The 57,417-nt window shown below is 63.6% G+C and carries 52 protein-coding genes (1 of these 52 only partly in view); 16 read left to right on the forward strand and 36 right to left on the reverse strand.

Annotated elements, in window-relative coordinates; all coding sequences use genetic code 11:
- The first annotated feature begins 537 nt into the window (after window positions 1–537).
- Entirely contained in the window at window positions 538–1,617 is a 1,080-nt protein-coding gene (locus tag HWN72_RS19250; protein ID WP_211151010.1) for a MucR family transcriptional regulator, read from the forward strand.
- Window positions 1,618–1,696: 79 nt separating this feature from the next.
- Window positions 1,697–2,026, forward strand: coding sequence for an HU family DNA-binding protein (locus HWN72_RS19255; RefSeq protein ID WP_211151011.1), 330 nt, complete (start codon window positions 1,697–1,699; stop codon window positions 2,024–2,026).
- 164 nt (window positions 2,027–2,190) lie between these two features.
- Here the strand turns inward: HWN72_RS19255 and HWN72_RS19260 are convergent, their stop codons facing one another.
- Window positions 2,191–2,904, reverse strand: a complete 714-nt coding sequence (locus tag HWN72_RS19260; RefSeq protein ID WP_375154529.1) for an SOS response-associated peptidase — start codon at window positions 2,902–2,904, stop codon at window positions 2,191–2,193.
- Window positions 2,905–3,013: 109 nt separating this feature from the next.
- Here HWN72_RS19260 and HWN72_RS19265 point away from each other — a divergent pair, with 109 nt between their 5' ends.
- The gene (locus HWN72_RS19265; RefSeq protein ID WP_211151012.1) at window positions 3,014–3,844 is read left to right on the forward strand and encodes an aldo/keto reductase; all 831 of its coding nucleotides are present in this window, start codon (window positions 3,014–3,016) and stop codon (window positions 3,842–3,844) included.
- Between the two features lie 16 nt (window positions 3,845–3,860).
- On the opposite strand, the gene HWN72_RS19270 is transcribed toward HWN72_RS19265, so the two are convergent.
- The 6 genes from HWN72_RS19270 to xth all read right to left on the reverse strand — a co-directional run bounded on the left by HWN72_RS19270 (window position 3,861) and on the right by xth (window position 12,511).
- Window positions 3,861–4,667: a S1/P1 nuclease gene (locus tag HWN72_RS19270; RefSeq protein WP_211151013.1), complete on the reverse strand. Its 807-nt coding sequence runs from the start codon at window positions 4,665–4,667 to the stop codon at window positions 3,861–3,863.
- A gap of 66 nt (window positions 4,668–4,733) precedes the next feature.
- Complete coding sequence (locus HWN72_RS19275; protein WP_211151014.1) at window positions 4,734–5,612, reverse strand: 3'-5' exonuclease; 879 nt, start codon at window positions 5,610–5,612, stop codon at window positions 4,734–4,736.
- A gap of 101 nt (window positions 5,613–5,713) precedes the next feature.
- The gene (locus HWN72_RS19280) at window positions 5,714–8,974 is read right to left on the reverse strand and encodes an error-prone DNA polymerase (protein WP_211151015.1); all 3,261 of its coding nucleotides are present in this window, start codon (window positions 8,972–8,974) and stop codon (window positions 5,714–5,716) included.
- A complete protein-coding gene (locus HWN72_RS19285; RefSeq protein WP_309141577.1) occupies window positions 8,974–10,776 on the reverse strand; it encodes a DUF6504 family protein in 1,803 nt (600 codons plus the stop codon). Before HWN72_RS19285 ends, HWN72_RS19280 begins: the two co-directional genes overlap by 1 nt.
- Window positions 10,727–11,503, reverse strand: a complete 777-nt coding sequence (locus HWN72_RS19290; protein ID WP_211151016.1) for an ImuA family protein — start codon at window positions 11,501–11,503, stop codon at window positions 10,727–10,729. Before HWN72_RS19290 ends, HWN72_RS19285 begins: the two co-directional genes overlap by 50 nt.
- Before the next feature lie 189 nt (window positions 11,504–11,692).
- Window positions 11,693–12,511, reverse strand: a complete 819-nt coding sequence (gene xth / locus HWN72_RS19295) for an exodeoxyribonuclease III (RefSeq protein ID WP_211151017.1) — start codon at window positions 12,509–12,511, stop codon at window positions 11,693–11,695.
- A 52-nt stretch (window positions 12,512–12,563) separates the two neighbouring features.
- On the opposite strand from xth, the gene HWN72_RS19300 reads away from it, so the two are divergent.
- Both HWN72_RS19300 and HWN72_RS19305 read left to right on the forward strand, forming a co-directional pair.
- On the forward strand, window positions 12,564–13,106 hold the full coding sequence (locus HWN72_RS19300) for a hypothetical protein (protein ID WP_211151018.1): 543 nt from the start codon (window positions 12,564–12,566) through the stop codon (window positions 13,104–13,106).
- A gap of 620 nt (window positions 13,107–13,726) precedes the next feature.
- Window positions 13,727–14,113, forward strand: coding sequence for a hypothetical protein (locus tag HWN72_RS19305; protein ID WP_211151019.1), 387 nt, complete (start codon window positions 13,727–13,729; stop codon window positions 14,111–14,113).
- 2 nt (window positions 14,114–14,115) lie between these two features.
- Here the strand turns inward: HWN72_RS19305 and HWN72_RS19310 are convergent, their stop codons facing one another.
- The 3 genes from HWN72_RS19310 to HWN72_RS19320 are packed head-to-tail and all read right to left on the reverse strand — an operon-like array spanning window position 14,116 to window position 20,031.
- Window positions 14,116–17,868, reverse strand: a complete 3,753-nt coding sequence (locus tag HWN72_RS19310; RefSeq protein ID WP_211151062.1) for a conjugal transfer protein TraG N-terminal domain-containing protein — start codon at window positions 17,866–17,868, stop codon at window positions 14,116–14,118.
- A gap of 8 nt (window positions 17,869–17,876) precedes the next feature.
- Entirely contained in the window at window positions 17,877–19,301 is a 1,425-nt protein-coding gene (locus tag HWN72_RS19315) for a conjugal transfer protein TraH (protein ID WP_211151020.1), read from the reverse strand.
- A gap of 46 nt (window positions 19,302–19,347) precedes the next feature.
- A complete protein-coding gene (locus HWN72_RS19320; protein ID WP_248006140.1) occupies window positions 19,348–20,031 on the reverse strand; it encodes a hypothetical protein in 684 nt (227 codons plus the stop codon).
- 31 nt (window positions 20,032–20,062) lie between these two features.
- Here HWN72_RS19320 and HWN72_RS19325 point away from each other — a divergent pair, with 31 nt between their 5' ends.
- On the forward strand, window positions 20,063–20,341 hold the full coding sequence (locus HWN72_RS19325; RefSeq protein ID WP_211151021.1) for an AbrB/MazE/SpoVT family DNA-binding domain-containing protein: 279 nt from the start codon (window positions 20,063–20,065) through the stop codon (window positions 20,339–20,341).
- Entirely contained in the window at window positions 20,338–20,736 is a 399-nt protein-coding gene (locus HWN72_RS19330) for a type II toxin-antitoxin system VapC family toxin (protein ID WP_211151022.1), read from the forward strand. Before HWN72_RS19325 ends, HWN72_RS19330 begins: the two co-directional genes overlap by 4 nt.
- 32 nt (window positions 20,737–20,768) lie before the next feature.
- Here the strand turns inward: HWN72_RS19330 and HWN72_RS19335 are convergent, their stop codons facing one another.
- From HWN72_RS19335 to HWN72_RS19420, 18 genes are all read right to left on the reverse strand, one after another.
- Window positions 20,769–21,659 (reverse strand): conjugal transfer protein TraF, encoded by an 891-nt coding sequence (locus HWN72_RS19335; protein ID WP_375154530.1) that lies wholly within the window; start codon window positions 21,657–21,659, stop codon window positions 20,769–20,771.
- Window positions 21,656–22,270 carry a S26 family signal peptidase gene (locus tag HWN72_RS19340; protein ID WP_211151023.1) on the reverse strand — a complete coding sequence of 205 codons (615 nt, stop codon included), beginning with the start codon at window positions 22,268–22,270 and terminating at the stop codon, window positions 21,656–21,658. Before HWN72_RS19340 ends, HWN72_RS19335 begins: the two co-directional genes overlap by 4 nt.
- Window positions 22,242–23,126 (reverse strand): type-F conjugative transfer system pilin assembly protein TrbC, encoded by an 885-nt coding sequence (locus HWN72_RS19345; protein ID WP_248006141.1) that lies wholly within the window; start codon window positions 23,124–23,126, stop codon window positions 22,242–22,244. Before HWN72_RS19345 ends, HWN72_RS19340 begins: the two co-directional genes overlap by 29 nt.
- Window positions 23,098–24,138, reverse strand: a complete 1,041-nt coding sequence (gene traN / locus HWN72_RS19350) for a conjugal transfer protein TraN (RefSeq protein ID WP_375154531.1) — start codon at window positions 24,136–24,138, stop codon at window positions 23,098–23,100. Before traN ends, HWN72_RS19345 begins: the two co-directional genes overlap by 29 nt.
- Before the next feature lie 50 nt (window positions 24,139–24,188).
- Window positions 24,189–26,123 (reverse strand): hypothetical protein, encoded by a 1,935-nt coding sequence (locus HWN72_RS19355; protein WP_211151025.1) that lies wholly within the window; start codon window positions 26,121–26,123, stop codon window positions 24,189–24,191.
- On the reverse strand, window positions 26,120–26,449 hold the full coding sequence (locus HWN72_RS19360; RefSeq protein ID WP_289357233.1) for a hypothetical protein: 330 nt from the start codon (window positions 26,447–26,449) through the stop codon (window positions 26,120–26,122). The genes HWN72_RS19355 and HWN72_RS19360 overlap by 4 nt, the downstream gene beginning before the upstream one ends.
- Entirely contained in the window at window positions 26,446–27,435 is a 990-nt protein-coding gene (locus HWN72_RS19365; RefSeq protein WP_375154532.1) for a TraU family protein, read from the reverse strand. Before HWN72_RS19365 ends, HWN72_RS19360 begins: the two co-directional genes overlap by 4 nt.
- A gap of 20 nt (window positions 27,436–27,455) precedes the next feature.
- Window positions 27,456–28,091, reverse strand: a complete 636-nt coding sequence (locus tag HWN72_RS19370) for a conjugal transfer protein TraW (RefSeq protein WP_211151027.1) — start codon at window positions 28,089–28,091, stop codon at window positions 27,456–27,458.
- A 4-nt stretch (window positions 28,092–28,095) separates the two neighbouring features.
- The gene (locus tag HWN72_RS19375; protein ID WP_211151028.1) at window positions 28,096–28,332 is read right to left on the reverse strand and encodes a hypothetical protein; all 237 of its coding nucleotides are present in this window, start codon (window positions 28,330–28,332) and stop codon (window positions 28,096–28,098) included.
- On the reverse strand, window positions 28,329–28,670 hold the full coding sequence (locus HWN72_RS19380) for a hypothetical protein (RefSeq protein WP_211151029.1): 342 nt from the start codon (window positions 28,668–28,670) through the stop codon (window positions 28,329–28,331). Before HWN72_RS19380 ends, HWN72_RS19375 begins: the two co-directional genes overlap by 4 nt.
- A complete protein-coding gene (locus tag HWN72_RS19385; RefSeq protein ID WP_211151030.1) occupies window positions 28,667–31,189 on the reverse strand; it encodes a TraC family protein in 2,523 nt (840 codons plus the stop codon). Before HWN72_RS19385 ends, HWN72_RS19380 begins: the two co-directional genes overlap by 4 nt.
- Complete coding sequence (locus tag HWN72_RS19390) at window positions 31,186–31,788, reverse strand: TraV family lipoprotein (protein WP_211151031.1); 603 nt, start codon at window positions 31,786–31,788, stop codon at window positions 31,186–31,188. The genes HWN72_RS19385 and HWN72_RS19390 overlap by 4 nt, the downstream gene beginning before the upstream one ends.
- 31 nt (window positions 31,789–31,819) lie before the next feature.
- The gene (locus tag HWN72_RS19395; RefSeq protein WP_211151032.1) at window positions 31,820–33,148 is read right to left on the reverse strand and encodes a TraB/VirB10 family protein; all 1,329 of its coding nucleotides are present in this window, start codon (window positions 33,146–33,148) and stop codon (window positions 31,820–31,822) included.
- The gene (locus HWN72_RS19400) at window positions 33,145–33,921 is read right to left on the reverse strand and encodes a type-F conjugative transfer system secretin TraK (RefSeq protein WP_211151033.1); all 777 of its coding nucleotides are present in this window, start codon (window positions 33,919–33,921) and stop codon (window positions 33,145–33,147) included. Before HWN72_RS19400 ends, HWN72_RS19395 begins: the two co-directional genes overlap by 4 nt.
- On the reverse strand, window positions 33,905–34,540 hold the full coding sequence (locus HWN72_RS19405; protein WP_211151034.1) for a TraE/TraK family type IV conjugative transfer system protein: 636 nt from the start codon (window positions 34,538–34,540) through the stop codon (window positions 33,905–33,907). The genes HWN72_RS19400 and HWN72_RS19405 overlap by 17 nt, the downstream gene beginning before the upstream one ends.
- A gap of 5 nt (window positions 34,541–34,545) precedes the next feature.
- The gene (locus HWN72_RS19410; RefSeq protein WP_069064025.1) at window positions 34,546–34,812 is read right to left on the reverse strand and encodes a type IV conjugative transfer system protein TraL; all 267 of its coding nucleotides are present in this window, start codon (window positions 34,810–34,812) and stop codon (window positions 34,546–34,548) included.
- Window positions 34,813–34,944: 132 nt separating this feature from the next.
- Complete coding sequence (locus HWN72_RS19415; protein ID WP_211151035.1) at window positions 34,945–35,259, reverse strand: hypothetical protein; 315 nt, start codon at window positions 35,257–35,259, stop codon at window positions 34,945–34,947.
- Window positions 35,260–35,455: 196 nt separating this feature from the next.
- The gene (locus tag HWN72_RS19420; protein WP_211151067.1) at window positions 35,456–36,208 is read right to left on the reverse strand and encodes a DsbC family protein; all 753 of its coding nucleotides are present in this window, start codon (window positions 36,206–36,208) and stop codon (window positions 35,456–35,458) included.
- A gap of 490 nt (window positions 36,209–36,698) precedes the next feature.
- Here HWN72_RS19420 and HWN72_RS19425 point away from each other — a divergent pair, with 490 nt between their 5' ends.
- The 6 genes from HWN72_RS19425 to HWN72_RS19450 all read left to right on the forward strand — a co-directional run bounded on the left by HWN72_RS19425 (window position 36,699) and on the right by HWN72_RS19450 (window position 41,101).
- Entirely contained in the window at window positions 36,699–37,121 is a 423-nt protein-coding gene (locus HWN72_RS19425) for a hypothetical protein (protein ID WP_211151036.1), read from the forward strand.
- A 136-nt stretch (window positions 37,122–37,257) separates the two neighbouring features.
- Window positions 37,258–37,695: a transcriptional regulator gene (locus HWN72_RS19430; RefSeq protein WP_211151037.1), complete on the forward strand. Its 438-nt coding sequence runs from the start codon at window positions 37,258–37,260 to the stop codon at window positions 37,693–37,695.
- 3 nt (window positions 37,696–37,698) lie between these two features.
- Window positions 37,699–38,349, forward strand: coding sequence for a GntR family transcriptional regulator (locus HWN72_RS19435; RefSeq protein WP_248006142.1), 651 nt, complete (start codon window positions 37,699–37,701; stop codon window positions 38,347–38,349).
- A gap of 160 nt (window positions 38,350–38,509) precedes the next feature.
- On the forward strand, window positions 38,510–38,644 hold the full coding sequence (locus HWN72_RS19440) for a benenodin family lasso peptide (RefSeq protein ID WP_211151038.1): 135 nt from the start codon (window positions 38,510–38,512) through the stop codon (window positions 38,642–38,644).
- 59 nt (window positions 38,645–38,703) lie between these two features.
- Window positions 38,704–39,393, forward strand: coding sequence for a lasso peptide biosynthesis B2 protein (locus tag HWN72_RS19445; protein ID WP_211151039.1), 690 nt, complete (start codon window positions 38,704–38,706; stop codon window positions 39,391–39,393).
- Between the two features lie 10 nt (window positions 39,394–39,403).
- Window positions 39,404–41,101 (forward strand): asparagine synthetase B family protein, encoded by a 1,698-nt coding sequence (locus tag HWN72_RS19450; protein WP_211151040.1) that lies wholly within the window; start codon window positions 39,404–39,406, stop codon window positions 41,099–41,101.
- Here the strand turns inward: HWN72_RS19450 and HWN72_RS19455 are convergent.
- From HWN72_RS19455 to HWN72_RS19490, 8 genes are all read right to left on the reverse strand, one after another.
- A complete protein-coding gene (locus HWN72_RS19455) occupies window positions 41,089–42,987 on the reverse strand; it encodes an Atxe2 family lasso peptide isopeptidase (protein ID WP_289357235.1) in 1,899 nt (632 codons plus the stop codon). The genes HWN72_RS19450 and HWN72_RS19455 overlap by 13 nt on opposite strands.
- A 187-nt stretch (window positions 42,988–43,174) precedes the next feature.
- A complete protein-coding gene (locus HWN72_RS19460; protein WP_309141578.1) occupies window positions 43,175–45,634 on the reverse strand; it encodes a TonB-dependent receptor domain-containing protein in 2,460 nt (819 codons plus the stop codon).
- A gap of 176 nt (window positions 45,635–45,810) precedes the next feature.
- On the reverse strand, window positions 45,811–46,830 hold the full coding sequence (locus HWN72_RS19465) for a FecR domain-containing protein (protein WP_211151043.1): 1,020 nt from the start codon (window positions 46,828–46,830) through the stop codon (window positions 45,811–45,813).
- A complete protein-coding gene (locus tag HWN72_RS19470; protein WP_211151069.1) occupies window positions 46,827–47,393 on the reverse strand; it encodes an RNA polymerase sigma factor in 567 nt (188 codons plus the stop codon). The genes HWN72_RS19465 and HWN72_RS19470 overlap by 4 nt, the downstream gene beginning before the upstream one ends.
- 914 nt (window positions 47,394–48,307) lie before the next feature.
- Window positions 48,308–49,888: a hypothetical protein gene (locus HWN72_RS19475; protein ID WP_211151044.1), complete on the reverse strand. Its 1,581-nt coding sequence runs from the start codon at window positions 49,886–49,888 to the stop codon at window positions 48,308–48,310.
- 331 nt (window positions 49,889–50,219) lie between these two features.
- Window positions 50,220–52,202 (reverse strand): DUF3732 domain-containing protein, encoded by a 1,983-nt coding sequence (locus tag HWN72_RS19480; protein WP_211151045.1) that lies wholly within the window; start codon window positions 52,200–52,202, stop codon window positions 50,220–50,222.
- A gap of 2 nt (window positions 52,203–52,204) precedes the next feature.
- Window positions 52,205–52,690, reverse strand: coding sequence for a three component ABC system middle component (locus HWN72_RS19485; protein ID WP_211151046.1), 486 nt, complete (start codon window positions 52,688–52,690; stop codon window positions 52,205–52,207).
- Window positions 52,691–52,692: 2 nt separating this feature from the next.
- Window positions 52,693–53,871: an ABC-three component system protein gene (locus HWN72_RS19490; RefSeq protein WP_211151047.1), complete on the reverse strand. Its 1,179-nt coding sequence runs from the start codon at window positions 53,869–53,871 to the stop codon at window positions 52,693–52,695.
- 442 nt (window positions 53,872–54,313) lie between these two features.
- Here HWN72_RS19490 and HWN72_RS19495 point away from each other — a divergent pair, with 442 nt between their 5' ends.
- The 3 genes in view from HWN72_RS19495 to HWN72_RS19505 are tightly spaced (each overlapping or abutting the next) and all read left to right on the forward strand, a layout consistent with a single transcriptional unit that may run on beyond the window.
- Window positions 54,314–55,561 carry an AAA family ATPase gene (locus HWN72_RS19495; protein ID WP_211151048.1) on the forward strand — a complete coding sequence of 416 codons (1,248 nt, stop codon included), beginning with the start codon at window positions 54,314–54,316 and terminating at the stop codon, window positions 55,559–55,561.
- A complete protein-coding gene (locus tag HWN72_RS19500; protein WP_211151049.1) occupies window positions 55,555–56,061 on the forward strand; it encodes a TOPRIM nucleotidyl transferase/hydrolase domain-containing protein in 507 nt (168 codons plus the stop codon). The genes HWN72_RS19495 and HWN72_RS19500 overlap by 7 nt, the downstream gene beginning before the upstream one ends.
- On the forward strand, window positions 56,055–57,417 hold the 5' portion of the coding sequence (locus HWN72_RS19505) for a UvrD-helicase domain-containing protein (RefSeq protein WP_211151050.1). It continues 404 nt past the right edge of the window; 1,363 of the gene's 1,767 nt are visible here — the first part of the coding sequence; the start codon lies at window positions 56,055–56,057; its stop codon lies beyond the right edge, outside the window. Before HWN72_RS19500 ends, HWN72_RS19505 begins: the two co-directional genes overlap by 7 nt.

A 57,417-nucleotide genomic window follows, 5' to 3' on the forward strand; every position in this document is an offset into this window, starting at 1 on the left:
ACAAGTCCCAGGACCGGTCATAAGCGGACTGCCCGCTCATGGGCGCGCCAGTTTTCTCATTAGACGGCTTGGATAGGCGCGCAGCAGACACCCCACACCCTGTCGCCTCAATAATCAACGGGGCGTCACCGAGTCCCCAGTGCAACGTTGAATCAGTTTCATTCGCTCTGCGAAGTCAGTTTCGATGCCGCCGCTATCAGTCGGCGATAGGAGGACACCTTCGGCCTGAATTTGAGTACGTGATTGGCTGTCAGGGGGCGAACAAAAAGAAAAGCCGACCCAAGGGCCGGCTCGTAGAGTTTTGGGAGAGGATGCCTGAAAGGCAGGGCGGCATATGATGCTCTCTGTCCGGAACGCCAAGTGCAACGACTGCAATGCCGCATCAGCTTCGCGCATCAAGCGTGACGGTCAGAGCAAGGCGGCGATAATGGCATGACGTCGCAGCTTTTATCCTTGCATTGGGTTGTATGGTGGCCGCAGTAAGGTCGTCTCGCCATTTGTAGATGGTCACAGAACTGCCTGGGAGCTCGATCGCACATGCCTGATACCGAAAAGACTACGGACATTGCCGCTCTCACGGTGCAATTGTTGAGCGCTTATCTCGCGAACAACACGGTCGCATCCGAGGACCTGTCGGGGCTTATTCGTTCGACGAAAGCGGCGTTGACCGATGACGCTGCCGTCGAGCCGGTAACCGAGGAGGCGCCGACCTACACGCCTGCTGTTTCTGTCCGCAAGAGCCAGGCATCGTCCGAACATCTGCTCAGCCTGATCGATGGCAAGCCTTACAAGACGCTGAAGCGTCACCTGGCATCACATGGTCTGACGCCGGAAGCATATCGGGAGCGCTACAACCTGCCCGCAAGCTATCCGATGGTGGCTCCGGATTTCACGGCAAAGCGGCGTGCCATCGCGGAGAAGATTGGTCTGGGGAGCCGGAAGCAGGCGGCGGTTGATGAGCCGGTAGCAGTTACAGATGTACCGGTCAGTGAAACGAAGGCACCTGCATCTGCTGTAGCAAGCGACACTATGCCGGTATCGGCAACCGCCGATACGTCTCAGACTATAGGACGTACCGCCAAGAAACAGCGTTCGCCCATCATCAAACCGTCAGGGACCGTAGGGGAAGAGCATCCCGCAGCCACGGCGCCCGCCGACGGTGCTGCGTCGGCAGATACGCCCAAGGCACTGAAAGTGCGGCAGCGCAAATCCAAGCCGTTGTCGTCGCCTGAACTCAAGACGAAAACAGCAACGGACCCTGCAGCCGAGCCGACAACGACGGCTTCAGCCCGCAAGCGTGCGCCGGGCAGAAAGACAAAGGCCGCTGAACCTGCAGCGGTAGCCAAGTCTGGGAAGCAGAACGCGGAAACGCCGGCTGTTGCGTCCGCGCCCGTTGAGCCTCCGGCGAACGTAGCCGCAGATATTCCGGCACCGGCATCCCCGAAGCGGCGCGGCAAGATTGGTCTGTTTGGCAAGGGCGGCGCCGCGAACAAGGAAAGCACCCCTGGGGCTCCCGAGACGGAGCTTACGGCGGACAAGATGGGTGAAGCAGCCAAAGTCAAAACGCCTGCTCGGGCAGGCAAACCCAAGCGCATGGCTCGCCCGAAGGCTACCTGAACCCGATGCCGGCTGACGCCCGCTTGGGAGTTGACCGTCACGACAGTCTCGTCTGTCGATGCGGACGTGACGCGATCGAATGCTATCGCTATGGGGCCGCTCCCTCGTAGCTTCTTCGACAGGAAAAATGCTTATGAACAACAGTGATCTCGCAGACGCCATTGCCACCGACGCCGGCATCACCAAGGCTGATGCGCGCAAGATCGTCGATGCCGTTTTCCTCGCAGTCGCCGATGCGGCGGCAAAGGGCGAAGAAATCTCCCTCAACGGCTTCGGCAAATTCAAGGTCAAGGACACCTCCGAGCGTGAGGGGCGCAATCCGGCAACCGGCGAGCCGATGACGATCAAGGCAGCCCGCAAGTTGGCATTTACGCCCGCCAAGGCTGTGAAAGACAAGTTGAACGCCTGAATGTCGCATGGCGGCGCGCGACGTGAGGGCGCGCCGCCTCACTTCAAAGCCCAGGAAATGATACCTGAGAACTTCGAAAGAAGCCTTTTCCGCCCGGAGTAAAGATCGTCGAGAGCGTCGCAGTTTAAGATCGATTCAGAAAATACAGTTGCGGCGGCGGGACGTCATAATAGAGTTGGTGTGGAGGGCTTGCTTTGACGGGGCTTTGCCCATGGTTCGAGCGTCATATCCACTGTCAGTTGGCCGCTCCAGATCCGACATAGGGCGAAAGCGTCATCGGGATCGGAGTGGAGCCAGACGTTCCAGTCCTCGGGCCGCAGGATAGTGGGCATTCGATCGTGAACGTCGGCCATGAGCATGCAGCTATTGACCATAACCATCGAGTACGCGTTGCCACACTCTTCAGTTGGTCGCCAGATACCCGCGACCGCGAAAGGTATATCGCCCGGCACTCCATACCAGGTTCGCGTCATGTGCCCTGCCTCACCTTGGGCCTCGGCCCAGGCACTGACTGGAATCAGGCAGCGCCGGTTTATGAAGCTCTCGCGCCAGAAGGGCGTTGCCAGCCTGTCGTCGCGGGCGTTGTTCACCGTTCTTGGCTTGATAGGCAGGCCGGTCCGCTTGCTCTTCATCTTGCGGGGAAAGCCCCAGGTCATTGCCTGGACAATTCCATCGGCGACGACCAGCCCGGCATATCCGGGATAGATTTCGTCCGCCACGTTAGGCGCGGATCCCGTGGTCGCGCCGAACAGGCTCGCTATGGCACTGGTGGGCGTCGTCAGGCGATACAGGTTGCAGATGATCGCTATCCTCCCACCTTTAAAATAGCCGGCGTTTCCGGTCTGGCAACCGACCCGGGTTTTCGGGATGGCAGGCACCAGGGCGCTCGTCGTATAAGGTCAGAGCTTTCCACTGCCTTTGCACACCCGCCAAGGTAACGCGCGGTTAGCGATAGAACCTGATCAGATGTCAGACGTTCGACTGTGCATGAAGATGATAACATTTCCGGACGGAACGACTGTGCCCTCGCTTGGTCAGGGTACGTGGATGATGGGCGAGCATGCGGATAAGCGGCAGCAGGAGATCGCAGCGTTGCAGGCAGGCCTTGATCTTGGCCTGACGCTGATCGACACGGCCGAGATGTATGCGGATGGTGAAGCCGAGCGTCTGGTCGGCGAAGCCATCGCCGGCCGCCGCGACGAAGTGTTCCTGGTAAGCAAGGCTTATCCGCAGAATGCATCGCGGACGCGTCTTCGCCAGGCCTGTGAAGCGAGCTGCCAGCGGCTGCGTACTGACCATCTGGACCTCTACCTGCTCCATTGGCGCGGTAGCGTGCCGTTGGCGGAGACGGTCGAGGCCATGGAGGCACTTGTCGCATCGGGGCTGATTGCGCGCTGGGGCGTGAGTAATCTCGACACCGACGACATGGTCGAGCTTGAGAAGGTCGAAGGCTTTGCCTGCATGACCAACCAGATTCTCTATAATCTGACCCGCCGAGGGCCGGAGTACGATCTGATCCCGTGGCTTGACCAGCGTTCAATCCCGGTCATGGCCTACAGCCCGGTCGAGCAGGGTCGGCTACTGGGACATAAGGTGTTGGGCTGGATCGCGTCGGAGCACGGCGTTTCGGCGGCACAAGTTGCACTGGCGTGGCTGCTGCGCCGTCCCGGAGTCCTCGCGATACCAAAGGCCGCGTCACTCGCGCACATGCGCGACAACCGCGCTGCCATGGACCTTGAACTCACCGAAGACGCGATTGCCCTGCTCGAGCGCCACTTCCCGGCACCAACCAGGCGCCGACCTCTCGAGATGCTATAACCGGTCGGGCGGCTCCTTAGCCTCGACGCCTCGCAGCGCTCGACGCCGGCGGTGCTGCTTCGAACACCCAGTTCAGGTAAGCCGCTATGCGCACGCCGCCGCGCTTGAGACGTTCGTCGACCTCAGTCCGGTGTTGGTACGCATAGTCCCAGGACAGTGCCGGGTCGGTCGGATAGATTGTCTTGCGCAGGGCGATGCTCTCACGGATCCATACGGCGGGATCGCGCTCGTTCCAGGCAATCACGTCCTCCGGCCTGATCGAGCGTGACAGCCAGCTGGCGTATTCGGAGTAGGAAAGCGAACGCTGTTCGATCAGACCCGAATCCCAGACCGAGTGCAGGTTGCTCGGCTTGCCGAACCAGGTGACCGACACCGCATTGCCACCGCGATCATCGCCTGCTCCATCGTGAAGTGGCTGGTGCAGATCGCCGATGATGTGGACGATGAAACGCAGCGCAAGGCGCTTGTCTTCCAGCGACGCCCTGGGATCACGCAGCGTGGCGGTGAAGCGTGAAAGCGCCGTCATCGCGTCGCCCTCTGCCGGGGCATCGGTTGCCTTGTACTCGTCACCCTTCACGGTGACGTAGTGCCAGGGGCTGGCCTGCTTCTGCCAGAAGGTGTCGGGATTGGACTTCATGTCGTCTGGCCAGGTCGCTGCCTCGGCAAGGTCTTCAGTGCCGAGCAGTAGCCGGACATTCGCGCGGGCGAGGCCGCTCAGGTTCTCGTCGGCGATGGCACCTGTGATGCGGTGCCCGATCGGCCCCCAGGCATGGGCAGGCGTGGCGAGGGCGAGCGAAAGGGCGAGCAGGATCAGTTTGCGCATGAGCGTTCCATAGAGCAGGAGGCGACGCTTGAAACCCCATTCAACGATGGTTCGGGCCCGCCGTCCTTATCGATATCGTTCGCAAGCGGATAGGGGATGGAATGCCGGCTCGCCGTGACCGGTATAGATGTCCGCCAGCAGCCACAACCGTTCGGCATCCATGTCTTCCTCGGGAATGGTCTTCCACCAGAAGCGCATCGCCGGGTCCCAGCGATAGCCCCGTGCCTTGAGCGCATCCTTGCCTTCGAATGGGGCATCCACCGCGTTCACGCGAAAGCTTGGCCGCTGTGAATGGGCGAGAAGCTTGGCCATGATGGTATCACCATCAGGTGCAGCATGGCCAAGGAGGTAGATCAGCGCGAGGATGTCATTCTCGGCGCGGTGCCCCTCGAAGAACCATCCGCACTGCGAAACCAGGTATCCCAGGGCCTTCCCGTCGAAGCCGAGGTCCAGCCAGTCGATCTCCGCCATCGAACAGGCCCAGGCGCGCCCCGCGATTGTCGGTAGCCGCCGATCGACGAAAGGTCGGTCGAAGGCAGCGTTGTGTGCGACGATGAGGTCGGCAGATGCCAGAATGTCGTTAGCTTCCGCCTCGTCGATCGCCTGACCCGCGAGGGCCTCGTCGGACAGGCCGGTGAGACGGGTGATCCTGCGATCAAGTGGCTGCTGCGGATCCTCGCGCCAGAGCCGGGGTGTGCCGACCTGTACAATCCGGCCGAGCTCATCGAAGCGAAAGCGCTGGACGGCGAGTTCGATGATCTTGTCGGTTTCCCGGTCGAGACCTGTCGTTTCGACGTCGAGGGCGAGACCAATGCGCGTCTTCCCGTGCGGCGGCCCTGCATATAGCCGGTCTACTGGAAGCAGGCGCCGAAGCACCCGATAGTCCGGATGGCCTTCGAGAGTGCGGGCAGCTTCGGACAAGGCGTAGGAAGCGAAAGACGTCATCGCCAGCCTGATAGTCGCGGCGTGCTGCCGGGGAAAGCGTGCGCAGGAAGGGCCGGGAAAATGACGCGCCCGATCTGCCCGGGCGAAACGCGAAAGGTCGATCAGTGAAAATCGTGACTGCGGATCGGCACGAGATCATCCGGATACTTGCCCGGCCCGTAGCCTGGCGAGCCCAGCGTCCTGCCGCGAGGCCAAGATGGATCGCGTGGATCGGGACCACCGCCGTTACTGGCGCCGTCACCGCGTCCTGGCGTCACGGAGAAGTCGCTGTGGGCAATCGAGCGGAGCATGTCGTCGTGGTTGATGATGCGGTCGCAAATCACGTGGATGATCTCGCCCTCCTTTTGCAGGCGGCCGCGCATTGCGATCATCGAGGCGGACATGATCTGCCGGCGGTAGATCTCGAACTTGTTCGGCCACAGGATGCCGTTGGCGATGCCGGTCTCGTCCTCGATCGTCACGAACAGCACGCCCTTGGCCGATCCGGGCCGCTGGCGCACGAGGATTACCCCGGCAACCTCGATGTTGCGGCCATCGCGGATCGCGCCGAGATCGGCGCAGCGCACGATGCGCATGGCATCGAGCTGCGAGCGCAGGAACTGGAGCGGGTGCCCGCGAAGCGACATCTGTAGCGAGCGATAATCCTCGACTACTTCACGGCCCTCGCTCATCGCCCGCAAGATCACGTCCTGTTCTACATTCTCCGGCCTGAAACGCGCTTCGCGCTCGTCGGCCGCCGCGAAGAGCGGGAGCGGCGCGTCCCCTAGACCTTTCACCTTCCAAACGCCCTGCCGGCGATCTTGCGCGATGCCGGAAAAGGCATCGGCCTCGGCAAGCCGCTCGATCGCCGCGCGCGGCACCCCGGCGCGGCGCCACACCTCCTCGATGGTTCCGAACGGGGCGGGGCCGCGTGCGGCGACGATCGCGGCGCCATGGACGTTGGCGAGGCCGCGCACCTGGCGAAAACCCAGTCGGACTGCGAGGTATTTGCCGCGGCCGGGTTCGAGCGAACAGTCCCAGTGGCTGTGGTTGATCGCGACGGGACGCACCTCGACGCCGTGCGCCCTCGCATCGCGCACGATCTGCGCGGGCGCATAGAAGCCCATCGGCTGGGCGTTGAGCAGGGCGGCACAGAACACGTCGGGATGATGATGCTTCATCCAGCAGCTGGCATAGGCGATCTTGGCGAAAGAGGCCGCATGGCTTTCTGGAAAACCGTAGGATCCGAAGCCCTCGATCTGCTTGAAGGTACGCTCGGCGAAGTCCTTGGGGTAGCCGCGCGCGACCATGCCGCCCACCAGCTTGTCGTAGAAGTGGCTGACCCCGCCGGTCAGCTTGAAAGTTGCCATGGCGCGGCGCAGCTGGTCGGCTTCGACCGGCGTGAAGCCGGCGCCGACGATCGCGACCTTCATTGCCTGCTCCTGGAACAGCGGCACGCCGAGTGTCTTTTCCAGCACCGCGCGCAGCTCGGCCTTCGGATACTCGGGGGTCTCCTTGCCTTCGCGCCGCCGCAGGTATGGATGGACCATGTCGCCCTGAATTGGGCCCGGCCGCACGATCGCGACCTCGATGACGAGGTCGTAGAATTTGTCGGGCTTGATGCGCGGCAGCATTGACATCTGCGCGCGGCTCTCGATCTGGAACACGCCCAGCGTGTCGGCTTTCTGGATCATTGCGTAGACGTCCGGGTCGTCATCCTGCAGGTCGGCCATTCCTACCCGGATGCCCTTGTGGGTCTCGAGCAAATGGAAGGCGCGGTTCATGCAGCCGAGCATTCCGAGGCCCAGCACATCGACTTTCATGAATTTCAGCGCATCGATGTCGTCCTTGTCCCACTCGATGATCTGGCGATCCTCCATGCGCGCCGGCTCGATCGGAACGAGGTCGTCGAGCCGTTCCTGCGTCAGCACGAAGCCGCCGGGGTGCTGCGAAAGATGCCGAGGTGTCCCGATCAGCTGGCGTGACAATTCCAGGGTCAGGCGCAGGCGATGGTCGTCGGCGTTGAGATTGAGACTTTCGATCTGTTCGTTGCTGATCCCGTCTATCGACCAGCCCCACACGAGGCCGGTGAGCATCTTGGTGAGATCGCGCGGCAGCCCCAGCGCCTTGCCAACCTCGGCGACCGCGCCTCGCGTGCGGTAGCGGGTGACGACGGCGGTCAGCGCCGAGCGATGGCGGCCGTAGGTGTCATAAATCCACTGGATGATCTCCTCGCGCCGCTCGTGCTCGAAATCGACGTCGATGTCGGGCGGCTCCTTGCGCTCGCCCGAGACGAAACGCTCGAACAGGAGTTCGTGTTTGATCGGATCGATCGAGGTGATGCCCAGCACGAAGCACACGCAGCTGTTGGCGGCCGAGCCGCGTCCCTGGCACAGGATGCCGCGCCGCCGGCTTTCGGCGACGATCGCGTGGACCGTCAGAAAATACGGCGCATAGCCGAGCCGTTCGATCAGCCGCAGTTCGTGGTCGATCTGCTTGCGGTAGGCCTCGCCCAGCCCTTGCGGAAACATGCGCGCCGCCGCTTCCTCGGTCAGGGCGGCCAGTGCCTGCTGCGCGGTGCGGCCGGCCATCACCTCCTCGTAGGGATACTGGTACTGGATTTCGCCCAGATCGAACCGGCACTGCGCGGCGATGTCGGCGCTGGCCTGGATGGCATCGGGGAAGGCGGCGAAGCGGCGCTCCATTTCTTGCGGCGACTTGAGATTGCGGTCCATGAACCTCTCGCGCCTGAAGCCGAGGGCATCGATCGTCGTCTTCTCGCGGATGGCGGTCATCACGTCCTGCAGCGGGCGCAGTTCGGGTTGATGGTAAAGCACGTCGCCAGTCGCGACGCAGCGGATGCCGGCCTTGCGGGCAAGGGCATCGAGGCCGTGGAGTCGCCCTTGGTCGCCTGGTCGGCGGCGCAGCGACAGTGCGCAGTACCCGCGATCGCCGAACACGGCGCGCAGGTCCTGGAAGTAGGCCGCGGTCCGTGCGTCCGGCATGTCCGGAAGCAGGATAGCGACCAGCCCTTCGCAACTCTCGGCTATGTCATTCCATGTAAGGATGCACTTGCCCTTGCCGCCGCGGCCCTTGCCCAGCGAAAGCAGGCGCGTAAGGCGCGACCAGGCGGGAAGATCGGTGGGGTAGAGCAGCATCGCGCGGCCATCGGCCAGATCGATGCGCGAGCCCGCGATCATGCGTACGCCCGTCTCCTTCTGCCCGGCCCATCCGCGCACGATCCCGGCCACCGTGTTATGATCGGCAAGGCCAAGCGCGGTGTGGCCAAACGTGGCGGCCGCTGTGAACAGTTCCTCGGGAGCCGAAGCACCGCGCAGGAACGAGAAGTGGCTGGTGACCTGCAGTTCGACGTAGGTCGCCATCAACCGAACACACCATGGAGATACCAGGTGAGATCGCCGGTCGGTGCATCGACGCCATCTCCGCGCCGGAATAGCCAGAAGCGCTCTCCGCCTTCAGTCTCGACCATGAAATAGTCGCGCACAGCCCACATTTCGCGGGAGCAGCGCCACCATTCGCCATGGATGCGCTCGGGCCCTTCCCCAGCCGACACCCGGTATGGCGTGCCGCGCCATGAGAAGCGACGCGGAGGATGATCGGGTAGCAGGGCGACCACGTTGGTGAGCATTTCAGGCCGATGCAGCAGGCGAACCGGCCGGCGCCAGGCAGGCCAGCCAGTCGTCGCCGCAAGCGGCGGGGTGCGGCGAACCGCGCGCTCGGGCACATCGCTTTCGATCGCGCTCACCCGGAACAGGGCCTCTTCGCCGGCCCGGCCCGACAATTGATCGACGAGCGGCGCGATATCTGGCGCGCGCTGGGTGTCCAGGAGGCCGCACCCGAGCGCGACCGGCTGCAGGTCCTCGACGCGCGGCGCGGCAAGCGTCATCACCTCGATGCCGAGCCCCGGGTCGATCCGCTCGACGCGCATCGCGAACATGCGCGCCAGATGCCTGGCGTCGCGGGTGACGCGCGCGGTGCCGATGGCGATTCGCTGATCCACGCCATCCACCCGCTCGCAGGTGAGCACCGCCGTGCGCAGGCCGAGCCGCCGCGCCTGAAGGTCAGAGGCCAGGTCGCCGAGAAGGTCGCCAATGACCTGGTTGATGGCGTCCGCCGTGATAATCGGCTCAAGCAGCCGTCGCTCGGCGCGAGGTGCCTCGAATGGAACCATCGGAACGATCGGCTCGGCAACGAGGCCTCGCGCCTGGTCGAGCCGCTCTACCGTCTTCAGTCCAAGCCGCTTGGCGAGCGGACCGCGCGGCATGGCGTAGAGGTCGGCAATCCGCTCGAGACCGAACCGGCTCGCGGTCGTCAGCGCGTCGGGCGAAAGGCGCAGGGCGGCCAGCGGAAGGTCGGCGATCGCCTGCGCCTCGCTGCGCGCCGGCAGGATAGTCACGGCGCGGCCTCCGAAACGGGCCAGTGCATGTGCGGCGCCCGGCGTTCCGGCTATGGCGATGCGCGCGGTAAAGCCGAGGCGTCGCAGGAAGTGCAGCACCCGCCGACAGAAGCGATCCTCGCCTCCGAAAAGATGCGTGGTTCCGGTCAGGTCGAGCCACAGGCCGTCGGTATCGCAAACGCTGGCCGTCGGGGTCCAATGGCGGACGGCGTGAAGCGACAGTCGTTCAAGCCACGCCGTGTCGGCGTCCCGGTCGGCATCGCGCACATCGAGGTCCGTCACCAGGGCCCGTGCATGGGCGGCGGCCATGCCGGGCAGCAAGCCGAGATCAAGCGCGACAGGGCAGGCGGCGGTCACGACGTCGCGCTGCCCGCTGCGCGCGATCAGGACCAGGGGTTTGGCGAAAGGATCGGCATGCGGGTGCGTTATCCGTGACAGCGAGCGCGGGACCGATGCGGCCCCGTCGCCGGGCGCCATCGCGCGAAAGGGATGATCGGCAGCTTCGCTGCGCCGACCCATTTCACGCATCGTCGGGCGCTGATGCGCTGGCAATGCGTCGATATCCGACTGGGCTTCGATATCCGGCTGGCCCGGCGTCGCCGCGAGCGCGCTTTGCGCCCAGCGCGCACCGGGTCGCCATCCGCCGCCGCGCGGTACCGAGCACGCGCCGGGATCGTCATCGATGGGTGGGGAAAAGCGCGGCGCCGGCGCAGCCGCGTTACGCGGCGCGGATGGCTGCTCCAGCCCGCGCAGGCGCTCGATCGGCAACTGCGGCAGGTAGAGCGAGGCGACCCTGTTCATCGCAGGCCTCAAGGAGAAGAGAGAAGGGATTGCCGCCGCGCTGGCGGACAAGCTCGATCGTCCACTGCCCGCGTCCGACACCGGCATGGTGCAGAGGGGACGAAGGTGCGGTGCCGACGCTCCAGCGCGTCATCGCGGCCGATGGCTGGGCGAGCGGATTTCGTTCGCGCGTACGATGCCGCCGGTAGAGCAGCATGGGCGTCCGCCCGTCGGTCGCCGCGAGCTGCAGTCGGCGGGTAGAGGTCTGGTCGGCCGCCTTTACCTCGGCGATCACGCAGGCCAGCGACCCGTCGCGCAATGCATCCTCGGCGAGCGCGAGGACTTCGGCATCCTTTCTCCCTTGCGCGTAGAGAACCTTGTTCGGGGCCAGTCCCACCTGTTCGAGGCCGGGCGCATAAAGGTCGAACCGGCTGAGCGCCCACAGCACCGTCATGCCCGGACCCTCGGCAAAGCGCGCGGCAAGACCTGCGGCAAATAGTGTGGCGGCGGCATCGTCACTCCAGCTGGCGCTGGCGCCGGCTATTTCATGAAGCGCGCATCCATCGAGGCCTCCCCCGGCAAGCCGGGTATCGATCTCAGGCAGGCCGAATGGCAGCACCGGGCCGCGCACCGCGTGGACATGCGCGATCCGTTCGCGGAGCGCGGCAAGCTGCTCGGCCGGCGGAGGGGAGGAGAGCACGGATTGAGGGATCATGGTTCAGGGAAGGCGACTCATATGTTCGCTATATGTTCCCTTTTGCCGTGATTTTCGTCAAGGCGTCGTTCGTGGCGAAGCGGGGAAGGGCGACCTAAGTAATGGACTGAAAACGATAAAGATTTTTCTCGAAGCTGGTATGCTCAGTAATGCCCATAAGGGCTGCCAGAAGGTTCAAACCGCAGCTGTTCAGGAATGATTGCGGGATGTTCCGGTCCGTTTTCCTGGTGCGCGGCGATCCGACAGCTCGATCCAGAGCGGCGCATGGTCGCTGGTCTTTTCCCAGGCCCGCGGACGCGTATCGACCTCTGCGGCAAGCAGACGTTTCGCTGCGAGCGGATTGAGCAGGGCATGATCGATCCTGAGCCCCGCATTGCGCTCGAAGGCGCCGCGCCAGTATTTCCAGAACGTGTAAACGGTCTCGCGCGGGTGAAGGGCGCGCACGGCGTCGATCCAGCCTTGGTCGAGGAGACGCGCATAGGCGGCCCGGACTTCAGGCGCGAAGAGCGCGTCCTCGCGCCAGCGCTCCGGCGCATGGACATCCAGATCGGTGGGCATGACGTTGAAGTCGCCCAGGCACACGACGGGTGCCTCGAGCCCGGTCAGGGCGGCGAGATGAGCCTGGAGACGCCCGAACCAGCGCAGCTTGAAATCGAATGTGGGTCCGGGTCGCGGGTTGCCGTTCGGCAGGTAAAGCCCGCAGATCAGGACGCCGCCCACCGCAGCTTCGATGTAGCGGCTCTGCTCGTCGGTAGGATCGCCGGGAAGGCCGCGGCGTGTCTCATGGATTTCGCCGATGCGGCTCAGGATGGCGACGCCGTTCCACCGGCTCTGCCCGTGCCAGATCGCCTCGTAGCCTGCATCCCTGATCGCACCTTCCGGAAAATTGTCGTCAGGCGCCTTCAATTCCTGAAGGCAGACGATGTCCGGCTCCGCGAGCTCCAGCCATCGCAGCAGGACGGGCAAGCGGGCGTTGACGCCGTTCACGTTGTAAGTGGCGATCTTCATGGCCTTCGCAAAGCGCATGGGCGCCGATGGGTTCCTCGTGCGTTGAGGCGGGATGGCGAAGCGTCCCTTCAAGGTCTTTCGGACATCGATCGGCTTCGACGATGCCTACGTGGCGGCTACGAGCCGAAAGGCCGCCCTGCAGGCGTGGGGCGCCGGCACGGACCTTTTCGCAAGCGGCGCTGCGGAGGCGGTTACGGACCCCGGGCTTTCGAAGGCGCCGCTTGCGCGGCCGGGTGTGGTCATCCGTGTTGCGAGAGGCAGCCGCGCCGAGCATCTCGCTGCGTTGGCGCAGACGCGCAAGCGTGCGGCAAAAACCGCTGCCGACCCCGCCGAAGATCGTGAGGCGCCGGCCCGGACAAAGCGAAAGACGCCCAGGCCGAGCCGCGCCAATCTCACCAGGGCGGAGGCTGCGGTGAAGCGGGCGTCGGATCGGGCTGCCGCCGCGATCGCCCGGATCGAGGCCGCGATCGAACAGCTGCGCCAAGAGCGCGATGCGTTGCGCGCGAAGCGGGATGAGCAGCTTCGTAAACTCGAAGCTCGGCGCGAGCGCGCCGAGGAAGACTACCGCCGGGCGATGGATGACTGGGAAGGGTGAAGCTGGTGGGTAAGGTCTGGGTGAGAACCGCACTTGAAATCCGCTATCGACCAGGATCCCCGTTTGCCTCTCCCTCTGCCAGAACAGCCAGCGGAATTGCCCGGCGCGGTTTCTCCGGCGTCGATCGGCTGGGATTTTTCGGTTTGAGAGAGGCGACATCGGTATCAGCCCGGCAGGGCGTGTGCTTGCGCAGGCTTCATGCGAGGCTTGACGACCCGTCGTAGTCTCGACTGAATGTGAACCCGGGTGCCGGGGCATTGATCAGGAGGAGGGCAAGTCCTTGGCGTTCTTCCGCTCGCGACGCGCCTGATGCTGTTCACGCGCAATCTGCCTTCCCAGCAGGCGGGCGAGGCGAAGAATGGCGGCATGCGCTTGCGGCGAAAGCTCTGGCTGCCCGGCAGGCGGAGGGCGGCGGCGTTTCATACCGCGATTTCTTCAGTAGCGATGCGCACCGCTATCCGGGATCTTAGGGAAAAGCGTCGTGGAAGCGAAGTGGGAGAGGAGGGGCGCGGTTTTCGGTTGGCCGGATTCGTATCCGGCTTGCCCCGGACCGGAGCGCGCTTGGCCGTTTCCACGCCGAATGAAGCTGTGCTATCTTCCCGCTTGGAAAGGCGCTGCACATGCAGGATGTCGATCATAGTGAACCCGCGGCGAATGCGCCGTCGCCTCGTGCCGCGGACTGGTTCTGGCGACCACGGTATGCGAAAATCACGTGGGCCCTGACGCTGCTCTACTGGATCAGCCTCGAATTGATGATCACGATGCCGTTCGATCGGCTGAACATCTATTTCGTCAACACGATGGTGCTGCTGATCTTCGTATTCAATCCCGTCACCGTGACCGCAGTACTTGGCTATGGCTTCCTCAAGGCCAAAGTCGCATGCGGAGAATGGGTGATAACTCCGGGGCCACCTTCGCAGCGGCCGGCCAATGATCCCTACACCGATCCATGCGATCCGCGTTCTGGACTTCGGCACCTTCGGCACATTGGGGTGATCAAAGACTAGGATCATGGGTCTCGCCGCTCTTTGAACGTCGGATCTCCGTCGGCAATTCCCTCATCACGATCAAACAGCAGTCTGCCTGAGTTGAGAATCGACGATTGTTCCATCGAAATGACTGGTCCGGTTGCATCTGCGGTCCCACGACCAGCATCGGCCTGTCGGAGGTATCTGTTCCGGAGGCCGTCATGGCCAAGTACGCGCTCGCTGAGTTCCCTGGAAAATGTCTCAGCAGGACGACCAGATAGTGCGGCTTCTTTTTCGGCTGCAGCGATGGCTTCGCGAACGTCATAGTTTACGATGTCAATCGATGATTGAGCGGCTACCGCCGCAATTCCGCGATCTGAAAAGTCGGCGCTGAGTTTGCCCGTCAACGCGCCTGTCGTGCCGCCTCTATCGTCTTGTTTCGTATTGCCGTCTTTACTGTCTTTGCCCCCGCTGCGGCCTTCGCGTGTAGCTGATGCTGTCAAATCACCGGAAATTGCTTGGCTATCTGCTGTCGAATGCTCCGCCGACCGCGACAGCGACCTCTGCCATCCGGTCTGGACCATGATAGCCGTGACATCGCGCTCCAGTGTATCGGCGACCTGCGGCTTCAGCCGCCAGTTACCCTGCCGGTCCATCTCGAACCCGCCGCGCAGCCAGTTGGCCATGGCGGCCTGTCCCTCCTTGCCGCTGCCCAGGAAATGCTCGATCGTGTCGGGGCCTGCCTGCTTGCCCGCTTCGAACCGCGTGCTGGTGTCGTTGCGCGCCGACCGGCTGAACCCGGTGCTGCTGGACACGAGCAGATCGTTGTGCGCGAAGCTGAACCTGGCATGCCCGCCATTGGCGATGGCGCCGAGCTGGCTCTGGTTGATCAGGCCTCCGCGCCACATCTGCGCGGCAAGCTCGGGCGTCAGGTTCAGGCTGACATCGCCGTTCTGATCCATCGCGATCTGGCGCCTGGACATCTCGACACCGTGGGCGCGCAGCAGGGACTGGGTGCGCGTGAGCCGTTCCCGATCGACGATCTGCGTCAGGCGCTGGTTGCGCGCGCGTTCGGCGATGCCTTCCGCGCCGCCTTCCGCCATGTCGAGCTGGTTTCCCGCTGTACCGGCCAGCGCGCGGATGAAGGAATCGAGGCGCGCGGCTTCGCGCACGGATACGCCGGCTGCACCGGCGCCTTCCGCGAACCCGGCATTGTCCGCCTGCCGCCGCTGCTCGCCGATCTGCGCGGAGCTGCGCACGCCATCGGGGCCGACCTCGCGCTGGGCGTCGAGCTTGCCGGACCGCTCGGCAAAATCGTAGCCGGCCGCCTCGCGCGTGCGGCCATAGACGCTCGTGCCCTCGCGCGCGGCCTCGGCCGTCGCACCATCGGCCGTGCCCACCTGCACCGCCGCATTGTAGGTCTCCAGCGCGCGCAGAACCTGCGCTTCGTTACGCCCGGTCGAGCGCGAAAGCTGGGTGATCGCGCTCGACCGGGCTTCGCCCGAGAGCGCGTTGATGAAGCCGATGCGGCGGCTGGTCTGTGTGACGGAAAGGCCGAGCATGGCGGCAGCCTGCCGCTGCCCCTGGTTGGTGCCGGTGCGATGTCCCTGTTCCGTCGCGACATTGCTTCGCTCGACGGCGGCAATCCGGTCACCGGCATAATCGCGCCGTCCTTCCATGGCGCCGACCTGCGTCTCGGCCGCGGTCAGGTCGTTGCGCAGCATCTGCTCCTGGTCGAAGGCATTGGCCGTGAGCTTGGCGAACGTCGGGTCGGCACCGGCCTGCGCGATGACGGTCGAGGCCTTGAGCGCCGCGTCCCTGGCGTCATAGCCGCCGCGCTCGAAATGCCGCTGCGCCCCCGACTGCATCATCTCGTAGGCTTGGCTGTCCCCGAAGGCCTTCCACTGCACCATGTTCTGCGCGAAGGATGCAAAGGCACGCTCACCGGACTGCCCCTCGCCGAAGTAGCTCGTCCCCAGCTTGCGCAGGGCATCGCCTTGCGCGAAATTATGGATCGCCGACGTGGCGGCATTGGCGCGCACCGCGCGCGCCGTGGCCGGATCGCCGAGATCGCGGCCGGTGAGGGCCGGCGAAAGCTCGCCGAGTTCGCGCGCCGCATCGGTCCTGCCAAGCCCGAACGCGGCGGTTCCGGCAGCGCCGCCACCGTGCTCGCCCAGTACCGAACCTGCGGAAGCGAAGGCTCGGTCGAGACCGAAGCTGCTGCGTTCCCCGAAATCGCCAAAGCCCGACGACGCGCCGCGCCGGGCGAGCGTGCCGCCGGCCGAGGCCTGGGCTTCGAGCGCGGAGGCGTACCCCTCGTTCGTGCCCACCGTCGCGGCCGCCATGCTGCCCTGGCCCTGCACGCCGAGCATGCCCGAGGTGAACGCGGTGAACATGTTGCCGGAGAAACGGAACACCGTGAAGACGAAGGCGCCCGCAAGTCCTGCCGCCGCAGTCCGGAACGAGCCGAAGATCGCCAGCGCCTTCATCGCCGCCGAGGGCGCCAGGATCCAGCTGTCGGCGGCAACGCTGGTCGCGCGCAGCTCGGCCAGCACGTCCATCGCCCGGCCGAGGGTAAGCTGGTAGATGCCGGCATCGATCACACCCCACAGCGCCACGAACACGAACAGGCCGAGCGCGAAGCTCGCTACCCTGAGGTTGATGGGCGTCAGGATGAACAGCAGCGCGATCGGCATCATCATGAGCATGATCGCGAAGACCGAGGCCCGGATCGTCGGCATCCACTCGTTGGCGGTGGAGAGCGTCGCGAGGCCGTTGGACTCGATCGCCCGGTTCGCCATCACCCTCGCGGTGGCTGCGGGCGAATCCTCGAACAGGACGTCGCCGACGGTCTGGCCGAGCAGGACGTTGGCGAGGAACTTCTGCCGGCTCATCGACTGGCCGAGCATCATGGCTCCGAGCGCATCGATCTGCTGGCGGCAGCGGTCGCGCTGGCTCGTCTGGGTCACGTCGAACCCGGTTCTTGCGCAGACCTGGTCGCTGTAGGCATCGAACAGCGCCGTGTCCGACAGGCGCTCGGCGATATGCGCCCAGGCCGCCTCGCAGCTCATCGTCGTTCCGGCCTTGTCGCTCGCCGTATAGACCGTCGAGAAGGTCGCCGGGCCGGCCATTGCCGCGAAGGAGGCGGGAAGGTCGGTCGATGTGCGGAACAGCTGGTCGTCGTCGATGCCGTAGGCCGGGGAGACACGGGCGACCGGATAGCACTGGCGCACGTAATCCTTCACCGTCGCGTCGAGGAACGTGTCGACCATCGGGCTGCGGGGACTGACCGCGTTCAGGAACAGGTCGAAGGCATGCCCGCCGGCCCCGAATTCGAGCTTGGCACCCGGATCGGTGGTGTTGTCGTCGATGGTTTCGGCAAGAGCCCGCTCCATGAGGTTGGTGACGCCCGCGACCAGCACGATGAGATTGGGGACGTCGCCCACCGGCTGGTAGGCATTGCGGACCCGGTCGTAGACATGGACGGTGCCGGTCGTCGCGATCATCCCGGCGAAGAGACCGATGCCGACGAGCATCTGGAAGCCGAAGGCGACGAGGCCCATGCCCGAGCCCCTGACGCTGGCGAGCACCGCGCCGGTAGCGATGCCGGCCACCGCGATGATGACGACGAGCGTCTCGTAGCGCGGATCGCCGAATATCATCGCGATCAGATGGAAGGCATCGACGGTTTCGGAAAAGCCGTCCCAGGTGTGATAGCTGGCATCGATCGCCAGGGCCGGCGTCGCGGCAAGCGAGGTGAGTGCGACGAGCATGGTGCGGATGGCGAGGCGCATGATACGGTTCACCGGTTGCGGCCGGCACTGGCGCCGGCGGCGTCGCGCGCGTCGCGGTCGCGCTGGCGCACGACGCCGGCATAGCTTGCCGACAGGTTCGCCTGGTTCATTGCTGCCATATACGACTGGCGCATCTGCGCACGCTGGCGCAGCACCTCGTCGCGCAGGTCGCGCAGCTGCTCGATACCCTTGGTCAGGATGCGGGTCTGGCACATGTTCGTGTTCTCGGTATCGGCGGCGCCCGCCGTGGTGGCACCGCGCTCGGCGTTCTGGAGAGCGAAGTCGATCGAGCGGGTAAGATCGTTGAGCATCTGGTAGGCGAGGGTGAGCGCGACGAGTTCGTCGGTATCGGCGATCACGCTGTCGGTGAGACCTTGCCTGACGCCCCATTCGAGCAGGCGGTAGACCGGCAGGGTCCGCACGTTAGCCACGAACTGCTTCTCCTCCGTGGTGAGAGCGGAGCGGGTCCGGATCTTGGCCGCGACCGCTTCCATCCTCTCGCGCGCCAGTACCAGCGCGCCGCGCCCGGCGCCGTTGACCGAGCAGTCGGAGGCCGTTGCGGGAATGTTGAGGGCGCGGGTGGGAACGCGGCCGGTCAGGAAATCGTCGGCGCTTTCGGTGTCCTGGTGCGGGCAGGCGGGAATGGCCGAGAAGATCGGCACCTTGTCGTTCGCATCCCAGCGCATGTAGACGTCGCCGATCCTGGCCCGCATGACCCCGGCCCAGTCGGACGCACCGACGCGCGCGGCGGCGTGCGCGAGCAGCGATCCGGTGCGGAAGATCTCGGTCACCTCGGCGGGGCAGTTCTCGAGCGCGTCCTTCAGGTCCTCGGTCGGGTTGCCCTTGTTCGCCTGGAGCTTCTCGCGGCTCTGCTGCCAGCTGTTGGCATACCCTGAGCGTATCGACTTGTAGCCTGTCATCTCCTCGACGATCCCCGACATGTTGTCGTCGCCCCTCGCGATCTGCACCATGCGGTTGGCGAGCCGGCAGTCGTTCACCTGGATCGAATTGAGGTAGTTGGTCGCCGCTTCCATCTTCGAGATGATGTTCCCCATCTTCTCGTCGAGCGTCTCGAGAAGATACTGGAAGGCGACGGCAGGCGCGGCCTGCAGGATCGTCTCCAGCTTCTCGACGAGGTATTCCGGATCGAGGAAGGACATGCCGCCCAGGAACATGTCGATACCGCCGCAGCCCGCCTTCACCTTGGGCAGCGTCAGCGACATGAAGTAGTCGTCGTGGACATCGACCCGGCCCGACATTCCGCCCGCGGTCACGTAGCCGCGGGTCTGGTCCTCGAAGCTGCCGGGCGAGGTATACGTGACGTTGTCGAACCATGTCTCGGCCCAGCCTTGCGCCCGGGCCGGTGCGGATGCTCCGCAGGCCGCGACGAGGATCGTGAACGCAAGGCTCAAACGACGAAGGTCATATCCCATGGCAGGCTTCCCGGTTGGCAATGAAGGTGACGCAGCCCCGCCATGTTCAGCGTCCCCTGGGGTTTGAGGATGCCGGCGCCCTCGTGCCGACGATCCCGGTGAATTTGGACATGGCGCGCACGCCGACGGCGGCGCGGGCCCCGGACAGCATTCCGGCGGCAAGCCAGGCGTTGCGCGCGATGTTCGCTTCGTGATCGGTGCCCACCGCGACCGGCACCATGCGGTCCGGATCGCCAAGCGGGCGGACCCAGGCAACGGGATCGCCTACCCAGGGAAGCCCGAGCCGGCCCGAACGCAGCATCGCTTCCTGCCGCCCGATGGTCCGCACCTGCCAGCCATAGCGGCGGCTGAAGTCCAGAAGTCTGGCCCAAAGATCGCCGCAGGGCACGCAGCCGGGCGCGGTGCTGATCTCGATCATGTAAAGCGGGGCCTGGCCGCGCAGCATGCTGGTGAAATCCGGCGGGAAGTCATGCGTGACCGGCACGCGCGAAAGCCATGCCCGGGTCTCTTCAGCCGTCGATACCGGATGGATGGCGGCACGCAGGGCCTGCATCCTGTCCGCCTGTACCCGGCCCGCGTCGGCTCGGCCTGTGTGGGCCTGGCCTGCGTGGGTTTGGCCTGTCTGACCACGTGCTGCTTGCTCCCGCGCGGTCTGCGATTCTGCGGTAAGCGGCGTCATCGTCATGGCCGCTCCGCCAAGAACCAGCTTGAACGTAATGGATATTGCCATTACTTTATCGCGTATCGAAAGGAAGCCTGCGATGACCGCTCTCAACGTACCTGCCAGGGATACGACCCTTACCGTAACCGCCAAGGGGCAGATCACCTTGCGCAAGGACCTGTTGCAGCACCTGGGTATCCACGCCGGGGCCAAGCTTACCGTGCACAAGCTGCCCAACGGACGGCTCGAGGTCGAGGCCTCCCGTCCGAAGGGCAAGATCACCGAGGCGTTCGGCATGCTGAAACGCGAGGGCCGCAAGCCCGTTTCGATCGACGAGATGAACGACGTGATCGCGCAGGGCTGGGCCGGCGAACTGTGAAGATCACCGCCGATACGAACATCCTCGTCCGGGCCGTCACCGAGGACGATCCGGTGCAGGCGCCGATCGCCCAGCGTCTTCTGGCCGAGGCAACGCTGGTTGCCATGCCGATCGCGTCGCTCTGCGAGTTCGTGTGGGTGCTGGGCCGGGCCTATGGTTTCTTGAAGGCGGACATTGCCCGGACCATTCGTGCTCTCGTAAACGGCGACAACGTCGAGGCCGATCTCGGCGCGGTCGAGGCGGGCCTCGCGATGCTGGAAGCCGGCGGCGACTTCGGCGACGGCGCGATCGCGCACGAGGGCAAATGGCTTGGCGGCGAGACATTCGTCTCGTTCGACCGCAAGGCGATCGCGTTGCTCGAAGGCCAGGGCGAAACGGTACTGCTGCCGTCCTGAGGGGCGTTCCGGTATCGGCGCAGGAATGGCGGTCATGGCCGCTCTCCGGCCAGCGCGGCTCTTTCCGGAGACGCTACGCGCGGATCGCTTGCCGCGACCGGGCCATTGGCGAGCGCATCGAAGAAGCCGTTCTCCTCGCCCGCAGCGGTCAGCCATTGCTCGAGGCGGATGTCGCCGCTGAGCAGGCGAACCGCCTGATAGGCCATCTGCGCAAGATTGGGATAAGTCTCGACTCCCGCCGCGATGACCATGCGCTGGGGACTGCTTCGGCGGATGACCATCGTCGTCGGCGTGATCTTGACCCCGAAGCGTTGCCCGAGTTCGGGCCTGCGGTCGAGGTCCATCAGGCTGACCTGCCAGCCCATCTCGTCCTGGAAGCGCTGGACGATCGGCCACTGCACCCTGCAGTAGCCGCAGGACGTGCGGGCGAACATGACGAGCGCGAATTCCCCGGCCTTCGCGCGTAGGTACTGGCGGCGCACCTGATCCTGTTGCGCCCTCAGTGCATCGCGGGCTTCACCGACCATCGGGTTGGCGGCTTTGGCATTGAGTTCGGGGTAAGTGAGCAGCGCAAGCTGGGTGACGCCGGCGAAGGCGCGCGCCTTGCGCCTCGCGAAATCCTCCAGGCGCCAGAAGTCGGCGACTGCGTCGATGGTGAGGACGGTCGCGGCGTAGTCGCGCTGCTGTTCGATCAGTCTGGCGATCCGGGGCGGTGTCCAGCTTGCCAGTTCGGTCATCGGCGGGATCACCGGCCTTTCCAGGACCGGTGCATCATCCTGCGGCGGTTCGGCCGGCTTGGGCAGCTCGTACCACCAGTACCCGCGCGCCTCGCGGCCCTCTGCTGCCAGGGCGAGCGGCTGCGCATCGGCGGAACCTGCCAGCGCGGTCATCGCGCCTGCCATGGCGAACGCCAGACGCTTCACAGCAGCTTCTCCATGCGCGTCAGCCGCTCGATCGCGACAGGGCCGTAGTAGCGACTGTCATAGCCGTCGGGATGGTTCGACCCGACGAAGACCATGCCTTCCGGGATTCGCGGGTCGTCGGGAAGCCAGTGCCTGAGGCGCCTGCCGCTTCGGGCGACGGGCTTGCTGATGCCCATCAGGCGGCCGTCGCAATAGTACCAGGCGTTCGTGCCCCGGTTCGCTCGCTTCGCCTTCACCGTGCCGGGGGCTATTTCCACCACCGCAATCGGTTCGCCCGGCATGCACAGCGCGTACTTCGTGACATTGACCGGCTTCGGACCGGCGAGTGGATCGGAAAGCACGAAGGATACCAGGTCGCCGCGCCGGATGGTTCCGCCCGTGCGGTGCACGATCCAGGCATCGATCGACGGGGTCATAACCAGCGTGACCTGGGGCATGATCCACCAGGCCAGGAAGCCGACAGGGAGCACGATGCCGTAGGCCTTGAAGAGCTGCGCTGGCCTCGCGGGCTGGCCAAGACCGCTGGCGCCGAGCGCCACCGCGGCGCGCAGCGGCAGGTCCATGCATTCGCAGGTGAGACGCTTAGCGCTGCGCCAGACGAGCGAGAACATCGCGCACCTCCTTCTTGCCGCCAAGGCGGCCATATTCCTCGAGCAATCCGGTGAGCGCCGCGTCGCCCAGGACGAGATGCGCGGCGCGGGGACTGGCGTCATCGCGCTCGCAATAGGGCAGGGTCGGATCGCCCGGGATCATCGCCAGAGCCGGAACCTGCACTACTGCGTGCTGGCGAAACACCAGCGGATCGACGATGACCTGCACCCCGCGCATCGCGCAGGCAGGGCCTTCGCAGCCGGGATCGCGCCGCAGGATCGCCGCCGTCAGCTTCGCCATCGACGCGACCTGGCGCATTCCGCCGGGCATTCCCCGGAACGCCATGACCCCACCCGCGCGCTCGAGCTGGCCCGCGTAAGTGCGCAGCACCGGGACCGGCATCGAGGAGGACACGAACAGCACCGGGACCCAGCGCTTTGCACTGGTCGATGGGACCACGCCGGCAAGTGCGACGGCTTCGGGCTGTTCCAGTCCCAGCGCCTGCGCGATTCGGCGGCTGGCACGCTCCCGCTCGGCAGCGAGCGCTTCGCGTGCGGCCGCGACATCGGCGCCGGCGCGCTTCGCCATCGCCGGATCGTTCCTGCGCCTGTTCACCTTGTCGAACGCGCGGCGCTGCGGTGCCGTGTCGGGCATTGCCGGCAGTACGGGCGAGGGGACGGGAGCGGTCCTCGCCCTGGCCGCAGCGCGCTTCACACGCTCCATCGCGGCATCGCCCTGGGCCTGGATGCGGGCCCGGGCATCGGCCTCTTCGGTCTTCCCCGGGGCGGGCGATCGTGCGTCCGCCCCTGATGCAACCAGGGCAAGTCCCGCCAGCAGCAGGGCGCGCCTACTGGCCGATCGTCTGCATATAGGCATCGATCTTGTCCTTCATGTCGATCTGGATTTCCGCCTCAGCCCGCGCCTCGATCTCCTCGTAGTATTCCGAGAGATCCATCCGGCTGAAATCGAGCGCCTGGAACTCTTCGGGCGTGAAGCCGCGGCAATAGGGCTTCTTTGCAGTGCCCCAGCCTTTCTCGCTGAAGCTTCTGAGCTGCGGGCGGCCCTGTTCCTGGATGATGCGGCCGAGCTTGGTGTTGAAGCAGCAATGCCCCCTCGCTTTCTGCACGCAGACGCCGAGGATCTTCGAGGAGCAGTAGCTGCCGACTTCGTGGCACATCCCCGAGCCGCGCAGCATGCCCACTTCCATGTCCTCCTGGTCGCAGCCCTGGAGCAGCACCTCGATCATGAAATTGACGGCGAGGCTGATCGCGATCGATGTCGGATCGATGCCGACGATGATCGCGTTCGCTCCCGCGCTGGCTGCCTGGCTCGCCGTCGCCCCTGCCTTGAACGCCGTATAGGCCGCTTTCATGCCGGTGAAGACGCCCTTGGCGACCGCGATCTTGGTCGAGATCGAGGCGACCGAACCACCCATCCCGTCCTTGACGATCCTGCCCTTGTCCTTGCAGCAGTTCTGGAATGTCGTGCTGAGCCCGGCAGGGCGGCAGCGCGCTGCGCGGCCCGAGAAGATCTCGATCGTCCCCAGGCAATTTCCATCGCCATCGACGGCGCCGTCGGCCTCGGCGCCCGGATCGTCGATGGCGGGCTCCTCGACCACGGGGTTGGTGCTCACGTCGATACATGCAGTGGCGGAGCACGCAGCCGCCCCGCCGCTCGCAGGGACTTCGCAAGGATACTGGTCCCCGAGCGGGCAATGCAGCGAGCCGACCTTGTCGGGGCTGCACGCCGCCTGGCCGATGGGGCACATCCAGCTTCCGGACGCGGTCAGATGGCAGCTTGCCGTCTCGCCTTCGTCGGCGGCATCGCCGTTGCCGTCGAGATCGACCGCGCAGAGCTGCTGCGCCGCCGCGCCTGCCGGGGCAAGCATCGGCCCGGCCAACAGGATTGCCGCGGCGGCGAGGACGGTGGGGACCGGCCTCATCGCACGCTGCTCGTGCAGACCATGTCGGCGCCGCCGAGCCGGACCGACTGCATCATTACCGCCGCTTCGGCGAAATCGCCCAGACAGCCGCATCCCTGGACCAGCTCCTCGCCTTCGCCGGCCGGACAGACATCGGCGTCCTGGCAGGTGCGATAGAAATAGTCCCAACCGATCGGGTCGGTCTGTTTCGCGCCGGTTACGCCGTCCGGCGCGGCGGAGGTATTCGCCTGCGCCCTGCGGGTCTTGCAGAGCGGCTCGCAGGTATTGACCGTCCCGCGTTCCGGCATCGAGAAGGCGCGGGTCGTCAGCGTCTGGCTGCCGTCGGCGTTCGCGATCCGGTCGGCGAGCAGCGTCTCGGTGGAGTGGTCGATGATGTAGGCAGCGCGCGAGAGATCGGGCTCGGAAGCCGACCCGAGATCGACGGTGCAACGGTAGCTGCGTTCGCGCAGGAAAAAGTCGCGGGATACCTGCGCGGTGCAGGCACCGGTGCCGACAAGCCTGGTCTGGGGCAGCGGGGCAAGGCCGGTGTTCACGCCGCTGCGCCAGGTGCTGACCCCGTCCACCGTCTCGTCCTGCAACCGGCATTTCGCGTTCGAGGCATAGGCCGAGCACGTATCGACGAGCTGTTCGCTCGGCTCACATCCGGTATCGAGGCTGGCCTCGATCGCGGCGTAGGCTTCGCCGCCTTCGGCAACCGCCACGCGCAGCCAGACATCGTGATCGCCCTTAGTCATCCTCGACGTGAGATCGAGACCCGGCGTAAGGTAGAACGCCCCCTTCTTCTCGCACTTGCCCGGCGGCAATCCGGTCCCCGTCCAGGTCTGCGGCCCCGAGCCCAGCAGCTCGCCGTCCACGCGGATCTGCGCCCAGTCGTCGGCGCCGAAGCGGGTCAGCAGCACCTGGCGTACACGATCGGCCTCTTTGACGCGCAGGGTCATGTGAAAATCGAAGATCGAGCAGGACCCGCCCGAAAGGCTGTTGTCGCTCGGCGAGCCCATGACGAACGTCAGGCCTCCGGTGGCCGTCGTGTAGGTCGAGTATCCCCCAGAGATCCGATCGATGATGGCCTCGGGCGTGATCTCGTCCTGCGAGACCTGCCGGGTGATGGTGCAGCTGCGGGTAACCTCGGACGTCCCCGAGCCGGTCGAGGAGGCGGCCAGGGTCTGGAACACGCTGCTCGCCTGCGACGCGGCATAGGCATCGCCGGCAATCGAATTCGGGTTCGCCCGGTATGCCGTCGCCGCGACTTCGGCCTGAGACGTGCAGGATGTCGTCTGCGCGCCGGTGTAGCGAATGACCGGACCGTCGATCGTGGCCTGCGCTATTCCGACGCGCGGATCTGCGCTGGTGAGCGCGCCGATGACACCGCCGCCGAGATCCTTCAGGACCGAGGCCATGTTGCCCCAGACGAGATTGCTGCCGCAGCTGGCGTTGACGCAGTAGCAGCCGGCGAGCTCGCTCAGTTCGGCCTCGCTGAGTTTGAGCGCCCCCGAGGCCGACGTATCCCAGCGCAGGAAGCGGCATGCATCCCAGGTGCCTGGGGTGCAGGCGATCACGCCGTTGGCACAGATACCCGAGATCGGCACGGGGACGGTCAGAGCCTCGTCGAAGCTGCCGTTAAGATCGCGGTCGCGCGAAATGCTGAGCGTGCCGATGTCGCCGGTCGCGCCGGGCTGCGCGATGAGTTCGAGCATTGTCGCGGTCTTCTGGCAGGCCAGATCCGGGCTGAATGCCTTTGAGGAATCCACCGTGGTGACGCTCGTACCGGCAAGGCCGGGTGTCACGTAGTTGCGCAGCAGCGCATCGCTGTCGCCGCTCTTGGCGCGGGCTGCGGCTGCAGCGGCGCGGGCATGATCCTCGCTCGTCTGCGCGTGGAGCGGTATAGTCACGACCGCCGGCAGGGCGAGGAGGAGCAGTGCGTGCCTCTTCATGGCCGGATCCCGCCCGGGACGACCTGGCGCGATCCGCGCCGCAGCCGGAACAGCAGCACGCCGTGCGGGGGCCCAGGTATTTCGGCGCGAAACACGGCCTGTCCCTCGAAGACGGTCAGCGTGGCCACGATGACAGGCGGCGAGGAGGGACACGCCGCCTCGTCATCGTCTGCATTCAGGGCCACGCCGACCGTCCGACCGCCGCCGCTGGGGGAGCACGGCGCCGGTCTGACCGCAAGGGCAGCGAGGAGGGCAATGGGCTGACGGGCAAGCCATCGGCTGATCCCCGCCGGTCCCATGCGGATTTCGGGAGGGAAGCTGCTCACGGCGTCGATACTCCCGCGCAGCAGATCGTCTTTTCGAAAAGCATGAACTGGGCATTGTCCTTGCCCGGGGCATGCTTGGCGCTGGTCCAGAGCGCGCCTGGCCGGCCGATGTTGACGCATTGGCCGCCCTTGACCGGCTCCATCAGCTGGAACTTGTAGCGGCTCTTGGTCCACACGGGCTGGGGAATGAACGAACAGCCGTCGGCCGAACTGACGGTGAGCGCGCCGAGCCGGCCCATCATGAACAGGCCGCGCGCGGCAAGGCCGGCCCAGGCCTCGACGCTGTCCCCGAAATGGATGTCGCCTGCCACCGGATACGTCGCGCCCCACGAACCCATGCACCAGAACAGCGGATCGACGACCTTGCCCGCTGCGGCCGCGGCGCTGTCGGCCATGCAGGCGAGGCCCGCCGCCGGGTTGCCGAACAGGATCCCCTCGGGCTGGATGATCGCGCCCAGCGTCGCCGATTGCCAGGTCGGCAGCACCTCGGTGATGAGCGCGACGTCGAAACCGTCGTCCTCGATGCACGGCAGGTCGGTGAACATGTCGAGCATCTTCCACACTGGCGAGATGTAGTAGTGCATCTGGGCGAACATCTTGCGCGTGTTGGTGCCGTCCGCGAGGCTGCTCTGGCTTCCCTGGAGCTTGCCGCCGGTCGGCATGATGTCGGCGCCGAGCGCCATCATGCAGCCGGGCTCGGTCACCACGTCGACCATGCGGTTCGGCGTCCAGAAGCTGACCTTGACCCCGAACCAGAAGGTCACGCCCTTGCGGCACGCGCACAGCGGCTTGGAAGCCGACTGGGCGTCGAGGGTCTTGCCGAGTGGATCGCTTGGACCGATCTTTACCCCGCCGATGGTAATCGGGAAGATGCAGTTCCAGCGCACCTTGGTAATCGGATTGAAGACGGTCCCGGCCTCGCAGCTGGATGCCTGGACGGGCATTGCAATCACAAGGGCCGCCAGCGCGCCGCCGAGCGTCACCATCTTGCGTAGCGAGAGATTGGTCATGGCGCCGCCTTTCGCGCGGCCTTGCCTGCGTCCACTTCGGTCAGGACCAGTTTCTGGCCGGCCTGGGCGACGATCACCGGGGCGACTGTCAGCCCGAGCCGCGCCTTCACCCGGTCCTCGAGCAGGAACAGCGCTCTTCCGTGCCGTTCGCCCAGTGTGACGGCATCGGCATCGCCGGGACTTCCTGCCGCCAGCAGGATGAGATCGGCAGGCTTCGCCGTGCGCAGCGCCCAGTCGAGTTCGGTCGGATGGACGACGACGAGACGCTGTGGAAGCGAGACGTAGGCGAGGGGATTGAAGCTGAAGCCTTTCGCGTAGAGCAGCTTCCCGTCCGGCAGCCGGATGTCCCGGTCGAGGGTATAGAAGGGCACGACCGTGCGGATCCGGTCTTCGCGCGCGGCACCTAGCGGCGCCGCTTTCAACGCGGACCAGTTCTCGCGCGGTCCCAGGGCCGTCGCCATGGCAGGAGCGCGCGCCGCGCGGGCTTCGATTTCGCTCAGCGCATCGGGTTCCGCGATCGGCCATGTACGGCCGATGGTGCTGCTTGCGGCGAGGGCTGCCGTCGAGGTCGAGGCTGCAGCGGCAAGGGCGATTGCCACCCATGCCGGCTGGAAAATACCAGGACGGGACATAGGGCTACCGACCATGGCGGGGTCGTCCGGGCGAGGGGCGGTGATGGCCTCTCTCGCCGATCGCGGCGCCGATCAGGGCTGCCAGCGTGACGAGCGCGGTGACGCCCACCAGCACGCGGAACTGGTCCGGCACCGCGGGCAACTGCCAGGCGATACAGGACTGCACCAGCAGCAATCCTTGGCTGCCGATGACGAGGCGGATCGAGGCCGGGGCCGGCGTCGCGGAGAATATCCCGTTCATGTCCTTCTCCGGCGGCGCAGGTGCGATACGAGCTTTCCGAATGCGCCCGACAGGCCGATCAGGAGCATGCCGCTGGCGAAACATCCCGCAGCGACGATGAGCCCGGCGCGAAGCGCGGGGAGGACCGGCTGGTGAAGCGCGATCCCCGCCACCGTCACCAGGCTGCCCATCATGACGGTTTCGATCGAGACGAGCCGCACCCGCCAGCGGAACGCCGCGGCTTCCGCCCGCGCCGCGGCGCGCTCCTCGATGGCCGCCTCGATTACGGCGAGCATCGCCGGATCGCGTTGCCAGTCGAGCGGGAGCCGGTCGGGATGAAGGATGGGCGCCCGTGTCATGCTGGCGTCCCGGCCTGACGGTGGGCGGCGCCCAGGACCTGCGCCGCATCAACGCCGGCGAGTGTGCAGACTGCTTCGAGCGGGCTCTGGCCCTGGCGGAGCAGCGCTTCGAACGCGGCGACCTCGCCCGGCGCAGAGGTGTTGATCCAGTAGCTGAAAGGATCGACGACGAGCCGCGCGATGCCGAGGCCGAGCGGGGAATCTATGAACACCTCCGAATAGTTGGGCTTGGCGTTGCGGACCGATTTCAGGAGGTCGAGGACGAAACCCGAATAGTCGAGGATCTTGTTGTCGACCGCCTTGTCGTATGTCGAACCCTGCAGCAGGAACTTCGTCGCCGCGTTCTCGAGGATCACCTGCCCGGTGCCGCCGAACAGCATGAGGTCGTTCATGCTCTGCAGCACGATGCCGAAGCTGCCCTGGTACTTGCGCGCCCGGCGATAGCCTTGTCCGAATGCCTCCGCGAGCCGCGAGAGATCCTGGCCGTCGCTGCGGCTCATGAACTGCGCAGCCTCGTCGCACAGGACGAAACGCGGACGCCCGCGGTCCGAAAGATAGAGTTCCTGCGTGACGGCGTTGACCACGACCATGACGATCACGTTGAAGAGATCGGGCAGGGCTTTGAGCCGTTCGAGTTCGAGCACGACGAACTCGTCGCTTCGGATGTCGAGGGTCGAGGGACCGTTGAAGAAGTGGCCGTAGGCACCGGCCGATCCGAAATCGCGCAGGTTGAAGGCCAGTTCGCGCGCTACGGGCACCAGATGGTCGACGCGGTCGAGATCGGAGGTCACGTTGTCGGGATAGCGGCCGAGCCAGTCGCGCACGGCATCGATGCCGTCCTCGCCCCTCCCGCCGTCGATGGTCCACTGAACGGCGGACTTGAGGAGGTTCCACTCGGAGGTGGTGACGGGCTTGCGCGTCGAGGCATTGGCCATCTCCGCGACGATCGCGACCGCCATCGCGATCGCCGATTGCTTGTCCTCGCCATCGAGCGCGAGACCCATGTCGAAGGGGTTGAGGACAAGGCGCTCCTCGCCGATGTCGATGTAGCGGCCCGAGCACAAGGTGCAGAGCTTGCGATAGCTCCCGCCGATGTCGATGATCCGGATCAGTGCGCCTTGGGCGTAATACTGCTGGCACAGGTTGTTGAGGAGGAAGCTCTTGCCCGCACCGGATTCGGCCGAGACGATGAAGTTGTAGTTGTTGATCCTGGGATCGAAGAGATCGAGCGTGATGAGCTGGCCCTTGCGTCCGACGTAGAGCAGAGCGGGACGCCCGCCGCCGCGAAAATCGGTCTGGACCGGCGCCATCAGCGTCGCGGCCTTGACCGGCATGCGAAAGTCACGCTCCAGCAGCTTCAGGGTACGCTTCTCGGGATAGAGGCCAAACGGCAGGCTGGCGGCGAGCAGCACCGGCAGGAGATAGCTTTCCTCCTGCACCATGAACGGCAGCGGCTCCGATTCCCACAAGCGCTTGGCGCGCGCGGCCATGTCGCGCGCGTGCGCGCTGTCACGCCCGATCACCCACATCGCCGGGATCACCGAGACGAAGCGGCTGTTCGAGGCTTCGTCGAGGATCCATCCGATTTCCTCGATCTGCTTGCCGACCTCGACCGCGAAACTGCCGGCGGCCTTCTGCGCGGAGAGGATCTGGGCGCGCTTGTGGATCTCGAACTGCGAATGATCGAACAACACCGAAAGACAGTAGAGGAACGGTCCCCCGATCTGGTCGCTGTCCTCGGCGCTGCCCCGCATTCCGCCCAGAAGCCGGTTCGCGCGTTCGGCAGTGATCCGGCGTGCCGGCGCCTTGGGCGTCAGGCACCGTGCGACCTGGTCGCCGAGGAAAACCTCGGGCCCCTCGAAACACAGGTCCGGCCCGGCCTCGATGATCTGGCGGGCGACCGCGGGTGCCGGCATGCCGCCGACGCCATGCTCGAGGAAGACGCCCGGCGCCGAGGCGAAGACGCCGTTGAAGACGCGGCGGTAGAAGCTCACGAGTTCGGCCGGCGGCAAACGGCGAATGCCCATCTTGGCCAGCTGCTCCTCGACCTGGCGGCGCAGGTCCGCACCGAGCGTCACCCGCGTCTTGATCGCGAGGAAAAGCCGGAAATCGCGCACCGGGATGCCGTTGAGGGCATCGAGGCCGCCGGTGCCCGCGCGCAGGTAGTCGGCGGTGCGCCGCGCCGAGGCCTGGACCAGCGGATCGGGGCGCACCTTGAGGTTGAGAAAGGCATCGAGCGCGGGGTCGATCAGCGGGTCGGCGAAGGTGATAAGCTGGAGCACCGTTCCTTCGGGAAAATGGATGTTGAGGAGGCCGAGCAGCGCCTGCTGGACATGGGCGAACATGTAGGCTGCGGGAACGAGTTCCCAGGCCTGGCCCCAGCCATCGTCGATGCACAGGAATGCCTCCTCTTCCTCGACCCAGGCGAGCATGGGGAGGAAGTCCGAGTAGGCATCGCGGGAGACTGCGGCGCGCAAACGCTGGTAGCTGAGACCACCCCGGGCGGAGCGCGCGCTCATGGCCTGTGCTCCAGTTCGTGCGAGCCGGGTCGGCTGACATCTGTGTCTGCGACTGCATCTGCGTCCGGCCCGTCGTTGTCGCGCGTCGTGTGCAGAACCGGAGCCGCGGGAACGCGGCCGCCGGGTTCGACGAGGTAATCGCCCACCACCCACGCAGGCCTGTCTACGATCGAATAGACATACCGGGCCATGTAGAGGCGATCGGGCCGCTGCTTGTCCGCATAAGGCAGGATAAGCGTGCGTACCGTTTGCGAGGGTTTCAGCATCGGCGAGGATGAGGTTTCCACCAGCGTACCGATCTTGGCGTCGCCAAATTGCGGTGCGGCGGAAGGCTTTGGTTGCCGGCCTTTGCGATCCTCATTGGCTGAGCCGGTTGCCTGGCCAAGCAGTTTGCGGTCGTTGGTCACCGCCGCGTCCGACTTCGATCCCCGGCCCGCCAGAGCATCTGCATAGGCCTGGTCGGGATGGATGCACTGACCGTGATCGCTGTTCTTGCAGGAGAACTTCTCGCTGTAAGGCGACATCACCGAGCCGACAGCGGCGCAGGCTGACAGGCCGAGAAGGGGAAGGGCGGGCAATGCAGAACGTAACCTGACCATGTTCCGGGCTCCTTTCAGCATGATGCATCGATCAGAATTTGGCGCTCGCGCCGGGTTTGATCTCGAGGGCGATGCCCTCCTGGATCACCACGACGACATCCTTGGCCGCTCCGACCTCGACGATGGGGCCGGCCTGGCGGGCGAGGTCGAGATAGAAGTCGGTGAGCTTGTCCGAGGACTTCGAAAGCCCTCCGGCGATGCCGGTCCTGGCGGCATCGGCGGCATCAAGGGTCCGCACCGAGCCCAGCGCCGATGTCGAGGTGCTGCCGAAGGTGCCTTCCACCGATTGCGAGATGCCGCTGATGGTCCCGGCGATGAAGGCCCGCGCCAGCGTCGCGCCTGCGCGCGTCACCACTTTACCCGACAGGCCCTTCTTGCCGTCGGTATCGACGAAGAAGCCCTTTACCGGCTGGTCGACCACCGAATGCTCGTCGAAATCCACGCAGGACAGCGAGACGAGCTGAACCTCCACGCGCTCCTTCGCAAGACTGCCGGTGGCATTGCCGATGACGAAGCATCCGGCGAGGTTCGCCTTCACTTCGTTGGGGAGCACTGCGGGCGCCTGGACGCGTGCGATGATCGGTTCGGGATTACTCGTGGCGTCCCGGCTCGCCAGCGCGTCGATCCCGGTCAGCAGGCGGGCCTTCATGAAACCAGGTGGTAAATAGATCGTCCGGGTCTTTTTTTTGGACGAAGTGGACGCATCGGTGGAGGTCTGCGGCAGGGCAACGCTCGTCGCCGAACCGATGCCGCCAAGGGTCTTTTCGACCGGCGGCGCGGGCGGCGCCGGAGATGCACCCGGTCCGGTCGGCGGCGCGGGCAACCTGTCGGCATCCGCCGAAACGTCGCCGATCTCGGGTGGATAGGGCAGGGCCGGCACGGTATCGGTGAGCGCAGGCGGCAGATCGTCGCCGCCTCCCTGACCGCCGGCGGCCGCCTTGCTGCCGGGAAGGACCTTGCCTTCTTCGATGGCCGTGACCCTGTCGCCGAGCAGTTGCTGACCATCGAGCACTTTTTTCAGGTCGCCGCGCAGCTTCACCTCGAGGCTGTCGCCGCGCAGCCCTGCGCCCATGTTGAGCGAAGCGGCCGGATCGGCGGGTTTCACATCCTCCTCCCCGCTCGAAGCGAAGTAGAGAGCAAGGCCAAGCACACCGACCACGCCGGCGACCGCAGCCTGGCGTGCCCGCAGCCGCTGCTTCGCGGACAGCCGTGACCACCGCGCCTTCCAGTCGAGCGAAAGCCCGGGGCGGACGCGATCCGCGTCGTCCCGGTACACCGCTTCCTGTTCCTGCAGATGTGCCTTGTAGGACGAGCGCTCGCCGGGGACGCCCACGCCGTCCATGTCGTCAGGGCCGTTCATCTTCCGGCTCCGCGGCGGACGACCACGAGGCTGGCGGCCTCGCCGGCTCCGAGACGGATGCGGTCCAGAGTAACCGCGAAGATGCGCTCGCCCAGCGCGGGATCGACCATCTGACGTTCGTCGAGCACGGCAGGCGCGTCCGTCTGCAGCCGATATTGCGAAGCGGATAGGCCGGTGCCCTCGATGGCGATCCGGCGTTGCTCCGTGATCTGCACGCCGGCCAGGGCCGCGAGGCGTATGCCGCCCATGGCAGGCGCGACTTCGCTGAAGCTGGCGGGAATGCGATCGGCAAGCAGGGCCATGGTGATCGAGACGGCGCGGTCCTCGTCGGCGAGCGCGGCGAGCAGGTCGGCGTTCGCCTGCGCCCTTTGCCGCGCGCCGGGTACGAGCAGCACGCTCTGGGCCGGAATCTCGGCGGGCTCGGCGTAGAGCGGGTACGTCGCCCCGTTGCAGGTCACGAAGAACTCGGCGGGCTGGGTCACATAAGTTCGCGTGACCTGGCCGGCATCATCGACCTCGCGCGTCAGGAACTTGATCCAGGCGTCGGCGCCGCCTTTTTCGACCGCGAGGCCCTTTTCGGCCGAGAACTTGACGTCCTCGATCTCGCCGCCCTCGCACACCACGTGGTTGATGTCGCGGCTGGAGAGGCGGATGTGGCTCGTCTGGTCTGGCAGAGCCTGGATCGTCTGGGCCGCTGCCGGCATCGCCAGAAGCACCAGGATGAGCATCGATGGGACGCAAGGGATGGCGCGGCGTTCAATGGGTTTCGGCATCGAACTGCTCCTCGGAAAGACGGGTGAGCCAGAAGCGGCCGTTCTCGATGCGGTATCCGATCCGCAAGGTGCCCCTGAACTTGCGGATGACGCCGCCGATGACGCGGACCTTCTCGACCGGCACCAGGATCTCATAAGTCGTCCAGCGCACGGGCTGGTCACCCCGGATGTAGGTGGCGATCGACAGCGTGGGATTGTCCGTGAGCTCGTCGAGCACGGCGTTGAGGCTGTCGCGCATGGCTGCGTAGGCCGATGGATGAACCAGTCCCAGCAGCTCCTGGAACTGCCGGTCGGCGGAATAGGCCGACCAGGTCCCCGACAGCGCGACGATGTTGCGCGTTACCGCGACGAGGTAGGCTTCGGACGGTTTGCTGCCCGAAACATAGAGGTCGCCTGCGGAACCGAAGGGTACGACGATGGTACGGGCATTCTGGTTGGTCGTGTAGATGACCGTGCCGAGGACGAGCGTCACCCCGAACATGCCGACGACCGCGACCTTGAGCAGGCGGTTCTCCTCGAAGAGATTCGCCGATCCCTGCAGGTAGCGATGGATGCCGAAACTCGCAGGTTTCCCCAGCAAGGGGTCCGGCCGCTTCGTCTTGTGTCCGATGAGCCCCATGGTGCCTACTCGAAGAAGCGGGTCTGTGTCGGACCCGGATAATGCGGAAAGGAGACCAGCCCCCAGCGCCAGGCGAGGTGGGGCAGATAGCCCCGGGGCTTTGTCCGCTTCCACGGGATGAAAAGGAGAAGGGCGGCGATGAGCGCCCAACCGACAAGTCCGCCCACGATCGCGGCCACGAAAATGCTCGAGGTCGCGAGCAGGAACTCGTCCGATCCGAACCACAGGATCTGGACCGGACGATGCAGATATTGCGGAAGACGCTCGTCCATCTGCCCTTCTCCTCCTGCTTCATGACACCTTGCGAAGGTGCCGGTTTCCGGGGACCGACCATCGGTCCCCAGTTCGTTGCCCGCGCGGGCGGCCCTGGCAGGTAGGCCAGGAGCGCGGCTGCGCAGGATATTTCAGACGACCATCCCGAAGGTCTGGAGGATGGAATCTGCCTTGATGAGGCAGACGGCCGCGACGATGGTCGGGATGCCGATCATGATGTTCGAGAAGAGGCGCGAGACGCCGAACAGGAAGGCGGCGACACCGCCCACGAAGCCAAGCGGCCCCTTCACGCCCTTGTTCACGACGATGTCGTAGATGTCGTAGCCGAGATCGCCCTGGGCCGGCGCCGAGAAGGCGTGGGCCGGCCCCGCGATCAGGGCCATCACGCCCAAAGGGAGGCCGAGATTCACCGCCGCGAGGGCACGACTGCCGATTTTGCGCATCATGGTATCACTCCTTTGCACTGCGGAGCCGTCCGCACATTCGCCTGCCGGCATCGACGATGATCGGTGTCGGCCGGGGCGTCGGTGGACGGCTCCATGAGCCCGTCGCCGCCGGCATCTCGGTTCATTGTCCCGGCCGCGACCGGCCATGGGCCAATGCCCTCGCAATCGGTGGGCGCGCCTTCGCGCACGGGAGAGGTCAGCGCGGCGCCTCGCCGCCTGAGGCCTTCGCGAATTTCGGCTTGGCGTGCCGGTCGAGGAAAGCCTCCAGCTCGGCCTGCTGAAACCCGGAGATGAGCTTGCCGTCGGCGATAAGCGTCGGGGTTCCCGAAACGCCGATCTGCGCGACCAGTTCTGCATCTTCGGCGACTTTGGTGTGTCCGGCAGTGCATTGGCGCAGCGGGGCAGGTACCTGCCCTGAATAGGTGGCCTTGAAAGCCGCTTCGCGATCGGGCGAACACAGGATGTGTTCTGCCTTGGCGGCGGCGGCCGGATGAATGCCGCTGACGAAGAAGATAAGCCGCCTGACGGGCTTTCCTTCCATCGCTTTCGCGTTCCAGAACCGATCGAGCGCCTGGCAGAAGCCGCAATCGGGATCGGTGAATTCGATCACCGTCGGAGCGTCCATGGGACCGATCGCCAGCGCCTTGGCGGGATCGATCGCTTTCAGGCGGCGGGCTGTGCCTTGCTCCTGCGCCAGTGCGGTCAGGTTGACGCCGTTGCGATCGTAGACCGCGGCGAACAGCAGATGTTCGCTTTGCGGCGCGAAATAGATGATCTTCCCCCCGGCGCTGGCCTGATAGATCGGGCCTTCGACCGGTGCCGGGCCGAAGTCCTCGAAGCGCAAGTTGGTGAACGTCTGGTGGAGCTGCCGCTCGGCGCTGGCCTGGGCATCGGCCAACGTATCGCCGGGCTCATTGCCATGCGCGGGACTGGTCGAAACGAGTGCCATCAGCGCTACACCGATGAGCCCACCGGCCGCAATGCGGGGTCGATGCCGTCCGGGTAAGCCGGACGTCGACAATTTGGAACGCGGCATGGACGGAAGGCTTCGGGCGTCGGCCTGGTTAGCGAGCCCGGATACACACGGTCGTACGCTTCTGGTCATCACCAATTCACGATGATCGTGGAACATCGGGCCCATGCCTCCTCCTTTCGCCGCGTCAGGGTGACGCGACGGCGTTTGTCATGCGGTTCAGGCCGGAGCGTGGTTATGGGCTGCGCTCGCCGTCACCGTGATGATCGGATGGATGAAGGATGACGCGAGGAAATCACCGCCGCAACGGGCAGGGCACTGAGATACCGTATCGGAAATACAGCGCCTCAATCGGCATCCCAGTGCCGGAAATGGTGCTTTCTCCGGCTGTTTTTCCCGTCTTGCCTGTGGGAGCGCCGGGAAATGCACGGCGCCTGGCATGCGACTCGGGCGAGGGAGCGACGGTATGAGGACGTCCAGAACCTACAAACTGCAACTTTCGGTGAAGGGCGTGGACGCTTTCCTCGCCTGTCACTGCCGGCTCGCACGCATGACCGGCGAATTCATTCCCTATGGCATGACGCTCTATGTCGCCATGAACATACTCGATGCCAGCGATCCCGCCGACGTCGCCGCCGAGCTGGAATCGGCCGGTTGCGAAGAACTGGGCGGCACCTCGCGCCGTTTCGTTGGTACGACTTCGCTTCTTGCCGAAATGGTCGAACGGACAGGACAGCGCCTTGCCGACAGTGGGCAGTACGGACGGCCTGTCGCGACGTGGCGGCTGTACAACGCGGGCCTTAGCCTCCTGCTGGGCCTCGAGAGAAGCGAATTGCAGACGATCTACAGCAAGGCGTCGGAGAATGTTCAGGTCAGAAGGTCGCGATAGAAGGTATTCGGCCGTATAGCTGTCGGGCGATACTTTCACCATGAAAGCGTTACCGTTTGACCCAAGGTGTTATCAACAACACTCTTAAGGTCCGGGCTGCGCGGGAGCTTGAGCCATTGGCAAGGGAGACCTGGTCATGCCGCTTTGGGCGATACCCAACGCACGCGATCCTTCCGTGCTTGCGACGATCAAGCTGATGTCGGGGAGGCGCATCGAAATGCAACGACGGATCGAGAAGATCACGCAGGAACGCTTTGCTGCTCAGGTTGGCATCGGTTCGCGCTGGCTGCGCGAAATCGAGGCCGGCAATCCCAAGTCGCGGCTCGACGACCATTTTCGCTGCGCTCATGCGCTCGGGCTTTCGACAGGGCATCTCCTGATACCCCTGCTGTTCATGGAACATCAGCGGGTGTTTCCGCGCGCATTGCTCGAAGGCGATTTGTCGAGGCTCGAAACCGTCTGCATCGATGCCATCGCCCGGCACAACCTTGACATCCTTTCGCGCCAGCTTCTTGCAAATGACCCCGGTCATGCAGCGGGAGGTCGGGCAGATACGACTGAACGGCGCGAGTGAACGATGATGTCGCCGGGCGCCCGCCAGCACGAGAAAGTCTACGCGGAGCTCAAGCAGGCTTTGCTGGCGCAGCGCTACACGGCGGGCCGGGATTTGTCGGTCCTGCAGCTCGCCAGTGACATCGGAACCAGCGTTTCGCCGGTCCGCGATGCATTGCACCGCCTGTATGGTGAGGGCCTGTTGGAGATGGGCGAGCATCGCGGGTTTCGTCTCAGAACCTGGAGCGTCGAGGCCTTGCGCGACTGTTATACCTGGCACGGCCATCTGATCCGCATGGCGCTAAAAGCTGGCGGCGCCGCGAAGTTTGATGGCCCCGCAGTCGATGGCTGGGCTATCGATTGCGGGACTATCGACTGCGCGTCGCCGGATCGTATCGTTGCGGCGGCCGAACGCCTGTTTCTTCGCTTTGCGCGCATGTCGGGATCCGGTGAGCTTGTCGCTGCCGTCCGCAATGCCGGCGAGCGTTTGCGGGCGGTACGACTCGTCGAGACCGAGCGCTGGTCCGACTGCGGCGATGAACTCACCGCCGCCAATACATTGGCGGCATCAGGCTCCGCGCAAGAACTTCTCGCGGCCATGTGGAATTATCATCGTCGCCGCATTCGCGCAGCTGGAGTATTATGCGAAGCAGTATCGCGATCCGCACCTGACTGATTTATGACAGTTATGGAAGGGCCCGCCGCACTCTGAGCCGTTGCCATCCTGGCGGCGCATGAATGCTTTCAGCATGAAAGCGTATGGGGCTGAATATATCGCTTCCCGGCCATAGCCTTTCTGTCGCCACGAACCGCGTGGCACACAGAAGGAGGCAAATATGGAACGCGAACATGAAGCCGCCGATGACGGTGTGGTCGAACTGGGCATCGCCAGCGAGGTCACGCATGGTACCGGCCAGCTGCGGATCGACAACCCGCAGGGCCAGCCGGTATTCGGCATCCTCGACGACTGAGCGCTGATCGGCCTGGCCCGGGCATTGCGTCCGGGCCAGGCTTTTTCGAGGATCTGCCCATGGCCTTCGTCATCCCTCGAAATGGAGTAGGCCTTTGCGATTGCGGGGACCGCATCATCGTCCTCGACATCGATCGTGACCGCTATCTCGAACTGAAGCCCGAACTCGCTACGCTGGTACGCAGTGGCGCGAAAGGCTCGGACCTGGGGCCATCGCAGACCGACGCCTTGATGCAATCCGGATTGTTTGGTGCTGCGGCTGGGCCTTGTCCCTGGGATTGCGCCGCTATCACTGCCGCGGAACGGTCCATTGTCGGCACCGAACATCCCTACGTTTTTGGAGTTCGCTTCGCTTTCCGGTACGTCGTTTCGGCGGCCTGGCTGGCCTTCTTCCATTTAACCGTTGGACGCTGCACTTTGCGGGCTCTGGTGGACATTGCCAACGCGCCCGCGCGGGCCGCAGATGTCAGCAACGAGGCTCATGCCGCGAAGCTGGGGATGTGGTTGTCGGCATTTTGCCGTGCGGCCCTTCTGTTTCCGCGCGCATCCCGGTGCCTGCCCGATGCGCTGGCGTTGCAGCGTCTGGTGACCCGGTATGCGGTTCGATCGAAAATTGTGTTCGGCGTGCAGACGGACCCGTTCCAGGCGCACTGCTGGGTCCAGCTGGACGGAACCGTCCTGGGCCAAAGTCTCGAGACGGTTGCGGGATTTCGCGCGATCCTCCTGCTTCCCATGAACACAATGCCATGAGCACGACGCCATGAATGCGACATTTTCGATCTCGGTGGAAATCGCGCCACGGGTGCATCGCGAGGCGGCGCCGGGCGGGCGCTTCTGCGAGGAATTCTCGCACAGCGCGGACCTGCGCGCCGAATATCTCTGTCAGGGTAACCTGGTCGTCTTCGGCGACGCGTTTCATCTCGATCGACTGCGGCCCGGGCTTGCATCGGAAGATACCGCAGCGCGGCCGTTGGACGCCTTGAGTGCAATCGCGCGCGCATGCTGGGGACGTTTCGTTGCTGTCGCGCAGGATCCGGAGACGGGAGAGATTGCCGTCTATCGCGATCCGTCCGGGATGGTGCCATGCTACTTCGGCCCTTCGCGCTCGCGGGTCGCCATCGCGGCGGACGCCGTATCGATGTGCAGGCATCTGGGTATGCAGCCTTCGATCGACTGGGGCGGCATTGCCAATCATCTGCTCGCCCCGGATCGACGGCGGCGCGAGACATGCCTGGCCGGGATCAGGGAAATTCTTCCAGGCGAACTGGTTCACATCACCCGGGATGACGCCCGCCATGAACTGCTCTGGAAGCCCGAGCATCATGTGGGAACGAGGCTGAACATCCCTTTCGTCGAAGCCGCTGAGCTTCTGGAGGGCCATTTTTCGGAAGCGGTCGCCATGTGGTGCGAGCGATATCCGCGCCCGCTGGTCGCTCTATCGGGCGGTTTCGATTCTTCCGCGATAACCGCGCTGGCGGCGCGGTGCGGGCCGGTCGGGCTGGTCCAGTACTTCGGGAAATCCCCGCAGGCAGATGAGCGCAGCTATGCGCGGGCGGTTGCAAGGCATTTGGGGCTCGAACTCGATGCGGTCTTTTGCGACCCCGGACAAGTTCAGGTTGACTGCAATCTCTCGGCGCCGCGGCCCCGACCATCGGCCCGGGCGTTTACGCAAGTCTTCGATAGGCACGCGGCCGACAAAGCCGCAGCACTTGGCGCAACCGCGCATTTCAATGGCGGGGGCGGCGACAATGTTTTCGGGAAATTGCACTCGGCTTACCCTCTGGCCGATCGCTATCTTCATTCCGGCCTGTCCCGAGATCTGCCCGGCACTGCCACGGACATATGCCGTGCGACAGGGGCATCGTTGCCCGCAGTGCTTCGGCAGGCAATGGCTGCCATACACCGCCGGGATCGTGCCAAATCATGGCCGGATACGACGGATCTCCTGTCGGCCAGGGCCATCGCGATGCGCGACGACGAGCCACATCCGTGGATCGCGACGCACGCGCCGCTCTGGCCGGGACAAAGGCAGCTCATCAGAAATATTGCGCGCGCGACGGCGGCCACCGATCACCTCCACATCGAGGGCGCATTGCCGACGATCTTCCCGATCCTTTCGCAGCCGCTTGTGGAACTGTGCCTTTCCTTGCCCACCTGGTTCTGGTTCACCGGCGGCCAGGATCGGGCCCTGGCCCGAGCCGCTATGAAGCCGTACCTTCCTGCGGACATTCTGGGCCGCAGACTGAAGGGCGCGTTCGACGGTCTGGTATACCAGATCGTCGATCTCCATCGTGCTCGGATATTGGCAGACCTCAGGGACGGAGCCCTGGCCGGCGAGGCGCTTATCGACGTGGATGCGGTCGAGCACGTCCTCAAGGTCCATGGTGGCAAGGAAGCCAGAATCATTCGCGTCCTTCACCTGCACGAGGTCGAGATGTGGTGTCGTCACTGGTGTTGAAGATGGTCCTTTAGCCAGGCGAGGTTACGTCCATAGACGGCCGACCGATGGGCCGGGTGAAGCTTCATGTGACCTTCATCGGGATAGACATACATCTCGATCGGCCAGCCCTTGCGATGAAGATCGCGATAGGTCGCAAGCCCCATACGAAACTCGCTCGATGCTGCCTGAACGAGGATCGGAACCTTCTTTGCCTCCGGGGCATCCACGAGCGAATTTATGCGCCAGAATTCCGGTCGGTCCGCGCGGGTCGCGGGGTAGCCCATCGCAACGTAGAATTCATCGAGCGCCAGACCGCTGGCCTCCTGCGCGGGCTCGCTTTCGCAGCATGTGCTGAGAATGGCACCGGAAAACAGGGACGAATTCGCCAGGGCGAAGGTTGCGGTCACGGCACCGTCGCTCTGCCCGGTGATGGCGACCCTGTCGGGATCGATAATGCCTTCCCGGTTCAACCGCTCGATGATCGTTTTTAACGATGAGAGGTTGCTCCTCCGGTCGGCGAAGTCGTCGTTGTTGAGGGCATAGAATTCGGCATCCGTTTTGGGGTGGCGGCTCAGCCCGTACCAGGGAGGCCTGTTGAAGCTGAGAACGGCGAGCCCTTGCGCGGCCATCGCCTGGATCGGATATTCGTCGCCGGTGCCCCCTCGCAGGAAACCTCGCGTTTCGTATTGGACCACCACGAGCGGGAGGCGCAGTCCCCGCGTCCAGCCGGGCGGTAGTACGAGATCGGCATATGTCTCCAGGCCGTAATCGTTCGTCCAGGCAAGCCGCCGAATGCTGCCCAGTTGCAGCGAGGCAAAGGCCGGGTTCGGATCGAAGATTTCGCGCCGCTTCCCTGTGCGTGTGTCCAGCGCGATGATCGTTCTGGGATGAGCCGCCGTTTCCTGCGCGCACAGCAGGTCGGGCCCGGCTAGTGCACATCCGAACAGCGCGTCAGCCGTTTCGAGCAGGCGTTTGGGCGGCGTCGGGCCGACTGTCCAGGAATAGAACTCCGTCAGGCTTCGCGCGACCCCCGACCGCCGCTGAAAGATGAGGCGTTTGCCGTCTGGCGTCCACCATAAGCCGGTTACATCCCTGCAGGACGCGAAAGGGCAGGTGATTTCCCCGCTCCGTTGCGATCGGACCTGGATCCCGGTCACGGCATCGAGCGCCGTGCTTTGCGGAACGGCCCAGGCGATGCGCGTTCCGTCGCGAGCCGTCGCTGTCGCCGTGGCGCCAGCGGGCGAGGTGCGCGACGGGTGAAGCGCTGTTTCATCCGTCGGCGCCAATGCAAACTCGGCGCCGGTTTCCGCATCGATTGCACGATCGACCTTGGGAATATCGGATGGCGGCATGGGCCTGTCGCTGGACAGCGGCCAGAAGCGCTGGTCGTAGCGATAGCCATGCTCGCCTTCGGCAGCGATGGCTGCCCTTGCGGCGATCAGCCCCGGCTGACTGGTGTAGAGCAGGCGCCGGCCATCGTGCGACCACGCCATTTCCAGAACATCTGCGGCGCTTGTCACCAAACGGCGGGTCTTGCGGCTCGATTGATCGTAGATCCAGATTTCGGAGCGGTCGGCGAAAGTCTTGGCGTAGGCGAGCCGCCCTCCATCGGGGGACCAGCGGAGCAGCGCGGGCTTGGGTATTCCGAGCGGGAGGTCGGTCATGCCGTATCGGGTCGAGGTGGCGGCAACGATTTCACCCCCGTCGTCGATTACTCGGGCACGATGCGCGGCGTCCGTATCGACGAGAACGATCGCGGTGCAATAGCGATCGTTCTCAGCGTCGGCCTGGCGCAGTTGCAAAGCGGCCATTGCGCCAGACGGCGACATGCTGAACGCAGCGGGATCATTCCCCAATCCGACGGCACCGAAGTCTTGCAATGCGAGAAGGTCATCCTTGGTCACCACTCGAGCCTGTCCGGGTGATGGTGCGGTCAGGGATAAGGTGCAGGGCGCAGCATTGGCGGGCTGCGAATGTGCTGGAGAAATGGCGCACGCCAACAGGGCGCAGCCGAGAGGCGCTATCGGTGACAGGTTCATGATTGGGAGTCCATTCGAGGACGGGAAACGGCGCTCGCCGCTAGCCGCGCGCTTACCAGTCTTTGGAGATCGTGAAGCTGACGAAGCGTCCAACGGGTGAGGAATTGGTGGAATCGTAGTTCACGTAATAGCTGTACCCACCGCTCGGAGCCGCATAGGGCGGATGCCGGTCGAAGGCATTCTGCACGCTGGCTTGCAATCCAAGGCCGCTCAGCAACCCTTCGCCCTGCGGGATCCGGTATCCCGCTGACAAATCGAGCGTGGTCAACGCGGCGACCTGGGCTGCGGGCGATTGCCGGTTGTCCGAGAGTCCGGACTGATGATTGACATAGGCGCCGATCGTCCACTTCGTGTCTGACCAGGCAACGCTTCCCCGTGCCCGAAAGCGAGGCGGATTGAATATGGTTCCGGCAAGCGTGATCTTTGCGGAATCTCCGGTGAAATTCTGGCTGGACCAGAGCCATGCGCCGCTTGCCGTGAACGTCAGCGAGGATGCGGCCGTCACGGGCAGGCTGTAGTCGACCGCGAGGTCGACGCCCTGGATCGTTTGGTATGCGGCGTTCGTATAGCGGCTGTTGATGATCGCGACGATCTTGCTGGGATCATCGTCCCCGGCGAAATTGTAGAAGTAGGCAGCGTTCGACAGAACCTCCTCGATCTCGGCGAGCGTGGGCGAATAATCAACGACCGGGTCATATGCCGGATCGGCGAGCGCGGTGAACATTGCCGCGCCCGAAACTGGCTGGATGATGCGGTCGCGATACCCGATATGGAAGTAGCTTGCGGAGGCATGGAAACGGTCGACCGCGCGAGGGTGAAGGTCGATCGTTGCAGACCATGTGTTGGCGCGCTCCGGGTTGAGATCGGTGTTGCCGCCATAGTCGGTGAGGACGGTCGAACCGGCAGGAAAACGCTCGCCTCCCATATAGCTCGTCGAATCCAGATAGGCGCCGCGTAGCTGGTAACGCTGGTCGAGGGTTGGAGCCTTGAAGGACTTGCCCCAGCTCAGCTTGAGGTCGAAATCGGGAGAAACCCCGTAGACCATTCCGAGCTTGGGCACCGCCACCGAAGCCATGCCGGGATAGCGTTCGTAGCGTAGTGCCGCGCTCAGGATCAGGCGGCTCCCCAGCACGGAACCGTCCTCGGGCAGAACCAGCGGGATCTTGATTTCCGAGAAGGCGTAGGAACTGTCGATTGATCCGCCGTAGCGGAAGGACGCCGCCGAGGGGGCGTAATCGTAGCTGTTGTAGCGGTAGCCTGCGCCGACCACGATGTCGATCGGATGAGGACCGATCCCGCTGACGGGGCCGGTCACATACCCCTCGGGATTGACGATCCTGTTCTTGTAGAAACCGGTGGACCGGGATGACACATTGCTTCCGCTGAGCGTCGTCTGATCGTAGTCCAGCTTGCTCTGGCCATAGGTGGCGGACGCATGCGCTTCCCATTGCGATCCAAGGTCGACGCGGACCGAGGGCGTGACCGAATAGGACGTCACATTTGGCCGGTTCACATAGGAAACGCCGTAGTCCGTGGCCTGCGACATGAACGAGCGCCGGTTGCTGTATGCAGCGTCGATGCCCAACTCGGTTGTCGATGAAATCGTCTGATGGGCACTGGCGACGACGCTGTCCTGATTGACCCTCGGATAAATCGTTCCGCCATCTGGCATATAGGCCGTGTAGTCGCGGTCACCGGAATGGATCGCGCTGTTGGCCTGATGGCTGTAGGCGAGCATGGCGCCGCCGCTCTTCCAGGTCTTTCCGGCGACCCCAGTGTATTGCTGCAGAAAGTCGCCACCATCGGTTGCGCCTCCCAGCGTGGCCGTCAGATTGGCACCATCATAGTCGCGTTTAAGGATGACATTGACGACGCCGCCCACGGCGTCCGAACCGTAGATCGCCGATGCGCCATCGGCGACGACATCGATCCTCTCGATGCCTGCCAGTGGAATCGCGCCAATGTCGACGGCCTGCACGAACGATCCATAGGACAGGCGATGGCCGTTCAGCAGCACCAGAGTGGCATCGCCGCCCAGTCCTCGTAAGTTGGGTGTCGAACTCGCGTCGAGGTTCTGGTTGGCGATGCCATTGGCTCCGGGCGAGACGCCGGGGTTCTGTCCGCCGCTGAAATTCTGGGGCAGGGCGCGGATCGCCTCGCCGAGATCGACTTGCCCTGCCGATCGAATGTCCGAGGCGTAGAGCCTGGTGGTCGGCGAAGCGCTGTCCGCCGATTTAAGATGCGTTCCCGTCACCACGATTTCATCGGCGTTTCCCGAAGACCTCGTGCCGCCCAGCGCTCGTATGATGAGTGCGCCGTCGACGATCTCGGCTGTGAGCCGGGTGCCGCGAAGCAATCGGTTCGCGGCCTCTGTCGGAGAGAGGCGCTCCTTCAGCGCCTTGGCGGATTTTCCGCGCAGGGGATCGGCCGGAGCCGAGAATTCCAGACCGCTCTGGCGCGCGATCGCCCGAAGCGCTTCTGTTAGCGATTGCGCAGGCAGGTCGAAATCCACGGTCCGGTCGGCTTGAGCGAATACCGGTGTACCGGTTGCCAATGCGCACGCGCCAACGCCTGCCAGAACTTCGAAACGAACCGTTCGCATTCTATCCCCCGCTGTCCAGTCGGCGCGTCGCGTGACGGCCATGACAGGCTAGACGGGAGAATTTTCGGAACGAGCAATCTGGGCGGCTATTTCTTTAGAAATATCCGATCGGGCTGTTGATCGTCGAGTGTCAGACCCAGCGAACGGGCGAGATGCCTGGCGACGCTTTGCGAATTGCGGATATGCAGTTCTGCGCTGACGCGCATCGCGGCGATTTCAGGGGTAGCAGCGACCAGCTTGACGTCGGAATAAAGGTTCACCTCCGACAGGATCGCAGCGACAGTTTCATCGTCATAGCTTTTCACGCCGGTCACCCATTCTTCGTCGTTGCTCGGAGCGGGCTCAGCAATGGCAGAATTCCTTTGAGATTGGGCGCCAGTGTAGCGTATCCGCTGGCCGGGCTGAAGCACGCGTGGTGTTCCGGTCGCAGCATTCTGCGCACCCTGACACGGCGGCGTGACAGCGACATGCCCTTCGAAAAGAACCACATTCATCTGGCATCGGGCACGTCTCTCGACGCTGAACCGGGTACCGAGAGCCGTGGTAGTGCCTTCATCCGTGGTGACGACGAAAGGACGGGCTGTGTCGTGGGTGACAGAGAAGACCGCGCGGCCATGATCGAGAGTGATTTCGCGGCGATCGGCGCGCATCGAAACCAGCAACCGGCTATCGGCATCGAGCGTCACGATCGAACCATCCGACAATGTCACCCGCCGAACTTCGGTTTTCCCTGTGACCAGGACGAGCCGCATCTTGCCGTCCTCGCCGTCACGCGAAGCCACCGGGGTAGCGGCCCTGAAGCTGCTGACGTTCTGACCCAGGACAATATGCGCGCCCATAAGGACTATCGCTGCGATGGAGGCCGCCATCGCGATCCTTGCCAGCTTTTGCCGGCGTCGCTGCTTCTGGCGACTGCGCACGTTTCTGGCTGCCGGATCGATATAGTTTGTCAGCGCGGCATCGGCGATTTCGAATTCCCGGCGATGTTCCGGATCCTGGGCGCACCAGCGCATCGCGGCGGCATGCAGCGCTGGGGTGTCCCGGCTTTCCATAGCCCACCGCCGGGCCTGCTGTTTGATCGTCAGCGGAGCGTCGTCTTCGGTCATCGGCGTTCCATGATATCCACGAGGTGGTCGAGCGTCCTGAAGACCTTACGCTTTACAGCCCATTCGTTGAGTCCTTTCTGTCGTCCGATCTCGCGAAAACTGTAGCCCTCGACGCGGCTCAGCAAAAACAATTCTCGATCGAGCGGATCGAGCCCATCAAGAACTTTTTCACAAAAGGCGATGTCTGCCCGTGCCGCCAGGATGCGCATCGGATCGATGGGAGCAGAAAGTTCGGCAGCATCGGAAAGGGGGCTTTTGAGGCGCTCCACGCGGGTCGAGGACAGGTCCGAATGATCTCGAAGAAGATTGATCGCGATGCGGCGCAGATAGGCTTGCGGGGTTTTCAGGATCATCGCAGCGCCGCTGCGAAAGAAACGAAGGAAAGTCTCCTGCGCGAGTTCCTCCGCCTCGGCGCTGGAGACGGAATTGCGGTGAAAATAGCGTACCAGCCATCGGCTTTCCTCGCGGTATAGCCGCGAGAACGCACCATCGGTGCTGTGATTGACGGCATGGTGACCCAGCCGATCGAGGGTGTCGCCGTCCGGATGACTGTCATTGGCCATGCCGGTCACCTGAGAGCAGGCTACGCCGCCATTTCAGCATCGCGTAATCTCGCCACGCCTCAAGAGTGCCTGTCGGCAACTTCTTCACACCTGATTGTCGTCTAGGCCCCATCCGTCGCACCTATGTCCACTCGGGGCGACGGCCGAAGCCGGATGTTGGAAACCTGCCTGTCGGTCAGGCGCATGCGCCTTTACCGTTGCCGGTTGGACATACGCACATGCCACCCGGCCGTGAAATCGACCGAGTTTCGACAGGTTTGAGGTTTCCACGCCCCAACTCCCGGCTTTCACGGGAGCAGGGCCATTTGCACATGGAAGGGGCAAAGAGGCAAGAGAGAATTGACACGGCATGTATCGAACACCGGTCTGACCTGCCTGTCAGATCCATCAGCCTTACAAAGATTAGATTTTCGTCGTGCCGGGCCTGTCAACTTTTCGAAGGTCCGGGCTTGAGGCCGCCGAGCTGGGCTTCTCTATGGCAACGGTTGGGACTTTTGCGACAGTCGGCTTCAGAGCAACTGAGCGCTGTTTCCGGACACGGAGTAGCCGCTTATGCTACGCCTGCTGTCGCCCGTATTCCGGTCATTCGCGACCCTGAAGACGCTGCATGAAAGCGACCTTCCGTGGACCGCAGCGCGTGCCGCTCTACCTGTTCTCAAAATTGGGATCCAAGGCATCCAGAGTTCTAGGGGCTAGCCAGTCCCGATTTGAGCGAGGCCCGGTGGGTAAGTTCGGGGCTGGCTCTGACGTCCCGCTCCGTGTCTGGCGGGAAGTCCTAGTCTCGCCTTAGCGGAAGGGCGCCATCAAATTCTATGCCACGGGTAGGACTTGACCCAGTTCGAGGAAGGCCTAGAATCATAACGAAGAGCAAAATGGAGACTGCAAATGCGCTTTCCCTTCGGTTGGGACGAACCTCAGGATACTGCCTCGCCTTCCAAGTCGGCAAGCCGCTGACGGGAGCAGTATTCGTGGTACTCGACGGCTAGACCTGCTGCGTCCTCCCCGCCTTTGGGTACGTGCGTATGCAGGAAGTTGAGCATCTTCGCCGCTTTGCGCACATCTGAAACTGTCGAAGCGGTCTGAATCTTCACATATGCTTCGTTATCCAGTGCAAAGAATATGCGCAGGGGATCCTTCGCCCCTTTGAGCGCTTGGACTATCTCCCCCTCGTCTGCCGCCAAACCATCCTTGGGAACGCCGAGCGAGGCGTAGAACTTCATTGCCTCTTTGAGATGCGTCAGGGCCTTCGTGGATGATTTCCGCTTATCGCCTTCATGCGAACCTATTATGTCCGCGTGATAGTAGGCGAGGTCTGAACTGACGCTAAACATCAGATTGTCCAGCCTGTCCGCATCGAAGGTCTTCTCCTTCTTTGCCTTCTGGGCCTCCTTGAAGCATGATTCAGCGATATCGATCGCGCGTGGCGCATCGCCGACCGCGAATGCGGCGAGGGCTCCCTGGAAGCGGATCTGCAGAGCAAGGAAAGGATCGCTCTCGTTCTCCTCCCTCGCGGACAGGCTTTCGAGCGCCTTCTCTATGTATGGGCTGCTTTGAACCATTGCCGCCAGAAGGCAGAGAAGCGCCGAAACGGCAGCAGGGTTCTTGGAATACATGGTCTCGAGTGTCTTGGACGCCGGGCGGGCCACGGAGTCCGGCGTCTCGACGGTCATGCCGCGGATCTCATCCATGATCTCGCCGAGTTTGGTCTTCACAGTACCAGTGCTGATCCTGTCTATGCGACTCTGTGTCGTCATGGCGAGTACGCAGGTTTGGACGTTCCGTCGCTTAGCATCGCGCACGGCGCTGTTGCGCAGGATGCTCTGCCGCAGGACGTCGCTTTGCTGGTCCAGATTCGCCAAGCTGCTACCTAGGAGCTCGAAGCTGGTGAGCAGTTCCGCACCCACCTTCCCGCTCGGCTTGTAGGTCAGGTCATGTGTCTTTGCGCCCCACGCATCATGCAACAGGGTCTTTATCTGGATTTCGCACAATGGCGTAGCCGCCGTCATCGACGTCAGTCGAATATTGTAATGGCATGCGAAATAGCCGCCGGTTTCGATTGGCCGCCCATGCTTCGATTTTATGAGGGTTCCTGCAGCCGCCTTGCCTACAGGCGCCGCGATCAGTTCTTCGTTGTCGATCGCCTTGTCGATCGCCTGCGCGACGAGGCTTATGTCCGACGGGTTGGGAACGACGACTGTGACGCCGACGATGTCCGGAACGTCGTAGAGAGACGCTTCCGTTAGCTTTTGCTTCAAATTGTGCTCGTCGAACTTGAGCCGGATCTTCCGCGTCGCCTTCATCTCCTCCCCGCCCTGCATCTCGCCGCGGGAGTAGACTTTGTAGATGCAGGCAAGGCTGCGTTCGGTCTTGCGCAGTTCTGCCAGAAGGTCTTTCAGATCGGCAACGGCCTTCTCATACTTGTTCCGATTCTGGTCGACGAATGCCTGAACATCCTCAACCGATGCTGGCACCGAAATTATCCCGTTCTTCGCCAATTCTGCCTCCTTGAGCGGGCGGCAATGGACAGGTCTGGATAATGCAAGTCAACCAAGATCTAAATTTGGAAGTTAGGCGTCTAATGAGCGATGGCAGTCGCAGCCTTTTCTCCGATAGGCGGGGAAAGTGATCGATCAGAGGGTCCCGTGGAGCGGGGCAGTGCACCTCGAGCGATGGGCACCTCGTCTTGAATTTCTGAAGAAACGCGAGCGATCCGTTACGACTGTTGTCGTGTTTCAGCAAGGCAATCGCCGCCTGCGCGCGTCGCGACTGCGAACCCCAGGACCATGACGAGAGAGCCAGTTTAACCGCCACGCCGTGCCTGATTAGTTAAAGCGCGTTCGCTTGGGTTTGCCAATGTTCCGGAATTAGGCCGCTTTCGCCGCGCCAGTCTGCTGCTTCCTTGACATTCTTGACGGCGCCCCAGGTGCTGCGGTCGGCGTGCTCCAAAACGATCACTTGAAGATGCTTCAGGCCCTCGCACACCGTGGAAATCATCTCGAAAATCTGCTGCGTTCGCCTGATGTCTTCGCCTCTGGTGGTGTGGCCAGTAATGCTTTCCTCGACCTGCCGGAAGGTATCGCTCGGGAAGTAGACCTGGCTCGGCTGGTCGATAATGAGGAATGAAGGCACGGGATTTTCATTCTTGCGCCCGAGGAACACGGTGTGGAGGGCAAATAGCATGGCCAGGTGGTAAGCCATCCAGTTCTCGCCGCTCCCAATTTCCGAAAGGCTGTCGGTATGATCAACACCCTCGCGCTGGAACTGGACGTTGAGCTCACGCTGGTTGAGACTGGGAATACCCTCCGCGCCGACTATGCCTAAGAGCTCAATCACGCGCTGGATTGCAGATGTAATGATGCGATTGGCCCTTTCCTCCCGGGCGGAACTTTCGGCGCCTTCCAGCTTCCCGTCGATCCTATCGATTTGCTTGACGAGATCCCTGCGCTGGTCGTTCAGCCCCCCATCGCCTTCAATGTCCTTGACCATGCGCAGCGCCTGCTCGGTGTTGCCGATGAAACGGTAGATTTTCTCCAAAGTCTGCGATTGTCCCTGCTCGCCGTCGACTTCGATTTCTGCCGCAAGCCGCGTGTTGCGGACAAAGATGAGCTTTTCTTCGGCAACCAGCAGGTCACGCTCAGCATCCGCAATTTCGCGGTCGACAACTGGAGGGGTGGAGGAAGCCCCGACGCAGAGGTCGTCCAGATCTGCAATCGCTTCGCCAAGCTCATCGAGTGAACTGCGGGCAGCTTCGCTTTCAGAGCCGCACAGAATGCATTCCTCCGCAACCACGGCATCGCGAAACCAGCCGACGCCCCTGACGCGGCTCTGCTGTTCAGCCAGGACGTCCGAGTAGTCCGACACTGAACCACGCAGGCTGCGAAGGCGCCGCAGTCTCCGCTTGGTATGCGCGATCGTCCTGTCAAGTTCGCGCTCGTCGAACCGCAATCTCTCCAAGCGGTTTACGGCCGCGCTCACGCGGCCAGGGCTTGCCGCGGTTCGTCCGCCAGCCTTGACAACATCGCGAAGCACTTCGATGATCGCCTCGAGGTTTCCGGGTAGATCTTCGACGGGCAGTAAGCCTAATTCCTGGGCCTGGAAAAACGTGCCTTTCGCGGTTGCTTGCCAGCGCTCCACACCGGCGGCACGGGATTTGAGTTCGGTATCGACTAGTCGGAGCCGGTCCAGCAGCAGCTTGCGTTGGTGCATCAACGCAAGATCCTCGTTGGTCATGATGCCGAGAGCAAGTGGCATCACGCTGCGTAGTTTCTCGCGGTGCGCGGTCGTGTCCGCCTTGAAGAACATCGTGTACGGGTTGGCGACGATGTGCTGGGGCAGGTAATTGAAGCTGGCCATGTCGCGAAAGCTCGCACGTCCACCAAATCCGCTACCGTCCGGGTCGGCGTCAAGGTCGGACAGGCGCGAAAGCCCATCGAATAGCTGCTTTACACGATCCGCGTGCTCTGTCCCATGAGGACGACGCGGCAGGGGCTGCGAAACCTCCTCGCCTTGCTGCAACCAGTACTTGTTGGAAACCGCGCGCTCGCCAGGTTTTTCCCGTGCGATCCGCATTTTTCCGACATCGGTCTCGATCATCAGGCCGTACCAGGAAGCCTTTTCTCGTATAGGGCCGATCGGAATGGTCGTTGTAGCCGCACCGAGCACGTAGTCGATGATTGACGTCACAGCCGATTTGCCCCGGCTGCTCCAACCCGTAATGACCATGATCTTTCGGGGATCGAATGTAATGACGTGCGGCTCGTGGCGAACGTCTTCCGGCCAGATGATCAGTTCGTGGATGTGCAGCTTCATGACTAAAACCTGATCCCCAACCTTGCTCTGACGATTTCCAGATCCTCCATGGCGAGCCAATTACCCAATCGTTTTGCGGCTGCATTGGTAGGGGTGCTGTGACGAATTCCCGCGGGAAGCGTGCTTCCGACGGCGCTGAACGCCGGCAAGCCCGAACCGCTCGATCGGGTCATGATCTCGGCCGATACCGCAAGCTGGAGCGCCAACAGGCAGGTCGGAAAGCTCTTCTCCAAGCGCCTTTGAAGGCCGGCGACGAGCTCCGGCTCCTCAACGACGGCCTTCAGGAGACCGCTCTCGAGATTCATCCGATAAATCTTCGTCACAGTGGCTTCGTGAAAGAGCATCGCCGTAGATATGGCGAAATGGAGAAGCGACGGGGAGGGAGATTGGCCCGATCGCTTGTCCGTGAAACTCCGCGCGACTTGCCATAGCGCGCAGGCGCCAAAAGCGGGATTGCGCAAAATGAGCTCTTCGTGGTTGCTGCGCATGGTCAAACGTCGCCGTACTCGGGGTGCCACCGTATCTGCTTGTCGTCAGCGAGACGATGGAAATGGCCGGTCGTCACGTACGGTTCTGCGCAGGGGTGTCCGTCGATCGGCTCCTGATGGTTGAGCGTCGTCTCGGAATAGACGTGATAGCCGCGTTCGACCGGAGGCAAATCCTGGCGCGTACGGCGAGCATGTCTCTCGATTGCCTGCCAGCGTTGGCGGAGACGGTCGCCGCGATCTACCCATATTTCGTCATCGATGTCGCCGGTTTTCACGAGGCGGGACTTTTCAGTGTTGAACTGCACCCAGTGCTCGATGGCCTCGAAAACCTCTTCGTCATCGAGTTCGATGCGTTTGAGCTGGTCTACGAATGTACGGCCGCGTGCATTGGCGATTTCATCGCCGCCAACGTGAATTTCTCGGCCGGGACGCGGCATCCACTGTCGCCGCGCAGCTTGGGCCTCCTTCGTCCGCACGTAGCGGAGACACTCGTTCTTGGTGATAACCCCGGCGGCCCTGCTGTCCCATGCCTCGCGCAAGCGGGTGACGATCCAGCCAAGTGTTGCGTCGATAATGAAATCGCGGTCGGCGTCGGGGTGAATTCCGAGGCGAGCAGCCACGTCGGGCCGCATGGCTGTTGCATCGAATTTCTCGACGAGTTCAATCCGGCCAGCGAGATCGGTAAGCATCGCATCGCTTTCACTGAGGACGTCGTCGATTGTTTCCTGGATCTTCGAGGGCGCCTTGCCTTCAGTGCCGCCGACCTTGCGAACCTTTCCGGCAGCTCTGAGCGCTGTCACGATTTCCGCCGATCTGTCGGGAACGCCGGCAGGCTTCCGAATAGCATCGACGATCTTACCCTTCGGCTGGGCGTTCGTGACCAGCAGATAGCTAAGGCTGGGCTGCCCCCCGGTTCGGATTCCCTCGACCCATATTTGCAGCGTGCGCCAGAGTCCGATGTGCCGATCACCAAGTGTTGCGTTGCTGCGCGGTGATACCGATTTCTTGTCCTGTTCCTGCGCCCTGACCTTGCCATCCTTGGTTCTGGCGACGTCGTCGACCTGCTCGACGGAAACCGCTTCGCCGTCACCGGCGATAGCCAGATGATAAAGCGCGCGTTCAAATTGTAATACCACGCCCGACGCCATTGGCGCTGCGTTATGGTCGGACTTCGTCGCCAAGCCTCTAAGAATCCCTCGTCTGCCTCGTGTACGAATGTGACCACCGGTCATTCGTTTGCCAAGAAGTCCGTTCAGGATTTCCAGTGAAAATACTGCGATTCTTGAGCCTGGTTCATTCTGATACGCAATGCTGCCGTTACTCGGGGCGTTATCTCGCGAATTGACCCACTGTTCCATGAGGTTTCCGGGAAGCGAGACATAGGACTGTTTTATTCCGCCGATCCCCGTCTTGGCCCCTTGGGGCATCCGTTTCGGCTTGGTGCCCTTGCCAGGATCTCGATGATCGGTTCAGCGTACCGGTGCGCGAAACGCTGCTCGAGAACAGGCTAGATGTTTCACACAACCTTTCGTCGTTGACCCGCCGTGATAGATTGCCTTTCATCTTTCAAACGCTTGCAGGGGTAACAATATCGTGAGGCTGAGTAGGGTTGTCATAAAGAACTTGCGAGCAATCCAAGCGCTCGATATCCCAATCACCGATGCCGCAACTGTCGTCATCGGTGAGAATAATGCTGGCAAGTCCACTCTCTTGCACGGCATTCGCTTGTGTCTCGACGTCACCTTGTCCTCCGCCTTCCGCTCCCTGAGCAAGGAGGATGTGCACTGCGCCGTAGACCAAACCGAGCCGTTCCAAGTGCTCGTCGCTGTCGAATTCACAGGATTCGCCGGAAATGAAAACGAAGAGGCACTGCTACACGGCACGCAGATCGGTGCGGATCGAGCGAGGCTCTTCTACCGGTTTCGTCCGAAGCGTCTCGTGCGCGAACTCATCGCCTCTGGCGACCTCAACAGGCCGCTTACACTTGACGACTTCGGCTGGGAGTTGTTCGGCGGCGGCAATCCCGAAATCGATATGGCGAGCATCGAGTGGGATCACGAGAACGGCGACATTGGCGCCTGCTCCGTCGGTCTTCAAATCCTGCAGTCCTTCCTAGTCGTGTTCCTTCCGGCGCTCCGTGACGTCGAAGCCGATCTGCAGCATTTTCGACGTTCACCCCTGATGAAGCTGGTGGAGGCAAGCGAAATGGACCTCGCCGATCAGAGGGCGATCGTCGACGCGGTCAAAGCTGTGAACGCTCAAATTGAAGCATCTCCTCCTATCAACGATCTAGCAGTTTCTATCGATGGGGCCCTAAAGGAGATCACCGGGCCCGCCTTCGCTCTTGACGTGAAGCTCGGCCTCTCCGCTCCGACCTTCCAATCAATTATACGCAATCTAATCGTGCTGCTCTCAGGCACTCTGGCTCAAAACGTTGAACCCCGCCGCAACGGTCTCGGCCTTAACAACATCCTCTTCATCGCCATGCTGATCGAGCAGTTTCGCAAGCGCGCCGCTAGCGGAAACGCTGCAGGTGAACTCATCCTCATCGAGGAACCAGAGGCCCATCTGCACCCGCAACTGCAGTCGACCCTCATGGACGCGTTGCGGCAACTCCCCTTCCAAGTCATCGCCACCACCCACAGCACCCAGGTCACGGCGGGCGCGCCGCTCTCATCCTTCGCTATCATGTCCCAGCAGCCGAACGGGGTCCCCGTGGCTGCGGTTCCGAGCCAAGCGGCGGGCCTCACGCCGAATGACCGCGAAGATCTCGAGCGATACCTAGATGCGACGAAGTCGAACCTCTTGTTCGCCCGGCGCGTTATGCTGGTGGAAGGACCAGCCGAGCTGCTCCTGATCCGCCAATGGTGAAGCAGATCCTAGGCATTGATCTTGAACGCGAGGGCATATCAGTCGTCGCCATACACGGCACGCACTTCGGTCCCTTCGCAAGGATGTTCGCCGTGGACTGCCTCCCCAAGCGCTGCGCCATTGTCGCTGACGCGGATCGCGCCCCTGGCATCGGTGATCCTGACGACGATGTCGTGCCGCCGGAGAACCTCGTCGCTCTGGAGGGACAGTTCGTGAAGGCTTTCGTGGGCGCAACCACGTTTGAGCGAGAGATCACTATGGACGGGAACCTGACTATGCTGGCTGCGGCCGCCGGTGATTTAGGCGCACTCAGGATAAAAAGTCATCTCGATAATGCGGAGTTCTTCGGCACGACAGAAGAGCTGAGGGCGAAAGTGCTGCGGACCGCCATCCGTTTCGGGAAAGCCCGGTTCGCGCAAGCCGCAGCCCGCCATGTCGAGAAGGCCGAGAAGCTCCCTCCCTATATTGAGCAGGCCGTGAATTGGCTGAGACAATGGTAAAACTTCTTACCGACGAGCAGCAGGAGGCGGTCGACTGGCAGGAAAACCTGCTACTCACCGCCTGCCCCGGCAGCGGCAAAACACGCACTCTTATCGCCAAGCTGGTGGCAGAGATCGAGGGCGTGCGCGGGACTCCGCGTTCCATCTGCTGCATCACCTACACCAACACTGCCGTCCAAGAAATTGAGCAACGCGCGAGCGAACAGCTCCAAGCTGGGGACGAGCGCTACATCTACGTCTCAACGATACATTCCTTCTGCCTGCACTCGATTCTCCGCCCGTTCGCTTGGCTCCGGCCCGACCTGGGTGGCGCTAGGAAGGTTCTGACCCGTGACAATCCAGACTTCGAGGTAATCTGCGAATACGCCGCCGCGCAGGTGAACCTGCTTCAGCTAAATCACGCCGATTATGAGGCGTTCGAGAGCCTTAGCGTCGATACAAACGGTCGGATCATCGGCGTGGCGCTGAAGAACGATTCAGTGTGCCGTGCGGCCCCGTATTTCTGGTCCCGGTGTGCCCAACTCGGATACATAGACTTCGGAAATATCGTCTACGGTGCCTACCTACTCCTCCGCGACCACCCACAAATCGCCCGGTCACTGTGTGCCCGGCACCCGTGGTTCTTGATCGACGAATTTCAGGACACTACCGAACTTCAGGTGGAAATGCTGAAGCTGCTCCACACTACGCAACGATCGAAATTCTTCGCCGTTGGCGATCTATTCCAGTCGATCTATGGCTTCACCGGAGCCCGCCCGGAACTCGTTGCACCCTTCGGCGTTCACATCGGCGCTCGGTCCGATTTGAGCCTTTCCCTGAATTTTCGGTCGAGCAGGCGCATTGTGAACCACGCCGAGCGCCTATTCCCGCGGTTCCCGCCCATGACGGCGGCGGGATCGACGCGCGACCATCCGGTCGACCCGATCCTAGTTCGCGGAGGGACGGCGTTCGAGGCAATTACCGAGCAGTTCTTGCCAGCTCTCGAAGCGCAGGACATCGCACTCGGCGACGCAACGATCCTTGCCAAGGACTGGTTCTCACTCATCACTCTGGCGAGGGAGCTCAGAGACTTCGGCACGCCCATCGTGGGACCGGGAGCCAGACCATACAAGCGCTCGCGCCTGTTTGCACAGCTGGCTGAGCAGCTCTGCGGCGCCATCGTCGAGCCGACCGCCGACACGACCCGGCAACTCGAGCGCGCGCTGTTCCACACCGTGCAGGATGCTACCGGCCAAACCCGGCTCGAACTGTTCGGATTCAGCGGCCGTAAGGTCCTAGTCCGACTGCAGCGCGAAGCGCTACATTTGGCAAATCTCGGGCACGGGGCAATCGCCTGGCTGGACGCCATGTCCCAAG

Origin of the sequence: Novosphingobium sp. HR1a (genome assembly GCF_015594425.1) — a bacterium.
Classification (GTDB): Bacteria; Pseudomonadota; Alphaproteobacteria; order Sphingomonadales; family Sphingomonadaceae; genus Novosphingobium; species Novosphingobium resinovorum_A.

Bases quoted from the DNA above. Each gene is read 5' to 3' on its own strand.
- HWN72_RS19255 (WP_211151011.1), top strand. From the start codon at position 1,697: ATGCTATCGCTATGGGGCCGCTCCCTCGTAGCTTCTTCGACAGGAAAA.
- HWN72_RS19280 (WP_211151015.1), bottom strand. From the start codon at position 8,974: ATGGCGACCTACGTCGAACTGCAGGTCACCAGCCACTTCTCGTTCCTG.
- HWN72_RS19480 (WP_211151045.1), bottom strand. From the start codon at position 52,202: ATGAAGCTGCACATCCACGAACTGATCATCTGGCCGGAAGACGTTCGC.
- HWN72_RS19465 (WP_211151043.1), bottom strand. From the start codon at position 46,830: ATGACCGAAGACGACGCTCCGCTGACGATCAAACAGCAGGCCCGGCGG.
- HWN72_RS19445 (WP_211151039.1), top strand. From the start codon at position 38,704: ATGGCCTTCGTCATCCCTCGAAATGGAGTAGGCCTTTGCGATTGCGGG.
- HWN72_RS19340 (WP_211151023.1), bottom strand. From the start codon at position 22,270: ATGTTCTCGCTCGTCTGGCGCAGCGCTAAGCGTCTCACCTGCGAATGC.
- HWN72_RS19250 (WP_211151010.1), top strand. From the start codon at position 538: ATGCCTGATACCGAAAAGACTACGGACATTGCCGCTCTCACGGTGCAA.
- HWN72_RS19365 (WP_375154532.1), bottom strand. From the start codon at position 27,435: ATGGTGACGCTCGGCGGCGCGCTGGCGGCCCTTGTGATTGCAATGCCC.
- HWN72_RS19375 (WP_211151028.1), bottom strand. From the start codon at position 28,332: ATGAACGGGATATTCTCCGCGACGCCGGCCCCGGCCTCGATCCGCCTC.
- xth (WP_211151017.1), bottom strand. From the start codon at position 12,511: ATGAAGATCGCCACTTACAACGTGAACGGCGTCAACGCCCGCTTGCCC.
- HWN72_RS19305 (WP_211151019.1), top strand. From the start codon at position 13,727: ATGCAGGATGTCGATCATAGTGAACCCGCGGCGAATGCGCCGTCGCCT.
- HWN72_RS19415 (WP_211151035.1), bottom strand. From the start codon at position 35,259: ATGATGCGCAAAATCGGCAGTCGTGCCCTCGCGGCGGTGAATCTCGGC.
- HWN72_RS19345 (WP_248006141.1), bottom strand. From the start codon at position 23,126: ATGCCTATATGCAGACGATCGGCCAGTAGGCGCGCCCTGCTGCTGGCG.
- HWN72_RS19470 (WP_211151069.1), bottom strand. From the start codon at position 47,393: ATGGCCAATGACAGTCATCCGGACGGCGACACCCTCGATCGGCTGGGT.
- HWN72_RS19425 (WP_211151036.1), top strand. From the start codon at position 36,699: ATGAGGACGTCCAGAACCTACAAACTGCAACTTTCGGTGAAGGGCGTG.
- HWN72_RS19275 (WP_211151014.1), bottom strand. From the start codon at position 5,612: ATGACGTCTTTCGCTTCCTACGCCTTGTCCGAAGCTGCCCGCACTCTC.
- HWN72_RS19385 (WP_211151030.1), bottom strand. From the start codon at position 31,189: ATGAGCGCGCGCTCCGCCCGGGGTGGTCTCAGCTACCAGCGTTTGCGC.
- HWN72_RS19440 (WP_211151038.1), top strand. From the start codon at position 38,510: ATGGAACGCGAACATGAAGCCGCCGATGACGGTGTGGTCGAACTGGGC.
- HWN72_RS19370 (WP_211151027.1), bottom strand. From the start codon at position 28,091: ATGTCCCGTCCTGGTATTTTCCAGCCGGCATGGGTGGCAATCGCCCTT.
- HWN72_RS19435 (WP_248006142.1), top strand. From the start codon at position 37,699: ATGATGTCGCCGGGCGCCCGCCAGCACGAGAAAGTCTACGCGGAGCTC.
- HWN72_RS19320 (WP_248006140.1), bottom strand. From the start codon at position 20,031: ATGGCAATATCCATTACGTTCAAGCTGGTTCTTGGCGGAGCGGCCATG.
- HWN72_RS19400 (WP_211151033.1), bottom strand. From the start codon at position 33,921: ATGCCGAAACCCATTGAACGCCGCGCCATCCCTTGCGTCCCATCGATG.
- traN (WP_375154531.1), bottom strand. From the start codon at position 24,138: ATGCTTGCCCCGGCAGGCGCGGCGGCGCAGCAGCTCTGCGCGGTCGAT.
- HWN72_RS19355 (WP_211151025.1), bottom strand. From the start codon at position 26,123: ATGAAGAGGCACGCACTGCTCCTCCTCGCCCTGCCGGCGGTCGTGACT.
- HWN72_RS19310 (WP_211151062.1), bottom strand. From the start codon at position 17,868: ATGCGCCTCGCCATCCGCACCATGCTCGTCGCACTCACCTCGCTTGCC.
- HWN72_RS19265 (WP_211151012.1), top strand. From the start codon at position 3,014: ATGAAGATGATAACATTTCCGGACGGAACGACTGTGCCCTCGCTTGGT.
- HWN72_RS19395 (WP_211151032.1), bottom strand. From the start codon at position 33,148: ATGAACGGCCCTGACGACATGGACGGCGTGGGCGTCCCCGGCGAGCGC.
- HWN72_RS19290 (WP_211151016.1), bottom strand. From the start codon at position 11,503: ATGATCCCTCAATCCGTGCTCTCCTCCCCTCCGCCGGCCGAGCAGCTT.
- HWN72_RS19325 (WP_211151021.1), top strand. From the start codon at position 20,063: ATGACCGCTCTCAACGTACCTGCCAGGGATACGACCCTTACCGTAACC.
- HWN72_RS19300 (WP_211151018.1), top strand. From the start codon at position 12,564: ATGGCGAAGCGTCCCTTCAAGGTCTTTCGGACATCGATCGGCTTCGAC.
- HWN72_RS19315 (WP_211151020.1), bottom strand. From the start codon at position 19,301: ATGGGATATGACCTTCGTCGTTTGAGCCTTGCGTTCACGATCCTCGTC.
- HWN72_RS19420 (WP_211151067.1), bottom strand. From the start codon at position 36,208: ATGGCACTCGTTTCGACCAGTCCCGCGCATGGCAATGAGCCCGGCGAT.
- HWN72_RS19390 (WP_211151031.1), bottom strand. From the start codon at position 31,788: ATGGTCAGGTTACGTTCTGCATTGCCCGCCCTTCCCCTTCTCGGCCTG.
- HWN72_RS19405 (WP_211151034.1), bottom strand. From the start codon at position 34,540: ATGGGGCTCATCGGACACAAGACGAAGCGGCCGGACCCCTTGCTGGGG.
- HWN72_RS19380 (WP_211151029.1), bottom strand. From the start codon at position 28,670: ATGACACGGGCGCCCATCCTTCATCCCGACCGGCTCCCGCTCGACTGG.
- HWN72_RS19450 (WP_211151040.1), top strand. From the start codon at position 39,404: ATGAATGCGACATTTTCGATCTCGGTGGAAATCGCGCCACGGGTGCAT.
- HWN72_RS19485 (WP_211151046.1), bottom strand. From the start codon at position 52,690: ATGCGCAGCAACCACGAAGAGCTCATTTTGCGCAATCCCGCTTTTGGC.
- HWN72_RS19410 (WP_069064025.1), bottom strand. From the start codon at position 34,812: ATGGACGAGCGTCTTCCGCAATATCTGCATCGTCCGGTCCAGATCCTG.
- HWN72_RS19430 (WP_211151037.1), top strand. From the start codon at position 37,258: ATGCCGCTTTGGGCGATACCCAACGCACGCGATCCTTCCGTGCTTGCG.
- HWN72_RS19500 (WP_211151049.1), top strand. From the start codon at position 55,555: ATGGTGAAGCAGATCCTAGGCATTGATCTTGAACGCGAGGGCATATCA.
- HWN72_RS19270 (WP_211151013.1), bottom strand. From the start codon at position 4,667: ATGCGCAAACTGATCCTGCTCGCCCTTTCGCTCGCCCTCGCCACGCCT.